Raw genomic sequence first — 56,436 nt, 5'->3', positions numbered from 1 at the left:
GCGTGATCTCTTCCCGCACCGCGACGGTGGGCAGCGTCGTGACGGCCGGCACCGAACTGTTCCGGCTGATCCGGCAGGGTCGGCTTGAATGGCGTGCCGAGATCACCTCTTCCGAACTGGGTCGCATCGCGGTCGGCACGCCGGCGGTGGTCGTCAGCGCGGGCGGTGCGCAGGTCGAAGGCAAGGTGCGCAGCGTGGCGCCGACGGTCGATCCGAAGACGCGAGCCGCCCTCGTCTACGTCGACATTCCCAATGTTCTGCAGAACACCGGAATCAAGGCCGGCATGTTCGCGCGCGGCGACTTCCTGCTCGGCCGCAGCAGCGCGGTCACGGTGCCGCAGGCTTCGGTCGTCCCGCGCGACGGATTCAACCACCTGCTCCTGTTGCAACCGGACAACCGGGTCGCGATGATGCGGATCGAGACCGGCCGGCGCGTGGGCGATCGCGTGGAAATCACGACCCCACTGCCCGCGGACGCACGCGTGGTCGTCCAGGGCGCGGGCTTCCTCAACGACGGCGACCTCGTGCGCGTCGTGGAAGGCACCGCCGCCGCCACTGCCGCGAATGGGCAGACGTCCGCCCCCGTGAAGCCGGCGATCGAAGCCGCCAAATAAAGGAGCAGCCACCATGAACGTGTCGGCCTGGTCCATCCGCAACCCGATTCCGGCGGTGATGCTGTTCGTGCTGCTCACCTTCGCGGGACTGCTGTCCTTCAACGCGATGAAGGTGCAGAACTTCCCGGACATCGACCTGCCGACAGTGACGGTCTCCGCAGCCCTGCCCGGCGCCGCTCCTTCGCAGCTTGAAAACGACGTCGCACGCAAGCTCGAGAACTCGATCGCCACCGTCCAGGGCCTGAAGCACATCACGACCAAGGTCCAGGACGGCGCGGTGACGCTGATCGTCGAATTCCGTCTCGAAAAGCCGGTGCAGGAGGCGGTGGACGACGTGCGCTCCGCTGTGCAGCGCGTGCGCGCCGACCTGCCGGCCGACGTGCGCGATCCAGTGGTCACCAAGCTGGACTTCGCTGCGCAACCGGTGCTCGCGTTCACGATCTCGTCGACGCGCTTGGACGACGAAGCACTGTCGTGGTTCGTCGACAACGACGTGACCCGGCGCCTGCTGGCGATCAGCGGCGTGGGCGCGGTCAACCGCGTGGGCGGCGTGACGCGGCAGGTGCACGTCGATCTCGATCCCGGCAAGCTGCAGGCGCTGGGCGCGACCGCGGCCGACATCTCTCGCCAGTTGCGGCAAGTGCAAACCGAAAGCGCCGGCGGCCGCACCGACGTCGGCGGCAGCGAGCAGCCCGTGCGCACACTCGCGACCGTGCGGTCGGCTGACGAGTTGGCCGACATGCAGATCGCGCTCTCGGACGGCCGGCGCATCCGGCTCGATCAAGTCGCGCGTGTCAGCGACACCATCGCCGAGCCACGCGCGGCGGCCCTTCTCAACGGCAAGCCGGTGGTCGGCTTCGAGGTGGCCCGCAGCCGCGGCGCGAGCGAGGTCGAGGTCGGCGCAGCGGTGCAGAAGGCACTGGACCAATTGCGCGCCGAGCGGCCGGACATCCAACTCACCGAAGCCTTCAACTTCGTCGAGCCGGTGCGCGAGGAATACGAGGGCTCGCTGCATCTGCTGTACGAGGGCGCGATCCTGGCGGTGATCGTGGTGTGGCTCTTCCTGCGCGACTTGCGCGCGACTTTCATCTCGGCGGTGGCGCTGCCCATGTCGGCCATTCCGGCATTCGTGGGCATGTACCTGCTCGGCTTTTCAATCAATGTGGTTTCACTGCTGGCGCTGTCGCTGGTGGTCGGCATCCTGGTGGACGATGCCATCGTGGAGGTCGAGAACATCGTGCGCCACCTGCGCATGGGCAAGACGCCCTACCAGGCAGCCATGGAAGCCGCCGACGAAATCGGCCTTGCGGTGATCGCCACCACCTTCACGCTGATCGCGGTGTTCCTGCCGACCGCCTTCATGAGCGGCGTGGCCGGCAAGTTCTTCAAGCAGTTCGGCTGGACCGCCGCGCTCGCGGTTTTCGCCTCATTGGTCGTGGCGCGGATGCTCACGCCGATGATGGCGGCCTACATCCTCAAGCCCATCGTCACGGCCGAGAAGGAACCCCGCTGGCTCGCGATCTATATGCGGATGGCCGAGTGGTGTCTCAGGCATCGCTTCAAGACGATGGTGCTGGCCACCCTCTTCTTCTTCGGCTCGGTGGCGATGATCCCGCTGCTCAAGACCGGATTCATCCCGCCGGATGACAACTCGCAGACGCAGGTGTACCTTTCGCTCGCGCCGGGCGCGACGCTGGCGCAGACCACCGTGGCGGCCGAGGAAACCCGCCGCCGCGTCATGGCGCTCGAGCACGTGCGCAGCGTCTACACCACGGTCGGCGGCGGCAGCGCGGGCGGCGACCCGTTCGCGAATTTCGGCACGCCGGAAACGCGCAAGGCCACGCTCACGATCCAGCTCGACCCGCGCGGTGACAGGCCACGCAAGCAGGTGATCGAGAACAGGATCCGCGCCGCGCTCGAAACGCTGCCCGGCGTGCGCAGCACGGTCGGCCTCGGCGGCTCGGGTGAAAAGTACATCCTGGCGCTGAGCGGCGACGATCCGGCCGCCCTGACCACGGCCGCGCGCGCCGTCGAGCGCGACCTGCGCACGATCCCCGGGCTCGGCAACATCACCTCGACCGCGAGCCTGATCCGACCGGAGATCGCGGTACGCCCGGACTTCGCAGCCGCGGCCGATCTCGGCGTGACCAGCTCGGCCATCGCCGACACGCTGCGCGTCGCCACGCTCGGCGACTACGACCAGAACCTGCCCAAGCTCAATCTTGCGCAACGGCAGGTGCCGATCGTCGTCAAGCTGGAAGACTCCGCGCGGCAGGATCTGGCGCTGCTCGGGCGCCTCGCGCTGCCCGGCACGAGCGGACCGGTGATGCTGGAACAGGTCGCCCAGCTCACGGTGGAAGGCGGCCCCGCCGTGATCGACCGCTACGACCGCTCGCGCAACGTCAACTTCGAGATCGAACTGTCGGGCGTCGGCCTCGGCGACGCGAAGGATGCCGCGATGGCGCTGCCATCCATCCGCCATCTGCCGCCTGGCGTGCGCGTGGCTGAAGTGGGCGACGCCGAAGTCATGACCGAACTCTTCCAGAGCTTCGGCCTCGCCATGCTGACGGGCGTGCTGTGCATCTACATCGTGCTGGTGCTGCTGTTCAAGGACTTCCTGCATCCGATCACGATCCTGTGCGCACTGCCGCTGGCGCTCGGCGGCGCCTTCGTGGGGCTGCTGATCGGCCAGAAGGCGCTGTCGATGCCGTCGCTGATCGGGCTGATCATGCTCATGGGCATCGCGACCAAGAACTCGATCCTGCTGGTCGAATACGCGATCGTCGCGCGCCGCGACCACGGAATGAGCCGCTGGGACGCACTGCGCGACGCTTGCCACAAGCGGGCGCGCCCCATCATCATGACCACGCTCGCCATGGGCGCAGGCATGTTGCCCATCGCGCTCGGGCTGGGCGCGGCGGACTCCAGCTTCCGCTCGCCGATGGCGATGGCCGTCATCGGGGGACTCATCACGTCGACGGTGCTGAGCCTGCTGGTCGTGCCGGCCGTCTTCACCTACATCGACGACATCGAGCACTGGATTCGCCGCACGTCGCGGCGCATCCGCGGAGCGGTTGGCAGCCACCGCCCGCAAGATAGACTCGGCGAATCGTCGATCGACAGGGGTACACCGTGATCACAATCCTTCAGCGTGCTGCGATTTCCAGCGCCCTTCTGAGCTTCGCATTGGCATCGGTCGCACAGACCCCCACGAACCAGGCCGAAGCGCAGCGGCGCTTCGATGCGCAAATCGCGAAGTGCAACAGCGGAAACCTCCCCGCGCCCGAACGCGATGCCTGCGTACGGAAGGCGGGCCATGATCTGGATCGCGCGCGCGGCGCTCCCCCGCGCAATGTCATCACCCGGACGCCGGATCGCCGATCCACCGTGGTGACACCTGAAGGCGCTCCCGTGCCGCCCAGCGGAACCACGACCGTCCGGACGCCCGATCGCCGGTCCACCGTGGTCTCCCCCGACGGATCACCGGTGCCCTCCAGCGGCTCGGCGTCGGTCAGGTCACCCGATGGCCGATCCACCGTGGTGCCGCCGGCCGATCAGCCGTCTCGCTGAACCGGGAGCGGGATAAGTTCTCAGGCAACGCCCCGCACAGCCGCCACCAGCGCCGCGAGACGACGCGCATCCACGACGAGGAGCGCCTTGCCATCTCGTGCAAGCACACCCTCGCGCCGGAGCACGTTGAGCTCGCGCGTGACCTGCTCGCGATTGGTACTGACCTGGCTTGCAAGCTCGGCGTGCGTCGGCGCGGGCTCCAGGCGTGCCTGGTTGTCGGCGATGCCGGCCGCTTGCGCCAAGCGAAGGATTTCGGCATGCACGCGGTTCTGCACCCCCATCGTGCTCAGGTCGATGACGCGCTCGGACAACTGCCGCACCAGCTTGACCAGGCCACGCATCACGCGTTCGGCAATGATCGGCTCCTCACGCAACAGCGCGAGGAACGCGACGCGGTCCAGACTCGCGACCACACTGGGCTTGAGGGTCACGACATCGGCGGATCGCGGCTTGCCGTCGATGGCGGACAAATCGCCAAAGTACTCGCCTTCGTTCGAGTCGCGAAACGTGACCTGGCGCCCGTTCGGCGCATAGGTGGTCACGCGCAACTGGCCCGACACCAGGAAGTACACGTCACTCTTCTCTTCTGACCGGAACAGCAGCGACGTGGCGGCCGGGATGCTCTGCCACACGCAGCGTTGGGCCAGATCGTCAAGGCGCTCCTGAGACAAGCCTTCCAGCAGCGCGATGTGCCGCAGGGCAAGACTGGAACGCTGGACTGTCATCCTCGACCTCGCACGCCGGGAAAAGCGGTTGAGAAAAAACTGTGCGCAAACGCACAGCGCGAAAGCAGGTGAATCGCCACAGTTGCACTCCGTGATGTCCGCGATTCCCGCTGTCACACATCAGGAGCCTCAAGGAGATTTCATCATGAATGCAAAGCTATTTGTCGGCATCTCCGCACTTGCGTTGGCGGGTGCCGTGTCCGCGCAAACCGTGCCGGCCGAGCAATGGGTCGGTGCCCCGATCCCGGCCGTGGGTCATTTCACCCGGGCCCAGGTTGCGGCCGATCTCAACGCCAGTCGTTCGGTCGCGGCCGCCGCACCGGAATTGCGTGTCGGTCCTGCGGACCCGAGCCCCGGTGCAGAGAGCCGCGCTGAAATCGCAGCTGACCTGAAGTTGTGGATCAAATCGGGAATGAGCCAGGTGGCCAACTCGGACAGCTTCGATCCGAACAGCGCGGCTTATCGGTCGCAGTATGCGGCCTACCAGCGGATGCGCAACGGCCCGGAGTACATGGCCGAAGTCCAGCGCTTGCAGGGCAAGACCGCAACGACGGCCCAACTCGGGTCAGGCCCGGCCGGCAATTGAGCGCGGCCAGCGACCGTCGGGAAACACCTCGCAGCCGGCTTCGCCGGACCGCAGGTGTTGCCCCGGAGAGAGCTATTTGCTCATTCGCTTTGCAAGGCGCGGAAGGATGAGCACGCCGAGCACGATGACGATCAGCGCGATCGACATCGGACGCTGGAAGAACACCGCTGCACTGCCCTCGCCGATCGACATCGCGTTGCGCAATTGCGCCTCGGCCAAGGGCCCGAGGATCATCCCGACCACCACCGGCGCGGTCGGAAAATCGAAGCGCCGCATGATCACACCCAGCACGCCGATGGCATAGAGCAGCAGCAGGTCGAACGCACTCTGCCGCATACCATAGGCCCCGACCGTCGCGAAGATCAGAATGCCCGCGTAGAGCTGCGGCTTCGGAATCTTGAGCAGCTTGACCCACAAGCCCACCATGGGAAGATTCAGCACCAGCAGCATCACGTTGCCGATGTAGAGCGACGCGATGAGCGCCCACACGAGCGCCGCCGACGTAGTGAAGAGTTGCGGACCAGGCTGAATGCCATAGTTCTGGAACGCGCCCAGCAAGATGGCCGTGGTGTTCGAGGTCGGAATGCCCAGCGTGAGCAGCGGGATCAGCGCCGCAGTCACCGTCGCGTTGTTGGCGGCCTCGGGGCCGGCAACGCCTTCGATCGCACCCTTGGTGCCGAATTCGGCCTTGGCGTCCGCATCCTTGGCGAGCTTCTTTTCGGCGGCGTAACTCAGGAAGGTCGGGATCTCGGTGCCACCGGCCGGAATGCAGCCGAAAGGCGTCCCGATGGCGGTACCGCGCAGCCAGGCGGGAATCGAACGCTTCCAGTCGCGAGCAGTCATGTGCACGCGGCTGAGCTTGTTCTGATCCTCGACCACCTTGCCTTCATAGAGCACGGCGTAGAGCACTTCGGCCACCGCGAACAGGCCGACGGCGACCAACACGATCTCGATGCCGTCGAGCAGTTCCGGGATGCCCCCGGTGTAGCGCCCTTGCCCGGAAATCTGGTCAAGCCCGATGCACCCGGCCGCAAGACCGATGAACAGGGCCGTCATGCCGCGCAAGGTGCTCTTGCCAAGTACCGCACTCACGGTGGTGAAGGCCAGCAGCATCAGCAGGAAATACTCGGGCGGCCCGAGCTTGACCGCGAAGTCGGCCACGAAAGGAGCGAAGAGCGTGACGATGACCGTGGCGATGGTGCCTGCCACGAAGGAGCCGATGGCAGCCGTCGCGAGCGCGGCGCCTGCACGACCGCTCTTCGCCATCTTGTTGCCCTCCATCGCCGTCACCATGCTGGCGGTTTCGCCTGGCGTGTTCAGGAGGATGGAGGTGGTTGAGCCGCCGTACATGGCGCCGTAGTAGATCCCCGAGAAGAAGATCATCGAGGCCGTGACGTCGACCTTGCCGGTGATCGGCAGCAGCATCGCGACCGCCACGGCCGGGCCGATGCCCGGCAGCACGCCGACCGCCGTGCCGAGGGCGCAGCCCACCAGGCACCACAAGAGGTTCGCAGGGGTGATGGCCAGCGCGAAGCCGTGCATCAATGCGTTGAAGATTTCCATGTCAGAGCCACCCAGTCCCAGTGAGGCCCGGAAGATTGATTGCGAGGAACTGGGTGAACATCCAGAACACGGGCGCCGAGATCAGCAAACCCGTCACGATGTCGATGAGCCAGGTGCGAGGCGCGTTGACGCCCCCCTGCCCGCTCGCGCGCCGCAGGCCCTGCACCGCCAGCAAGTAGCACAGCGTGCAGCTGAAGATGAAGCCGATGGTCGTGATCAGCGCCGCGTTGAGCAGCAGCCCGGCGGACACCCAGATGAACCCGGCCCAATACGGCTGGACCGCGCCCGAGGGTTCTTCCATCTCGCGGAAACCACCCGTGCGCGATTCCCAGATGATCCAGGCGCCGCACACCGTGAGCGCGATCGACACCAGCCAGGGCAGGAAATTGGGGCCGACGCCCCCATAGCCGGCCTCGGACGAGATGTCGATGGCGCCGAACGCCAGAGCCAGTCCGGTGACGAAAACCCCGACACCTACCAGCGTCTGGGGCCAGATCGCCGGCCTCGGGATCGCAATGTCGATCGAAGACACGTTCAGACCATTCCGGACTTGACCATCGTCGCGCGCAGACTCGCGAACTCGTCGTCGACGAACTTCGCGAAGGCATCGCCCGACAGGACAGCAGGCGTCCAGTCGTTCTTCTTCACGGCCTCGGCCCAGCTCGGCGTCTTGAGGGCCGCGAGCACCATCTCGGTCAGCGCCTTGCGCTGCTCGGGCGTGATGCCCGGGGCGCCGTAGACGCCACGCCAGTTGCCGATCTCGACATCGATGCCCTGCTCCTTGAGCGTCGGCACATTGATGCCCGGCAGGCGCGTGGCAGAGGTCACGGCGATGGCCTTCATCTTGCCGGCATTGATGTATTCGGCGAACTCGCTGAAGCCGCTGCCGCCGACGGTGACGTTGCCGCCCAGAATGGCCGCCGTGGCTTCGCCGCCTCCGCGGAACGCAACGTAGTTGATCTTGGACGGATCCACGCCGACCTTCTGCGCGATCATCGCCGCCGCAATGTGCTCGGTGGAGCCGCGCGAGCCGCCGCCCCACTTGACGCTGCCCGGGTCCTTCTTGAGCTGGTCGACCACGTCCTTCATGGTCTTCAGCGGGGAATTCGCCGGCAGCACGAACACGTTGTATTCGCTCGTCATGCGGGCGATGGGAGTGGCCTGCGAGAGGCTGACCGGCGGCTTGCCGGTGATGATGCCGCCCAGCATCACCGCGCCCATGATCATCATCGCGTTCGGGTCACCCTTGGAGCCGTTGACGAACTGCGCCAGTCCCAGCGCACCGGCCGCGCCGCCCTTGTTGTCGTAAGTCACCGTGTCGGCGAGCTTGCCGTCGGTCAGCGCCTTGCCGAGCGCGCGTCCGGTGGTGTCCCAGCCACCGCCCGGGTTGGCGGGGATCATCATCTTGACGTTGGCTGCCGCCCAGGCCGAAAGCGGCAGGGCGCCGGTGGCGGCCATGGCGGCCAGTGACTTCAAAAAGGTATCTCGACGCATGCATGTCTCCTTTGTATGGAAGCTGAGTAGAACCTGACTTCGCTATGATGCGCCGCCCCGCTGTCAGTTGGCTGTCCGGCGAACTGGGGTAAACACCGAAAATCCAGGGATGAAGCTGCTGCTGGTCGAAGACGATCCGTCGATGCAAGCCACCTTGCAGCGCACGCTCGGCCGCCGCCAGATCGACGTGCGTCTCTGCGGGGATGGCGCGCGCGCCGTCGCGCAATGGCAGGCGCTCGAGCCGGACGTGGTCGCGCTCGACCTCAGCCTCCCCAACATCGACGGCCTGCAGGTGCTGGCCCAGGCGCGTGCCGCGGGGCTGCGCACGCCCGTGCTTCTGCTGACTGCGCGCGGCACGGTGGGCGACCGAGTCATGGGCCTCAACGCGGGCGCCGACGACTACCTGCCCAAGCCCTTCGACCTCGATGAACTGGAAGCCCGCATCCGGGCCCTGCACCGCCGTCAACAAAATGTGGGCGGCGATTCACCGGCAAAGCTGCCGGAAGTCGGCGGGCTGCGCTACGAGCCCGACAGCGGCGCGATCTACCACCGCGCCGAAGTGCTCGAATTGACGCCGAGGGAGCTCGCGCTGCTGAAGGCGCTGATGGTCAAGCCGGGCCATGCGGTCTCCAAGGAGCGCCTGTTCGAGCTGGTCTTCCCCGGCGAGATGGACGTGCAATACGAGGCTGTCGAGGTCGTGGTCTACCGGCTTCGAAAGAAACTGGCCGGCACCGACGTCACGCTGATGACCCTGCGCGGCCTGGGCTACCTCTTGCGCGAAGACACATGAGGCGCGTCAGTTCGCTGCGGGCGAGGTTGCTGGTCGGCATCCTCGCGCCGATCGCATTGTTCATCGTCATCAACAGCATCAGCCTGTATCGCCAGAGCCTCGCGGCCGCCACCACCGCCTATGACCGCACCCTCCTCGCCTCGGCGAAGACCATCGGCGAACAACTCGACGTCGTCGGCTATGACGAAGCGGCTTCGCTGCGGGCCATCGTCCCCTACTCGGCGCTCGAGGCCTTCGAGGCGGACAGCCAGAGTCGCATGTTCTATCGCGTGTCCACGCTCGCCGGCGAGTTGGTCTCGGGTTTCGAAGAGCTTCCGTCCTGGCACGGCAAGCTGCCGGACCGGCCGCCGTACGCCGCGCTGGTGGACTTCTACGACGCGCAATTCCGAGGAATGCCCGTGCGCGTCGCGGTGCTGCTGCAGCCTGTTGCCAGTGCGAGCGGGCGCGGCATGGCTGTAGTGCAGGTGGCCGAGACCCTCGAACTGCGCGAGACGCTTGCGCGCAAGCTGCTGCTCGACACGCTCTGGCGACAGTTGGTCCTGATTTCGGTGATCGCGGCGGTCACCGTCCTCGTGGTGCAGCGCGCGACCCGGCCGGTGCGTGAGCTCGGCGAGACGATCGAGGCACGCGCTGCCGACGACCTGTCGCCCATCGATGCGCCCGACGCGCCGCGCGAACTGCGTCCGCTGATCGACGCCACCACCGAAGTCATGGGCCGCCTGCAGCGGCTGCTGGATCACCAGAAGCGCTTCGTACGCGACAGTGCCCACCAGTTGCGCACACCGTTGGCCGTGCTCAAGGCGCAGGTGCAGTCGGCTCGCCGCGGGGACGTGCCGCCCGAACAGGCGTACGCCGAGATCGGGCAGACCGTGGAGCGCGCGACCAGCCTCGCAAACCAGATGCTGTCGCTCGCCAAGGTGGAGCAATTGCGCCAACAGCCCGAATCGATGGTGCTCGATCTGGCGGAGGCGGTGCGCGCGATGGCCCTCGACCTGTCGCCGCTCGTGGCGGACAAGGCGCTCGATTTCGAGCTCTACGCACCCGCGCCGGTGCCGGTGCGGGCGCACCGCTGGATGCTTCAGGAACTGACGCGCAACCTTCTCCACAACGCCATCAAGCACAGCCCGCACGAGGCCGCGCTGGCGGTGCGGGTCGAAGCCGACGACGGTTTCGCGATCCTGAGGGTCAGCGATCACGGGCCCGGTATTTCGGACGAACTGCGACAGCGGCTGTTCGCTCCTTTCGCCGCCGGCGACGTGGCCAGCGGATCGGGCCTGGGCCTCGCCATCTGCCGCGAGATCGTGCTGGCGCTCGGAGGCCGCATCGCGCTTGACAACCGGGAATCCGGTGGACAAATCATCGGGCTGGATGCTCTCGTGCATCTGCCGCTGGCGCGCGACAATCGCTGAAACATGGATCGTCTTCGCATCGACAAATGGCTCTGGGCGGCGCGCTTCTTCAAGACGCGCTCGCTCGCCGCCGACGAGATCGGCAAACACCGCGTGCAAGTCAATGGCGACGTCGCCAAGGCGTCGCGGGAAGTCAAACCGGGCGACACGGTGACGATCCGCCTCGGGCCGATCACCCGGGTCGTGCGCGTTCTGGGCATCAGCGGCCAGCGTGGACCCGCGCCTATCGCGCAGCAACTCTACGAAGAAACGGCCGAGAGTCTTGCCGCGCAGGCCGCCGCGCGCGAACAACGGCGCCTGGGCAGCGAGCCGGCGCTCAGCATCGAACAGGGGCGACCCACCAAGCGGGATCGCCGCGACCTCGACACCGCGCGCCGCGGCAACTGGGACAACCGCTGGAGCGCATCGCTCGATCCGGACGACGAGTAATCACGCTCACCGCTTTGGGCGCCATCGCGTACGCTGCGGCTTTTGCGCGAGGAGTCCCAGTCCATGGCCAGTTTCAACAAATACCGCGTCGGCAAGAAGTTCAAGCTCGCCGACGTCAATCCCGCGGCTTCGCCCTTCCAGAAAGGCCCCGAAGAGGACCAACGCGAGGCGCTCGAAGCGCTGGCCATCCGGCTCGACGAACTGCAGAACCTGCTGCACGCCGAAGGACGACGCAAGGTGCTCCTCGTTCTGCAGGGCCTGGACACCAGCGGCAAGGACGGCACCATTCGCTGGGTCTTTTCGCGCACTTCGCCGCTCGGCGTCGCCGTGAAGGCCTTCAAGGTGCCCAACGACGAGGAGCGCGCGCACGACTACCTGTGGCGTTGCCACGCCGCCGTGCCGCGGGCCGGCGACATCGCCGTTTGGAATCGCAGCCACTACGAAGACGTGCTGGTGCCGGTTGTCGAGGGCTGGATCGACAAGGCCGAGGCGCGCCGCCGCTACGCGCAGATCAACGACTTCGAGCGCATGCTGACTGAGACCGGAACAGTCATCATCAAGTGCATGCTGCACATCAGCAGGGACGAGCAGCGCGCGCGCCTGCAGGCGCGGGTCGACGACCCGGGCAAGAACTGGAAGTTCGCCCTGGCGGACCTTGACGTGCGCAAGAAATGGGATGCCTATGAGCGTGCCTACGAAATGGCGCTGGTCGCCACCTCGACCAGCCATGCCCCGTGGTACGTGGTGCCGTCCGACAGCAAGCGCCATCGCAACCTCATGGTCGCCCAACTGCTCGTGAAGGCGTTGAAGGACATGGGACTCAGCGTGCCGCCTTCAGACCCTGCGCTCAAGGGCTTGATCGTGAAATAGCGCTCTGTCAGCACTGTCCTACGCGCGCGTCGCCGAAATACGTACTGGAGACGCGCACATGCGCTGCGAGAGTTCGCCCCATTCAGTTCAAAAAACCTCGGGGGATCTCGATGAGCGTTTTCTTCACTCCCATGGCCCTGTTTGCCGGTCTTTATCTGATGCTTGTCTGCGCCGGCGTGCTATGGATGAACGCCAGGCGGCCGCTCCGGCTCCTCAGCAACGAAATCGCGCAGCGTGTCGAGACTTCGATCTCGGTGCTGGACGAATGTAACGCTCATTCCCGCGCGAAAAGGCCCTCGTGACCTTTGCGCAACTCGCGCTTCAGTAGCTTGCCGCTCGGGTTCTTGGGCAGCGCCTCGACGAACACCACACGCTTGGGTGCCTTGAAGCTGGCCAAGTGCTCGCCGCAATGTGCAAGCACTTCCGCCTCGTCGAGCGCGTGGCCCGCCTTGACCACCACGACAGCCACCACGGCCTCCACCCAGCGCGGATGGGGCACGCCCACCACGGCGACTTCGGACACCTGCGGCAGGCGGTAGATCATTTCCTCGACCTCGCGGCTGGCCACGTTCTCGCCACCGGTCTTGATCATGTCCTTCTTGCGATCGACGATCGTGATGTAGCCCTCTTCGTCGATCGTCGCGAGGTCGCCAGAATGGAACCAGCCTCCTTCGAACGCAGCTTTCGTGCGTTCATCGTCGTGGAAATAGCCGAGCATCAGGTGCGGCGAGCAATGCACCACCTCGCCCACTTCGCCGACTGCAACGTCATTCATCCGATCGTCGACAACCCGCGTCTCCACGTTGAGGACGGCGCGCCCCGCCGAGCCGGGCTTGCGCAATTGGTCGTCAGGACCCAGCATCGTGGCCAGAGGCGCGATCTCGGTTTGCCCGTACAGGTTCCATAGCCGCACCTGCGGCAGCCGGCGACTGAGTTCGCGCAGCACCTCGACCGGCATGATGGAAGCGCCGTAGTAGCCTTTTCGCAGGCTGCTCAGGTCGGTGCTGTCGAACAGCGGCGAACGCAGGAGCGAAATCCACACAGTGGGCGGCGCGAAGAAAGAGCCGATTCGGAACCGCTCGATCAGCGGCAGCAGGTTGTCGGGTGTCGGCTTGGCCGTGATGACGTTGGTCGCGCCGACGTAGATCGACGGCCCGAGGAACACGTCGAGTTGCGCGCAGTGATAGAGCGGCAATGCGTGCAAGGTGAGGTCGCCGGCGTTGATCTCGGCGTCGACGAGACAGCTGACGTACTGCGCGATCACTGCGTCGTGCGTGAGCATGGCGCCCTTCGGTGTCGACTCGGTGCCGCTGGTGTAGACGATCTGTGCCAGGTCGTCGGCCTGCAAGTCCACCTGCGGCGGTTCGGTGTCACTCTCGGCAAGCTTGTCGAAACGAAGCATGCCCGGCGCGGGATCGCTCGGCTCCTCCGATGGAAGCCACAGAAACTCGCGGACGGACGTGTCGAGCGCAGCGGCATCCCGCGCCAGGCCGGCCAGGCCGGAGTCGGTTGCCAGAAGGGAAGCTCCGGCATGCCGCAGGATGTACGCCACTTCTTCCGCCTTCAGCATGAAGTTGATCGGAACGAGGACCGCTCCGAGTCGTGCAAGCGCAAAGCGCAGAGCGGCAAAGGCGTGGGAGTTCCGAGCCAGGACCGCAACGCGCGCACCCTTGGCGATCCCGTGCTGCGCCAGGCCGCTCGCCACTCGACTGCAGATGCTGTCGAATTCGGCGTAGGTCCATCGGGTATCGCCGCAGGCAATGGCCAATTTGCCGGGCTCGCGCCTGGCGCTGCGTCGCAAAAGGTCGGCCAGCGTCTGGCGGCGGGCTGTTTCGTGGGTCATCGGGCGTCTCCTTGGGCCGGGTCCCCGCGAGGATAGTGCCCGTTCGACGCCATCGCCAGATAGGTGTATCGCTAGGGCCGCATCGGTGCGCGGCTTCGCTCGTTGTTGACCGAGACGAACTTGCTCAGGAGATGCATGAAGTCACGGCGTTCTTCTTCGCTAAGCATGCCAAGGAGTGAGTTCTGCATCTGCTGCATGCCCGGCACCTTCTCGGCAAGGACTTGCTCGCCGAGTTCGGTCAGCCGCAGTTCGCGCTGACCCCGCGCCAGCAACTTGCGGGAGATCCAGCCTTTGCTTTCGAGCCGCACGGCGATGTCCGCCGCGCTGGAGGTGTCCAGCGCGACCTGCTGCGCCAGGGTGACCTGATCGATGCCGGGCTTGTCCTGCAGGGTGCGCATCACCGCGTATTGCACCGGCGTCACGTCACGCCCAAGCGTTTCGTAGAAGACCGAAACGGAGATCTGGTGCGCGCGACGAATCAGATGGCCCGGTTGGTCATTCAGATCGATGGGGGCTTCGTTTAAAACTTTGCACTGCATGATGGCGAACGGAGTACTTAACTTTCGCCATTATCGAGGCTGGTTTCTTGCCTACAGGTCGAGCACCAGCATCGGCGAGCGGGACCGCGAACAACAGGGGGTGAACTGGTCGTTGGCCGCCTGCTCCTCGGGCGTGAGGTACATGTCCTTGTGGTCGGGCTCGCCTTCGAGCACCCGCGTCAGACAGGTGCCGCACACGCCCTGTTCGCAGGACGTCGCGACCTCGACGCCAATGGCAGCCAGTGCCTGCACGACCGTCTGGTCCTTGAGCACGGTCACCACCCGACCCGAACTTGCCAGCTTGACCTCGAATGCGGCATCGGCATCGGACTTGACCACCTCGGCAGAGAAGAATTCGTAGTGGAGTTGCTCGGCCGGCCAACCTGCGGCGCGCGCGGCATCGAGCACCCAATCCATGAATCCCTTGGGGCCGCAGACGTACAGGTGCACGCCGGGCTTCGGCGTGCCGACCAACGGGCCGAGCGCGAGTTTCTGAGACGCTTCGCCGTCGTCGAAATGAAAGTGAACCTGCGAGCCGAACGTCGATTGCGCGATGCGGTCGGCGAAGGCTGTCCGTTCGCGCGAGCGGGTGCAGTAGTGCATCTCGAAGGAGCCGCCTGTGATGGCCAGACGCTCCGCCATGCAGAGAATGGGCGTCACTCCGATTCCACCGGCGATCAACACGCTGTGATTGGCGCCGTTGGTGAGCGGAAAGTGGTTCTTCGGCGCGCTGATGCGCAGCGGTGCGCCCTCCTGCATCGCGTCGTGCATGGTCTGCGAACCGCCACGCGAATTGGGATCGCGCAATACGCCGATCAGGTACCGGTGACTTTCGCGAGGATCGTTGCACAGCGAATATTGCCGCGTGATGCCGCCCGGCATCTGCACGTCGATGTGCGAACCAGCGGAGAAGGCTGGCAGCGGGCGCCCGTCCGCCTGCACCAACTCGAAGGTGCAGATGTCGACAGCTTCGTTTTGCTTGCGCGCGATGCGCACATCCAGTTCTGCGGCGTTCATGACGACACCGCCTGGCCTTCCTCCGCCATCAGACGATCGAGCACGCGGCGCGATTGCACCCCGCCCGAATCGATGTTGAGCTTCAGCAATGGCCGATCCGGATATGCGAGATGGTTGCGCTGCTGCGATTCGAGCATCTCCAGATCCTCGCTGAAGATCTTGTGTTGGCCTTCGCGAATCGAAGCGGTCAAGGCCTTGTCGTGCGGCTGGAAGTTGCGCGCCATGCCCCAGAAGTACCAGTGCGAGGTCTCGGTTTCGGGCGTGATGAAATCGACGACGATGCTGGACACTTTGTGCGCGGCGTCCGCGTCGTAGCCGCCCTTGCCCGCGTGCGCCACGCCGACTTCGATCATGACGTGGCTCGGCGGCGTGAAGCGGCAGATCTGCCAGCGATCGACCGGCACGTCGTCAGCCAGGTGATTGCCCCGCAAGGCCATGCGCCAGAACGGCGGCGCAGAGATGTTTTCCATGAACCGGCTGGTGACCACCATGTCGCCCTCGACCTTTGTCGTGGTGGGCGTCTCGTCGATTTCCTTCTGGCCGATGCTCGTGGAATGCACGTATGTCTCGTGCGTGAGGTCCATGAGGTTGTCGATCATCAGGCGGTAGTCGCAGCTGATGTGGAACAGTCCGCCGCCATAGGCCCAATCGGAACTCTCTGCCCACTCGAGGTGATGCAGCTTGGTCGCATCGGCAAGGGCCGGATCGCCCGGCCAGACCCAGACGAAGCCGTAGCGTTCGATCACCGGAAAGGTCCGGATCGCCGGGAAGCCGCGAACACGCTGGCCGGGCATCGCGACGGTCTTGCCATCGCAGCCCATTTCAAGGCCGTGATAGCCGCACACCAGCTTTCCCTCGACCACCCGACCCAGCGACAGCGGCGCGCCGCGATGCGGGCAGAAATCCTCCATCGCCGTGGCCTTGCCTTCGAGCGCGCGGTAGAGGACCAGATTTTCGCCGCAGATCTTGCGGCCCAGCGGCTTGTCGTCGATTTCGTTGGCCGAGCAGGCAACGTACCAGTTGTTCTTGGGGAACATGTGTGTCTCCTTGTGGGTGCTGTGGGGGAGCTAGAGAAGGTTTTCGATGCGCCTTAGTGCGCGGCAATCACATCGCCTGCGGGGCCAGGGGTCGCACTGCGTCGCAATGCCAGCACCGAGACCATCGCGGCCAGCAAGGGCAGCGCATACGCGTAATAGAGTTGCGGCGGCTGCCAGCCACCGTCGAGTAGCGCCCCGGCGGTGAGCGGCGCAAGGATTGCCCCGATGCGCCCGACTCCGATCGCCCAACCCATGCCAGTGGTGCGAACCGCTGCCGGGTAGATCGCCGGAGCGAATGCGTAGAGGCCGGCCATCGAACCGAAGATGAACATGCCGATCAGGAAGGCAACGGCAAACGACGCGGTCAGATGGCCCGTGACGGCACCGAAGATCGCCATCACAAGTGCCGTGATCGCCAGATTCGCGACAGTCAGACGACCCAGGTCAAGCTTGGATGCCAGCAGGCCGAACACACTGCCGCCGATGATGCCGCCAATGTTCAGGAGCACACCACCCGTGATGCCCTCGCGGGCCGAGAGACCTGCGGAGACGAGAAGCTTGGGAGTCCAGCTGAGCGCAAAGTAGAAGCTGAACATCAGTAGGAAGAAGGCGATCCAGAGCAGAACCGTCGATCGGCCCAGGCCGCCGGCAAACAATCCTGCAATCGAACTGGACGAGCGTTGCGCTTCGACCTCCAGCGGCGGCAATTCGGCCAGTTCCGGGCGCTGCATCTTGCACATCAGGATGTTGAGCTTGCGCAGCGCACCGGCCGGACGCTTCGACGCGAGGAAATCCACCGATTCAGGCAGCCGCCACATCACGAGCGGAATCATGACCGCGGTGGCCAATGCGCCAAAGACAAACACCGAGCGCCAGCCATGGACCTCCAGCAGGACGGCTGCGATGCTTCCACCGATGGTTGCTCCGATCGGATAGCCAGTCGCCTGCAACGCGACGGCCGTGCTGCGCCATTTGTTCGAGGCGTACTCAGCCGTGATGACACCAACACTGGCAAGCATTCCGCCGATGCCGATGCCCGTGAATGCGCGTGTGGCCGCCATCTGGAAGGCATCTTGCGCCATTGCGGACAGCCCCATGCCGAGCGCGATCACAGTGAGGCACAGCAGGATGATCGATTGGCGCCCAAATCGATCAGCCAGAGGTGCCAGGAACAGCGAACCGGCAGCCATGCCAAGCAAACCTGCACTGAACAGCATGCCAAGTTGTGCTCCGGTGAGCTTCCATTCAGCCGAAATGCTGGCGGCGGTAAATGCCATCACGAGCACGTCGAAGCCGTCAAGCATGACCAGCGTGACGCAGATTGCAATCGCACTCCATTGGAAACGGCTCATGGGTCCTTCGTCGAAGGTGCGTCGCAAGGTGGGGGTCATCAAGGTCTCCGGATTGATGGAATCTGCCGCGTCTTGGGTGCGCTGTTTTTGAAGGCAGTCGGGTTGCTGTCGTGATTGATTCAGTGTGCTGAATCATCGGCAATAAGTGTACTGAATGTCCTCGACATTCCGATACCTAGTGATAACCCTAAGATTGGGTCAGCGAACGAAAGTACGCGGATCACCGAAAGCCAAAGGCGTTGGAATGCGACAGCTTTCGGCTAAGTGTCGACACGTGCAAGTCCAAACGCAAAAAAGCCCCGACGCTTCGACAGCGCGGGGCTTTTGGGATCGTCTAAGACGATGTCTGGCGGAACCGGAGTCCTCCGAACTTATGGTCATCAGTATCCATTGACTTCCATTTTTCACTTCCTTATCAACCACTTATCTCTGACATGTTCCGCGTAGGTCCGTAGAGGTTCGCCAAAATCCACGCTTTTGGGTAAGATCCACGGTAAGACCTTGATCACTCGGAGACTGATATGGCAACCACGACGGGCACCCTCAAAGCGCGACAGGTGGACGCACTCCCGGAAGGCTTTCACTCGGACGGCGGTAACCTGTACCTGCGAGTGAAAGAATCTGGCGCGCGGGCCTGGGTGTTCCGCTACAAGCAGGCTGGCAAGGTGCGTGAGATCGGGTTGGGCCCCACTCATACCCGTGGCTTGGCAGAAGCGCGGGAAAGGGCTGCAGGCATGCGGAGGGCCGTTCAAGACGGCATGGACCCGGCCTCGCTGATCCACAGAAAGGATCCGACGCGCAAGACCTTCCAAGAGTGCGCAGAGGAGTTGATTGAAGCGAAGCGGCCGGGCTGGCGCAACGCCAAGCACGCACAGCAGTGGTCGAACACCCTCAGCGAGTACGTCTACCCCCCCCTAGGCGCAAAAGACCCGGCTGACGTGGGCCTCGCCGACGTGAAGGCCATCCTCTTGCCTTTATGGGCAACCAAGACCGAAACAGCAACGCGGCTACGGCAGCGAATCGAGGCCGTGTTGGACTACGCCGCAGTGCATGACCTCTGCGACGGCACCCGCAACCCAGCGCGATGGAAAGGCATGCTCGACAAGGTGCTGCCCAAGCCCGACAAGGTTCGAACAAGAAACCACTTCACTGCAGCAGCGTACAGCGACGTGCCGCGCGTAATGGCCGCCCTGCGCGAAAAGGCCCACGTCTCGGCCCTGTGCCTGCGCTTCATCATTTTGACGGCCTGCCGCTCTGGTGAAGGTCGGGGCGCCATGTGGTCGGAGATCGATATGGATGCCGAGCTGTGGACGATCCCCCCCTCACGCATGAAGGCAGGAAAGCCACACCGCGTGGCCTTGCCTGCCGAAGCTTTGGCGATCCTACAAACCATGAAAGAACTCAAGCGCGAGGGGTGCGAGTGGGTCTTTCCAGGTGCCCGCGTTCGGTCTGTGATCTCTGCCGAAACCGTGTCTACCCTAGGCGCAATGAACGAACCGGTGCGCCCGGGAAGGGACCGTGTCACATCTACCACTGCTGGCGGCCTGCTTTCGGATGTTGCAGTTAACAAGACACTGCACAGCGTGTGCCCCGGTGTGACCGTGCACGGATTCAGATCCGCATTCAGGGATTGGGCCGCCGAGCAAACGTCCTTCCCTGCGCGGGTGTGTGAACTGTGTCTTGCGCACGGGAACCCCGACAAGGTTGAGGCGGCATACCAGCGCTCCGACCTATTCGCGAAGCGGCGTGAGTTGTTGACCGCTTGGAGCCGGTTCTGCGCGGCTGGCAGCCAAGTTGTGCAGTTGGTCAAAGCTGCTTAGCGGCCCATATTTTTAAAAGGTGGGGGGTCGGGCAGTGCCAAAAGTGTCGAAACTCCGCCGAAAATCCCTTCCGGCACTTTTGGCACCTGTCAGAGGATAGTCGTTTGCATCAACGAAACGGCTTTCTCCCCAACACCAACGGCTCCGGTGACTCGTGAAATGTATCCTTGCCTGTGTTGTCGCGATCATCGTTGTCACGCTGATGCCCTCCCTTTGGCTGCCGGCGCTGATTGCGCTAGTGGTCTTCGCGGTGCTGGACCTCACAAGCTCCATATGATCTGCGGTGCCGACTTCTTTCACGTTCGGCCCAGCGCCGCACATTCCCGCGCGCCGGCTGGCCGCTGCCGCGCATTTGCATCACGCAAAAAAACGAGGAGAGAAAGATGGTGAAACTTGTTCAACCATGCGCGCCAGTCCTTGCGCTCGCGGCCGGTCTCGCTGGGTGGGCTTGCAGAACCACGCCTCGCGCACCGGCCATCGCAGCATCCCCGCCAAAACCCACATTGCGAACTGAATTCGCGACTGTTAGCGCCCGCATGAAGCATCTAAAAGCAATATATCTGTTCCTTCAGTTTTTCACCCTTGTTTTCGCGAATTCTGCCATTGCAGCAGCACCTTCAAGCCAAGAAATTGCCAACAAATGCAAAAATGCCGACGATGCATCTATTCAAGAAATGCTTGCGGAGATTAATGAAATTAATCAGATGCTGCCAACAGTGCCGCCCGAAGAGGCTCAGTATCTTCAGGCAGAAAACGACCGATTTCAACGCGCTCACATGCAAGAAATAGACGCCCATCCCCGCAATCAGAGCCACTCAAATAAAATTCTGGCTCAATTGGAGAGTCGAAGATATTACGCAGTATGGAGCCTTCGAAATGATATTGATTATGTTCAATTTTTTCTCAAGTCCATAACGGAGCATGTTACCGAGATCGACAAAGCAAGCAGCGTCGCGAACGCGCTTCCGACTTTAATTTTCTACCGGGATGACGCGCTAGACGCTCTTTTTAAAAACAAAATCGACGCCTCAGAAGCCGACAAGAATAAGCTCGAAGTGTCGGCCTTGCTGCTTCCCAGTCGTATAAGTGAATATCTCAAGTGCAAGCTTGCGAAGGCTGCAAAGTAGCGGCTGCACTGCAGACTAGCGCTCACGGAATCACAGCCGGATGCGGGCCCCACTGATGCCAATGATCTGCGGCGTCGAGGCGGGCCCCGCTTTTCGATGGGTCCTGCCGTCCGGCAGGGGTCGCGCTTCGCGACGAAATTGAATTTGTGAGTCTGTCCGCGTTCGACGTGACGGCTTGCAGTTTGCGCCACCGTGGCACATGGAGGGGACATGCGGGGGTCAGGTGATTGTCTATGGATAGAATCCCTCCGTACTCCTCCACGGAGGTATTCACGATGCCACGAGCCTCCAGTAGTGACCTAGACCCGCTGTTTCGCTTCCCCACCCACGTACTGTCGCTAATTGAGAAGGCTCAAGCGAGCATCCCGTTGACGACGAGGCTCAGGGGGGCCAGGCTCTTTCGGAAAGCCGCCTCAATGGAACGCGAACAGCGGAAGCGGATTTCTCAAGCGGGTCAGACGCAAGCCGCTCAGACCAAAGAGGTCGGCGATCGACACATATGCCGATCGGGTAAGCGAGTTCAGACAGAGTCGAGTGACACGTCTACTCGGGCACCAGTCACGCAAAGGCCATCTCCCGCCGCAGTGGAAGCATGGGAGGCGCACGCAAAGCTGTGGGAATACCGCGATTGGTGCAGAGCTCGCGGACAGTCGATGGACTCTGCTGCGGCGGGGTATTTCTCACGTGGGGTGTTCCCCGCCAAGAGCTGCGCACCGGGCCGCCCCAAAAGCGATGCCGTGCTCAGCGATCAAATTCGCTGTGCAGCGGCAATTTACCTAGCTGAATTTGATGGCACGGATGCTGACGCAGCGGCGCACGCAATTGCCGCCAAGCTCAGCCGTCGCAAGTCCTTCGCCGTCCAGGCAAGAAAGCAGTTCAGTGATGAAGAGTGCCGCGCCCAACTAGGGCTGATGATCGACTGAAAGTCACAACACGTGACTCCGCCGCCCGCCCGGGCGGCTTTTTTTTTGCCTATCTCTCCACCCATACCGACTGGAACCCGCATGGATGCTGGTTTTCAGCACCCCCCTTTATTTGCATTGCGCTCTTTCATAGTCTTTGGGTCACCGCATCTCAACGGAGCCCCAAAGTGCAAACAGCGTCCATCAACCACCGTCTACTTTCGATCAAGCAGGTCGAGGACATGACCAGCCTGAAGAAGAGCCGCCTATACCAACTCGTTCAGCGCGGACAATTCGTCCAGCCCGTCAAGCTCGGCCGTCGAACAGCGTTTCCCCAAGCTGAGGTCGAGAGCTGGATTCTTCAGCAACTCGCAACGAGGGCAGCGAAATGAGCCCCCTCAAAATCAACGACGACGGCGGTCTGGGCTGTCCCGTATGTGGCCAAACCTATCTCCACCATCTTGAGGTCGAGATCTGGGAGCGCGAAGCGGACGCCGATGAGTCGATAGTCACCGCTTGCACTGCAGGAGGCGGCGTGAGTATTGAGCGCAGATCTTCGTTCTACAACCCGAGTCACAGGCGCAATGGCATGCGGGTCAAGTTCACGTGTGAATGCTGCCACGCAAAACCTGTATTCACCCTCATTCAACACAAAGGTGAAACATTGATGGCCTGGGAGGGATCATGACGAATCGCCGAAAAAACGGGCAGAAGGATACGCCAATATCCCCTGCACCGAACGCCCACAAGAACACAGCCTCATTCCGTATCGCGCTTGATATCGCAACGGCCATTTATCTCGCGATTGTCGCAATTTTCTTGCTGCGCCTGCTATGACGACACACTCTCAGCAAGACCAAATCCGCGCGGCTGCCGCCGATTATCTAGCATTGGGTTGGCAGTTGTGTGTCATCCCGGCAAACTCCAAAGGTCCACGAACCGAAGGCTGGAATCTGCGCCAAAACGCCATTTCAAGCCTGGACATGCTGCCCGCAGATACGGTAGGTTTGGGCCTGCTCCACGCCTATAGCGGTACCTGCGCAATCGATATCGACGACAACGAAAAAGCATACAAGTTTTTGAAGGGCTATGGCGTCGATCTCATTGATCTGGTCAAGGATCCAGATTCCGTGATTTTTCAGGGCAACCCTAAGAGAGCGAAGCTCCTTTACTCGCTTGAAGAGCCGCTCCCCTCGATCAACATGGCCGAGTCGCATGGAATCGAATTCCGCTCCGGCACCAAAGACGGTCTATCAATGCAATGCGTGCTGCCGCCTACCATCCATAAAGACTTCGGCACGCAATACCGCTGGCGCCGAAATCAGGGAAAAGTGCCCCCACCACTTCCCGAGAACCTCAAGGCGATTTGGCACTCGCAGCTAAAGCCGACGCCGCCGAAACCCGGTTCGCACTCGCTAACTGCCGCAGCCTCAGCCGTGCATTCGCACACTGCGCAGGAGATCAAGGCCGACCTGTCGCGACTGAGCGCGGACATCGGGTATCCAGACTGGATCCGGGTCTTGTTCGCGGTGGCATCCACCGGCATACCTCAGGCCGAAGCTCTGGCTCGTCGGTGGTCGGAGTCGTCTTCAAAATACGACCCTGCAGCGTTTGACCGGGCGTGGGCAAGCTATCGACCGGACGGCGGCATCACCTACGGTACTTTGCGGCACATGGTCCAGGCCGTGCAGGGAGGGCCGCCAAGCCCGTCAGCGCCCCAACCTCTGCCAGGACTGCCCGCCGTCCCCAAATTCCCCGTGGCGGCCCTTCCAGGGGCGCTGCGCGAGTTTGTCGAGGACATAGCAGCTCGCATGGACTGCCCGGTCGACTTTCCTGCGGTCGCGTCGATCGTCGCCATGGGTTCACTGCTCGGAAACAAGATCGGCGTTCAGCCCAAAGCCCGCGATTCGTCATGGGTCGAAGTGGGGAACATCTGGGGCGCTATTGTGGGTCGGCCAAGCGCCATGAAGTCACCCGCGATGTCGGAGCCACTGGCGCCGCTTCGGCGGCTGGCAAGCGAGGCCGCCGAGGCTCACAAGTTGGCCTCGTCCGAGGCTGATCGCGCAGCGGAGATTGCCAAGGTGCGCAAGCAGGCAGCATTCGCCAAATACAAGCAGCGGCTGAGTAAAGACAGCAGCGCCGAGCCTGAGGGGTTTGAACTTGAAGCGCTGCCCGCGCCAGTGCTCCGTCGCTTTGAGATGAACGACCCGAGTGCCGAAGCGGCCGCTGCGGTCCTCGTCGAAAACCCCCACGGTCTATTGCTGTTTCGCGATGAACTCGCCGGCTGGCTCGCAAGCCTTGGGCGAGAGGGCCAGGAGTCAAGTCGCAAGTTCTACCTCGAGGCGTTCGGCGGCACTCGCCCGTATGTGGTGGATCGCATCATGCGCGGCCATAGCCACATACCCCGGCTTTGCCTCTCCATATTGGGCGGCATACAGCCCGGCGCCGTGTCGCAACTCGTGCGCGGCGCGATCAAGGGCGGCGCGGAGGATGACGGCTTGCTGCAGCGCTTCCTCCTGACGGCGTGGCCCGACCACCGCAGCGAATTCAGACCCACTGACACGGCACCGAACAGAGCAGCACGTGAACGGGTATTCGAGGCGGCGCGGCACCTTGCCGATTTGGTGCCGGAGAGCGTGGGTGCATTCGCGGCCTTCGAGGATTCGATTCCGGCCCTTTCTTTCACGCCCGACGCGCAAACGACCTTCTCGGCGTGGCATGTCAAAACGATCAATCGGGCGCGGGCCGGCGGCGATCACCCGGCCATCGAAAGCTACCTGGGGAAGCTGCCGAAACTTGTATGCGGCTTCGCGCTTCAACATCATCTCATCGAACACCCCGACGGTGGGCCGATCACGGCCGAGGCGGTGGCCGCCGCAATGAAAATAGCAGAGTACGCGGAGGCGCATGCGCGGCGTCTCTATTCCCTCGCGGCGCGACCCGAGGTGGAGGCCGCCAAGCTGATCCAATCGCGCCTGATCAAAGGTGACTTGCCGCCGATCTTCACCGCCCGCGAATTGAAGCGAAAGCATTGGGCTGGGCTGAGTGAGGGCAGCGAAGTCGATGCCGGATTGGAGTTGCTCGTGGACTTCGGCTGGCTGCTGCCCGCGATCCAAGATACCGGGGGCAGAGCCTCAACCATGTTCACGTTCACCGGGGAATGCTGATCGGGCCAGAACTCACGGCGGAGCAGTAGTGCCGAAAGTGCCAAAGGTGCCGAAGCGATGGTTTGCGATCCCTTTGGCACTTTCGGCACCCCCACCCCCCCACCTTTTGAAAAAACGCCGCTCGGTCTTTCGACCTCCGAAGGAGTTCCCAAATGCGCCGTCGTTACTCTCGTCCGCACCCTCTCCCACTTGTTCCGCAGGACATGCTTAGGAGATTGAGCCGCGAAGACCGGCGCGAACTCTTGCTGGACGAAGACCCACTTGCGTTGTGGATCGAAGAGCGGGTAACCGTCGACTACAACGCTGTCACACCGACCGCTGATCTCTTCGCCGACTACGCCGCTTGGCGCGTATCTGAGGGGCTGCGGCCGTGGTCGCTGGCGAAGTTCAGTCGCGAAATGGGACTCCGAGGATTCGAGGGTTGCCGGCACGGCGTCGCTCGGTCAGCGCACCGTTGGTATGTTGAGTTGCGCAACCCTGTCCGCGTGAGATCCTGAGCATTTGTTCACAGCTATCCCGCCTAGCCGTTCTAGACAGTCGCAATTCGACTGCGAGAGTTGCTCGGATGACCTGTAAGCTGGGTTCAACGCCCCTGACATACAACATACAAACGCGAGGAGATCACCGACTTACTCCGTGTCAAAGACTAGTTGATGACGCTGGCCGTGGCGGTCATTGCACGACCGAAAATCGGTTCCGGCTGGGTAGCTGTAGTTATAACGCCAATGGGCTGACCCATGGTTGTAGGCCCATGCATGGTTCCAATGAATGCTTTCAAACAACGAGTAATTTCATGAAGCGTCTTCTAAGTATTTCTTTTCTGATTTTGGTCTTGGCCGGCTGCGCAAGCACATCTGACATAGACCTCAGCAAGGTCGAGAGTGCCTGCGGGCAAACTTGCTCCAAGACCTATTCAGACTGCCTGAGCTCGTTCACCTTCTTTCCGATCCAAGCGCAGCATCAATGTACCGACAGCCTGCGCCTATGTGCCCAGACCTGCCCGGCAAGAGAACCTTTGACGACTGGGCAAAAATGAGCCCCGGGCAAGGCGGCGCACTACCCCGTTACGCACGATCCGACGAACCAATCTCTGAGGTGGAGTGACGCTCCCGCCCTGCTCCCGCCCTCGTTGCAGATCTTCTGCAGCACAACCTGCAACTCGGCTTTCGCCTGAACGGGAATCGCGGCGGGTCAGAGTGTCTGAGCATCGGCGTTCCGGGCAGCCCAGGCCCGGCGCACTTTCAGACCGTTGCTGGTGGGCGCCAGCCAGTTTGATCATGGTCTAGGCAGGTAGCAAATCGAAGACCATTTTTCAAAAAATACGCGCGGTTTCGGCGCCCCGGGCAGAGAAAATTCTTCGGGGGGTCGGACCGGGTGTTTCGTCGACTTGTGCGCGCGGCCCTTCACTAGCAAGCTGTATGTTGCGTGGCACCAGAGGTGGCCAGCGAGGCAAGTGTGTTGCACGCGGGTAAGACCAGCGGCAAGATCGCACACACCCTGAAAAGAAAAAGCCCAAGTAGATCAACTACTTGGGCTTATATCTTGGCGGAACCGGAGGGATTCGAACCCTCGATGAGGCTCTACACCCCATACTCCCTTAGCAGGGGAGCACCTTCGGCCACTCGGTCACAGTTCCTGAGCCAATGATTATGCCAGCTTCAGGACCCCGGTTGATCCAAATCGAAAGCTTTATGCAGCGCGCGCACAGCGAGCTCCATGTATTTTTCGTCGATCACGACTGAGGTCTTGATTTCGCTGGTGGAGATCATCTGAATGTTGATGCCCTCTTCGCTCAACACGCGGAACATCTTGCTCGCAACGCCGACGTGGCTGCGCATGCCGATACCGACGATGCTAACCTTGCAGATCTTGGTGTCGCCCACGATGTCGGCCGCGCCCAGCGTCGGCAGAACCTTCGCCTTGAGCAAATCGACCGCCTTGGCGTAGTCATTGCGATGAACCGTGAAGCTGAAGTCAGTACGCCCATCCTTGCTCAGGTTCTGGATGATCACGTCGACTTCGATGTTCGCGTCGGCAATGGCACCAAGGATGTGATACGCGATACCCGGCTTGTCGGGCACGCCGAGCACGGAAATTTTGGCTTCGTCGCGATTGAACGCAATGCCGGATACAACGGCTTGTTCCATTTTTTCGTCTTCCTCGAAAGTGATCAGCGTGCCGGATTTGGCTTCTTCGTTGATGTCGATGTCCCAGGGCGTGAAGCTCGAAAGCACGCGCAGCGGGACCTTGTATTTGCCGGCGAATTCGACCGAACGAATCTGCAGCACCTTGGAGCCCAGGCTCGCCATTTCGAGCATTTCCTCGAAGCTGACGGTCACCAGGCGGCGCGCATCGGGCTCGACGCGCGGATCGGTGGTGTAGACGCCGTCGACGTCGGTGTAGATGAGGCACTCATTGGCCTTCAACGCCGCTGCGATGGCGACTGCCGAGGTGTCGCTGCCGCCGCGTCCCAGCGTGGTGATGTTTCCGGCATCGTCGACGCCCTGGAAGCCGGTGATGACCACCACCTTGCCGGCGTCGAGGTCGGCGCGCACGCGCTCGTCGTCGATGCTTTCGATGCGGGCCTTGGTGAAAGCGCTATCGGTCTTGACCTGGACCTGCCAGCCCGCGTAGCTGACGGCCTGGAGACCTTCTGCCTGCAGCGCAATGGCCAGCAGCGCCGACGATGCCTGCTCTCCCGTAGATGCGAGCATGTCGAGTTCGCGGTTGTAGTCGTCGCCGGGCCTGCCTGTGACGAGTTCCTTGGCGAGGCCAAGCAGCCGATTGGTTTCGCCGCTCATGGCACTCGGGACCACGATCATCTGGTGGCCGGCGCGCGCCCATTTGGCGACTCGCTTGGCGACGTTCTTGATGCGCTCGGTGGAGCCCATCGACGTGCCGCCGTATTTGTGAACGATCAATGCCATGGGTGAAGTCAAAGAGAAGAGTTCGGATGCCGCAAATGGCGGCCACACCGGTCAACACCGGCGTTCATGCACCCGTCGGCAGCCAGATTCAGCGCAAAGGCTGCGAGCTACGGCAAGGGCGAAGCATTGTACCAACGCAGCGTGTCGCCTTCGCGCTCGACCCGGCCAGCCGCGATCTTGAGTTGGATGCGGTGCCCACGCGTGCTGCACGCGGCGATCTGATCGAGCAGTTGTTCCAATTGCGCTTCGCTGGGCACAGCGCCGTGGTCGCGCTTCAACCAGTGGCGCAAGGCGTTGGCGAGGCGATCTCGCGGGAGCGCACGTAGTACAGCCAACGATGGCGGCGACCCGGCCTCGACAAGATCCCTCGCGGCAACTTCCGAAAGCAGCACTGACGCTCTCGCCGCATTGCGCGCCGAGCGGGCGAAGGTCTCTCGGTATTGCGGCAGCGCGGCAGCGAGCGCCGGCAGTACCTGTCGGCGAATCCGGTTGCGTGTATATCGCAGGTCGGCGTTGCTCGGATCGTCGATGTATGGAATTGCACCGCCAACGATCCACTCGCGCAACGCGTCTGCGTGCACGCCAAGCAGCGGCCGATGAAACTCGATGCCATGCCGCTGCATGCGGGACGGCATCCCAGCTAAACCGTCCACTCCGGCGCCGCGGCTGAGCGCGATCAGCAGTGTCTCGACCTGATCATCCGCGTGCTGCGCAAGGGCGACATGCCGCAGATCGTGTGTGAGTGCCACCGCGGCCAGCGTCGCATAGCGCGCACGTCGCGCCGCGTCCTCTGGACTCTCCCCGGGTGCATGCCGGGCATCGACGCGCCCTACGTGCAGGGGAACGCCAAGTGCCGCGCAAGTCGCAGTGCAATGCGCCTCGAAATCGTCCGCAGCGCGCTGGATCCCATGATGGACATGAATCGCGTGCACCTGGCCCGGCCAGCGGCTTGCCGCGGCATGAAGCAGTGCCGTCGAGTCCGCCCCGCCGCTGTAGGCCACTGCGAACGGCAATGGCGTCGCCCATGAAGCCAGTGCATGGTCGGCAGGATTTTCCATCGGGGCGCCGCGCGGCAGGCTTCAGCCTGCACTGCGCCTTACTTGCCGCTGTCGGCCTTGGTGTCGGCGAAGCGACCGTAGCTCTGCAAGCGCTCGTAGCGGCGATTGAGCAATTCCTTGACCGTCAGATCGCTGACCTGGCGGAAGGCGTCGTTCAACGCGCGCTTGAGGAACGCCGCCATTTGCCGGTGGTCACGGTGCGAACCGCCGACCGGCTCGTTGACGATCTTGTCGACCAGTCCCAGCGCCTTGAGCCGGTGCGCGGTAATGCCCAGGGCATCGGCGGCTTCCTGCGCCCTGTCACTGGTCTTCCAGAGGATGGACGCACAGCCTTCGGGACTGATCACCGAATAGACCGAATACTGCAGCATCAACACCTGGTCGCCGACCGAGATCGCCAGCGCGCCGCCCGAGCCGCCCTCGCCGATGATGGTCACGATGATGGGCACTTCGAGCTGCGCCATCTCGAAAATATTGCGGCCAATGGCTTCAGACTGGCCGCGCTCTTCGGCGTCGATGCCCGGATAGGCACCCGGCGTGTCGACGAAGGTGAAGACCGGGAGCTTGAATTTTTCGGCCGTCTTCATGAGCCGCAGTGCCTTGCGATAGCCTTCCGGCTTGCTCATGCCAAAGTTGCGCGCAGTGCGTTCCTTCGTGTCACGGCCCTTCTGATGGCCGAGCACCATGCACGGTGTGCCATTGAATCGGGCCAAGCCACCGACGATCGACAGGTCGTCGGAAAAATGACGGTCACCGTGCAGTTCGACGAAGTCCGTGAAGATCTCGTTGATGTAGTCGAGCGTGTAAGGACGCTCGGGGTGCCGGGCGATCTTGGTGATCTGCCAAGGTGTCAGATCGCTGTAGATGTCCTTGGTGAGTTGAAGGCTCTTCTTGCCCAGCTGATCGATTTCTTCCGAGATGTCGACTGCCGACTCTGTTTGCACATAGCGCAGTTCTTCGATCTTGCTTTCGAGCTCAGCGACGGGCTGCTCGAAGTCGAGAAAGGTTCGTTTCGCCAACGTCTTCTCCTGTTATTCAGTATGCGACCGGTAGCGGGTCGAGCGATCGCCAAATATACCAAGTCGCCACGCTGCAGTAAGGGGCCCAGGCAACAGCCACTTCGCGCGCATCGCTGCGGCTGACGGGGTCGCCCGAGAAGTAGTTCTGGCTGATGCCGTTGATCAGGCCGAGGTCGTCCAGCGGCAGCACATTGGGCCGCATCAAATGGAAGATCAGGAACATTTCGGCGGTCCAGCGGCCGATGCCGCGGATCGCGACCAGTTCCGCAATGATCATCTCGTCGGACATGTCCTTCCACGCATCAACGTGGACGGCGCCCGAATCGAAATGCAGCGCAAGGTCGACGAGATATTCCACCTTGCGAGCCGAGAGTCCGGCCGCACGCATGTCGTCGACCTTGAGCTTGAGCACGCTGGCGGGCGTCAACTTGCGGGGCAATTTGGCGAAGCGGTCCCAGACCGACTGGGCCGCCTTCACCGAGATCTGTTGTCCGACAATGCTTCGCGCCAGCGTCGTGAAGGCGTCGCCTCGCGATTCCAGGCAGGCATCGCCGAAGCGCGGAATCAGCCGCTTCATGACGCGGTCTTTCTTGGCGAGGTGCTTGCAGGCCTCTTCCCAGTAGTCGGGGGTGAATACCTGGATCTCGGGCGTCTTCGCAGGGGGCATCGTTCTTGTCGCGTTCACTGGGCCGACGTCCATGTCGTGCCGGTCGGCGAGTCCTTCAGGACGATGCCTTGCGCGAGCAATTCATTGCGGATGCGGTCGGCTTCGGCGAAATTCTTCGCTGCCTTGGCTTCGGCGCGCTGCTGAATCAGGGCCTGGATGGAGGCCTCGTCAAGCGCTGTACCCGCCTGCAGGAATGCCTGTGGGTCCGCCTGAAGAATGCCCAGGCAGCCGCCCAGCGCCTTCAGCAGCCCTGCCAGTTCGGCCGATTGGGTACGGTTGACCTCGCCAGCCAGGTCGAAGAGCACCGCAACCGCCTCGGGCGTACCGAAATCCTCGTCCATCGCCGCCTTGAAGCGGGCGGCGTACGCATTGCTCCAGTCGATGCTCGCGAGCGGCGCAGGCGTCACCGGTAGCAGTGCGTTGTACAACCGCTTGAGCGACGCGCGCGCATCGCTCAGGTGAACATCGCTGTAGTTGAGCGGGCTGCGATAGTGCGCACGAACCACGAAGAACCGGATCGTCTCGGCGTCGAACTTCTTCAGCACATCGCGAATGAGGAAGAAATTGCCCAGGCTCTTGGACATCTTCTCGTCGTCGATGTTGATGAACCCGTTGTGCATCCATGTCCGGGCCAACGGCTTGCCGCTTGCGCCTTCGCTTTGCGCGATCTCGTTTTCATGATGCGGGAACTGGAGATCCGCGCCGCCGCCGTGGATGTCGAGCGTTTCGCCGAGCAACTGGCAGGCCATCGCCGAGCACTCGATGTGCCAGCCCGGTCGCCCGGGACCGAACGCACTGGGCCACTTCACCTCGTCGGGCTCGGTCGCTTTGGCGCCCTTCCACAGCACCGGGTCGAGCGGATCGTCCTTGCCGTCGAGCACTGCGACCCGTTCGCCGGCGTGCAACTCATCGAGGGACTTGCCGCTCAACTTGCCGTAGCCCGGGAACTTGCGCACCGCATAGTTCACGTCGCCGTTGGCCGCGCGGTAAGCCAGCCCCTTCTGCTCGAGCGTGCTGATCATCGACAGCATCTGCGGGATGTACTCCGTCGCACGCGGTTCATGCGTCGGTCGCTCGATGCCGAGCGCGTCCGCGTCCTCGTGCAGGGCATCGATCATCCGGTCGGTGAGCGCGCGGATGCTCTCGCCGTTCTCCACCGCGCGGCGGATGATCTTGTCGTCGATGTCGGTGATGTTGCGAACGTAGTCCACCGCCAGACCGGAGACCCTGAGCCATCGATGCACCACGTCGAACGCGATCATCGAACGCGCGTGACCCAGGTGGCAATAGTCGTAGACGGTCATTCCGCACACGTACATGCTCACCTTGCCTGGTTGCAGAGGAGAAAATTCCTCCAATTCACGCGAGAGCGTGTTGTAGATGCGAAGACTCATGAGGCTCGAAAAGCGTCGGTTCGCGCTCGTTCGAAACGGGCGAAGGACAGCGGGTTTTTCAGGGGTGTATGTGCTGCTGGGACGAGGGGTTGGACGTGGCCCCTCGGCTACAATCCCTCGCAGTATAAACGGCCACCGACGGATATTTTCCGCGTGTTTACGAGGCCTGTGTCCCCTCCTTTACTCGAGGCTTCATGCAGAGCGCCGCCAACTTGCCTTCATCACTCTTCCGTATTTTCCCTGCCCTCCTGCTCGCGATGACCCTGGGCGTGGCGTATGCCGACGACTACGGCGACGTCAATGCGCTTCTCCGCCAAGGCAAATCCGACGAGGCATTGGCAAAGGCCGACACCTACATCGCCGGCAAGCCTCGCGATCCGCAGATGCGCTTCCTGCGCGGCGTGATCCTCACCGAGCAAGGCAAGCAGACCGAGGCGACAGCCGCCTTTACGCAGCTCACCCAGGATTTTCCGGAACTGCCCGAGCCCTACAACAACCTGGCCGCCCTGTATGCGGCGCAAAGCCAATTCGACAAGGCGCGCGCGGCGCTCGAAATGGCGACCAAGCTCAACCCGGACTACGCGACCGCACACGAGAACCTCGGCGACGTGTATGTCCGCCTCGCGGCGCAATCCTATAGCCGCGCCAAACAGCTCGAACCCGGCAACACTACCGTGCCTCCCAAGCTCGTACTGATCCGCCAGATGTTCAGCGCGCCGAACACCGGCGACCTTCCGGCGGCGCCCGCGGACGGCCGCAAGCCCGTTCGCCGGTAAGCCACCTGTCCACCGCGCCTCGGCGCAACTTTCGGAAAGCGACTCTCCCGTGACCTTTCAAGCCATCTCGCGCCGCGCGGCGCTGATCGCGGCCGCCACGCTGGCCATCGCCGGGACCGCCTGGGCGCAGAACGCCCCGCGCGTCAAGCTCAGCACCTCGGCCGGTGACATCGTCGTCGAGCTGTACCCAGACAAGGCGCCCAAGACCGTCGAGAATTTCCTCCAGTACGTCAAGGACAAGCAATATGACGGCACGGTATTTCACCGCGTCATCGACGGCTTCATGATCCAGGGCGGCGGCTTCACGCCCGACCTGAAGCAGAAGCCGACGCGCGCGCCCATCCCGCTCGAAGCGAAGAACGGCCTCAAGAACGACAAGTACACCATCGCGATGGCGCGCACGTCCGACCCGAACTCGGCCACCGCGCAGTTCTTCATCAACGTGAAGGACAACGCCAACCTCAATGCGCCCAACCCCGACGGTTACGGCTACGCGGTGTTCGGCAAGGTCATCTCCGGCACCGAGGTCGTCGACAAAATCCGTACCGCACGCACAGGCAACAAGGGCGGGATGCAGGACGTCCCCCTCGAAACCATCACCATCCAGTCCGCCACCGTGGCGAAGTAATCAAAGGAGCCCTCATGAGCAATCCCCAAGTCGAACTGCACATCAAGGACAAGGGCGTGATCACGCTCGAACTCGACCAGGACAAGGCGCCCAAGACCGTCGAGAACTTCCTCGCCTATGTGACCAAGGGCCACTACGACAACACCGTGTTTCACCGGGTGATCCCGGGCTTCATGGTCCAGGGTGGCGGTTTCGAGCCAGGCATGTCGCAGAAGCCGACCGGCGCCGAAATCCAGAACGAAGCCAACAACGGCCTCAAGAACGACAATTACACGGTGGCAATGGCACGCACCAACGCGCCTCACTCGGCCACCGCACAGTTCTTCATCAATGTGGCCGACAACGGCTTCCTGAACCACACCGCGCCGTCGGCTCAAGGCTGGGGTTACGCCGTGTTCGGCAAGGTCGTCGAGGGCAAGGACGTCGTCGACAAGATCAAGGCCGTCAAGACGGGCCGCAAAGGCTTCCATGACGACGTGCCGCTCGAGGACGTCGTGATCGAAAAGGCCGTCGTCAAGGCCTGACGTTGCCCATGGAGGCGTTTGCCGAGATCGTGGCGCCGCCAAACTGGCGCACGGTCGATCTCATCTCCGACCTCCACCTGCAGGCCGCGGATCAGGCCACTTTCGATGCATGGCGGGGTTATCTCGAAACCTCGCCCGCCGATGCGATCTTCATCCTCGGCGACCTCTTCGAGGTATGGATCGGCGACGACGCAGCCACCCTTCCCGGCTTCGAGGCGCAATGCGCCGACGTGCTCCGCGCCGCGACGGCGCGGCGGCCTGTTTTCTTCATGCATGGGAATCGGGACTTCCTGCTCGGCCCGGCCTTCGCGGCGCAAAGCGGCATGACGCTCATCGACGATCCAACCTTGCTCGTGCTCCACGACAAGCGCTGGCTCTTGAGTCACGGCGATCTACTGTGCCTGGAAGACACCGAATACCTGCGTTTCCGGGCGCAGGTGCGGACACCGGCGTGGAAAGACGCCGTGCTCGCCCGTCCGATCGAGGAACGTCGCGCACTCGCGCGATCGGTCCGCGCGCAGAGTGAAGACCGCAAGCACAGCCCCGACATGGTCTGGGCCGACGTCGACCCGGACGCCGCTCGCGACTGGTTGCAACAGGCTGGAGCGACAACCTTGGTGCACGGCCACACTCACAAACCTGCCGTTCACCCGCTGGGCGAGGGCCTCCAACGGATCGTCCTGAGCGACTGGGACGTCACCGCCCATCCTCCGCGCGCTCAATTGCTGTGCATCTCCAGCGCCGGCGCGCAACGCGTCGATCTCCGCTGATGTTCGGATGGCTGCGCAGTTTGCGCGCGGCACCCCCCATACCCGAGGCCGCGTGGCAGGCGACGTTGGCGCGCTACCGTTTTCTTGCTGAACGCCCCGCTGTCGATGTGGAACGCCTTCGCAAACTGGCGGCCGAGTTTCTGCGAGACAAGCGCTTCCATGGCGCGCATGGTTTCGTCATTTCCGACGAGGTCGCGCTGGCGATCGCCGCGCAGGCAGTTCTCCCGGTGCTGCATCTCAAGGGCGGACTCAACTGGTACGACGATTTCATTGGCGTCGTCGTGCACCCGTCCGAAGTCGTTGCCCAACGCAAGACTGTCGACGCGACCGGCGTGGTCCACGAATACGAAGAGGTCGTGGCCGGAGAGGCCATGGACCGGGGGCCGGTCATGCTGAGTTGGCAGGACGTGCTCGCCAGCGGCGCCACGCAGGCCGAGGGCTACAACGTCGTGATCCACGAATTCGCCCACAAGATCGATATGCGCGGCGGCTCGGTCGATGGTTGCCCGCCTTTGCCTCCTGGCTTCCGCGGTACTGGGAACGGACGCGAAGCGCGCGCCGCCTGGCTGGCGGTGCTTCAGCCGGCATTCGACGTGTTTCGAGAGAAAACCATCGTTGCCGAGCGCTTCGGCGGCGAGCCCCCTTGGCTCGATTCCTACGCTGCCCAATCGATGGGCGAATTCTTCGCTGTCGCTTGCGAAGCCTATTTCGTGAATCGCAGCCAGTTGCGGGGAGACTTTCCCGAACTTGTCGCCTTGTTCGACGACTTCTTTACGGCGCCGAACAAGGTCTGATCACCGGCCGGCCCGAAGACCGACCGGCATGTCTCACTTGCGAAGCAGCGCCTTGAGCACGTTCTGCAGCCGGCGCGCAGATGCCGGGTCGTGCGGAGCCGCCAGCACCTTGCCGGCGTCCTGGCCCCAGGTTTGCGCCGGTGCCGGGTCGCCGCGTCGTGTCAGCAGCTTGAGTTGCAATGCACGACGGGCTTCCAGTTGCTCGGCCGGCGTGGGGACTTCGGCGGCCATTTCGAGGCGCAGCAGTGCTTCGGCTGCATCGGCGGCTTGAGCCGACGGCGACGCTCCCACCGCTTGCGACCAACTCGTCCGCACAGCTGGCGTGACGGCGCGACCCAATTCCTGCACGCTCGGCAATTGCGACGCATCGCGTTTTTCCCATGCGCCAAGGACCTGCGTAAGTGCCTCACCATGCGCTTGTGCTGCAAGCTTGCGCAAGGCGAACTCAGCCCGCTCGAGCGCATCACGTTGCGCACGGAAAGCGGCGTCACCCAAGCGAGGGCCACGGTCTTCGAATCGCGGCGGGCGGTCGCCGAAGCGTCCGCCTGCGGGTGCGCCGCGCTCGCTGCCACGCGGAGGACGGTCGTTGGGGCCAGAACGCCCGCCTGGGCCGCCGGGCGCGCCACGGCTGTCGCGGCGATCGCCAAACCTTCCACCGCGCGCGGCTGGCGTGGCTTCGGCCTTCTTGTTGCCAGGGCGGTCGTCGCCCCGTACAGCAACCACGGGCTTGGGTGCCGGCTTCGGCGCCGCCGCTGGCGGCGCGGCCTCAGGATCGGAGCGTGCAGACGGATCTGCACCGTCCGCAGGCGCCACCAGATCGACAGCGGTCGCTTCGGCGGCCGGCGCGCCCGTGGGCAGGGCGTCAGCATCTTCCGGCGCGGGCTCCTGCGCGGCGCTCTCGCTGAACTCAGCCGCAGCCTGGCCTGGTGCCACCACTTCGGTAGCGCCCACGGCGGGACCATCGGCCGCAGGTGCCGGAGCCGGTGCCACCTTGGGTGCCTCGCCGCGAATAGCCGCTTCCAGTTGGGCGACCGCAGCACGAATCTTCTGCGCGTCGCCGGTTGCGTTCGCAGCTTCCAGCGCCTTCGACGCGTTCAGCACGTTGCGATCGTGCTCGCTCATCGCTGCGGAGGCCTTTTCGCGCTCCGCGGTCTTGCGGTTGAAGGCCTCGTCGATCGGCGCGCGGAACGCATCCCACAGCTTCTGCTCGTGGCGGCGATCGAGGGGCACGGATTGCGCTTCGGCCTGCCAGCGTTGCTGGAGCGCCTTTACGGCGTCGATGCGCAACATTGGCGCAGCGCCGAGTTCGGTAGCCTCGGCGATCATGGCCTGCCGGCGCTCGACGCTGGCCTTCTGCTGCTCCTCGAACGGCGTCCGCGCAGCGCCGAAGGCCTCGCTCCACTGCGCCTGCAACTCGGCGAACACCTTTTCACCGACGTGCCCTGCATCGCGCCAGCGATCGGCGAACTGATGAAGCGCGCGATTCACCGCCTTCAGGTCGGAAGTCTGCGCGTGTTCCGCGGCCCATGCCTTCACTTCCTCGATGAGGGCCACGCGCTGGGCACGATGCTCGGCCGCGTCGGCGCGAACTTTATCGAGCCACGCCTCGACAACCTTGTGGGCTTCATTGCATGCCTCGTCGAAGCGCTTCCACAGCGCGTGATTGGGCACACCGCCCTGGTCGGACTGCTTCCACTGCTCGCGCAATGCGCGCAGGGTCTCCTGCATCTTGCGGCCACCCAAGGCCTGGCCTTCGGGACGCTTCAGCAGGCCTTCGGCCTTGGCGACGAGTTCTTCGCGGACCTTGTCTGCGCTCCAGCGCTGCCAGCCTTCGAGCTCACCGGCGGCCACGAGGGCCGCGTGAACGCGGGCTTCGAGCGGTGCGTCGACCAACCTGCCGTGTTCCTTGAGGACCGCGCGCAATGCAGCCGCCGCACCGGCGCTGGCCTTGCCATGCCCCTCGGCGGTTTCCTGCTCCAGTTTGGCGAGGGCAGCCTGCACGGCTTCGTGCGCAGCGGCTCGCTTTTCCGGGTCAACCTTCGGCCCGGCGGGCTTCTGCGGCGAAGGAGCTGCCGTCTCAGGCGCGCCGCCACGGGCAATGCGCAGCTCGTCGGCCCACACAGGAACGGGCGGCAGCGGTGCCGCAGGATCAGCCGCGGCGGCCTGGGCCTGCGCCAACGCTGCATGGAATGCATCGGACACCACCAGCAACTGCGCCTTGGAGGACTCGAGTTGCGGCGCAAACTTGGCGTCGAGGCTGCTCCAGTTGCCATCTGCTGCAATTTCGGCGGCCTGTTGTTGCCAGTGTGCGACATCCGCGCGCAGGGCTTCCTCCGCCGCCTGGGCATCGCTCCAGCTCTTGGTCGAAAGCACTTCGAAGCGCTGAGCCAGCAGGACCGCCGCCTCGCGATGGACCTGTGCACGGTGCTGCAGGTCCTCGATGCCCTTCACGCGCTCGGCCAATCGCGCCTTGAAGCCTGCCAGCGGTTCGCGCGACAGAGGGGCACCAGCCTTGGCTGCGTCGCGCTGCCACGCAAGCGCGTCGGCGATATTGAGCTTGGGCTGCGCCAGCAGCGCTTCCGCCCTGTGCGTCCACTCGACCGCGATCGCTTCCTGGCCCTTGGCGCGCTTGAGTTCATCGAGCTTTTCGCGCAGCAATCGCGCGGCGCCCTTGTCGCGGCCGCTCAGTTCCTTGAACACGTCCTGCATGTGCTCGGGCGACGGATTGCCGGCGAGCCATTCGCGGATGCGCTGGGCACGCTCGCCCGAGGTGGGCGCGGTGAATGCGCCGCCGGTCAGCGTGTCGAGGGACTGAAGGTCGTGAGGCTTGGAAGAAGTTGAAGTCACTGCGCGAATATCGTTATCTGTAGAAAAAGCGAAGGCGCCGGCAATTGCCGGCGCACCGCTCCATTTTCACCGAGTTGCTGCCGACCGGTTCAACGGGTCGCCAGTTTCAGCTCGGCATCGGGTTTCCAATTGTCGCCCTCGGCCTTGGTTCGCACCGCGCCGAGGAAAAGGCGCTCGCTCGGCACCTTCTGAGCCAGCAGGTAATCACGCACGACAGCGCCGCGATCCACGGCCAATTGCCGCATCGACTCTTCATCGACGGGAATATTGGCCGCCAGCAGTTTTTCCATCTCTTCGGTCGGCAAATCCTTGGCCAATCCGACCATGTTCCGGGGCTTGGTGATCTCCGAACGTTTGTAGGCCGCGGCCAGCAGCGCAGGGTATTCCCCGTCGGTGAGAGGCTCGACGTCGGCAGCGTCCTTGCCAGCCCGGACGGCGGCGCGGCGCTTCTCCGCCTGGGCCAGCTGGCGCACGCGTTGCCGCTGATAGGCCTCGCGCTCATGCTCAAGGCTCGCCGTCCCGACGACTGTCAGCTGCAGGGCCGGCCGGTCGACGATGGCTTTCGCCACCTTGTCGAGGCTTTCCTTGGCTTCGGCCGACAGTTCGGAACTGCCCAGCGCGAAAACGACGGAGCTGGATTCGCCGCCCCCTCCTCCGCCGGTCAGCAAGGCGAAGGGTGCTGTGGCGGCCTTGGCGATCAGGTTGACGATCGCCTTGAAGATCAGCGGTCCGATGCTGAACTCCGGATCGTTGATCGACCCCCTCAGCGGCAAATCGACGTCAATCACACCGTTGCGATCCGCAAGAAGCGCCACGGCCAAGCGAACCGGCAGGCTGGCGGGGGCGCCCTCGACTTGTTCGCCGAACTGCAGTTGGTTGAGGATCAGCCGATTGGCCGCCGTCAACGCCCCGTCGGGCGCGATCTTGTAGTTCACGTCCATGCTGAGCTTGCCGCGCTCGATGCCGTGTCCCGCAAAGCGGATCGAATACGGCGACAGCGGCGGCAGGTCGAGCTCGCGCATCTTGGCGGTGATGTCGAGTTCGAGCGGTTTGACGAGCGGATTGAGCTTGCCGGTGATCTCCAGCGACGCCGTTTGCTGGGCCTTTCCTCGCAATTCGAGGTCCGCCAACGCAGGCCTGTCTCCCTGGGGCTTCGAGGAGAAAGCGCTCAGGCGGCCGGTCAGCTCCGTCAAATCGGCCGAATAGTTCGGCTTGATGAACAAATCGGAGAAGTCGATCTTGCCGTTGACCAGCGCGATCGGCCCGAAATTGATGATCGGGGCCATGGGGTTGGCCGGCTCGGCGGGCTGTGCGGCCGCCACGGGCGCCGGCGGCGGGGTCGCCGGCGCGCCGCCGACCATCAGCTCCGCCGGTGGTGGCGCCTCGCCATTCGACCGGCGGGCCTTCTTGGCGGTCGTCGTCGTGTTCGTGCCGCGCCAGCTACGTCGCGTGGTGACTTCTGCCGGCGGAGCACCTGCAGCGGCGGCGCCCGGTGCCGGCTGCCCGGGCTTCTTGACCAGATCAAGCAGATTGAGGTGGCCAGTCGGATCAATGATGATGCGGGCGAAGAAATCGCTGAGCGTGGTCTCTCGCACGTCGAGCGTCACCGGCGAGCCGGGAACCATGTTCACTTGCACGCCGCGCAATCCCAAGGTCTTCCAGCTCAACAATTGATTGTTGCTCGACGCGCCGGGAGCCTGCGTAAGGACGACACTGTTGGCGCGGAAGTCGTCCACAGCCGTGTCCCCTGCCAGGCGGACGTTCATGCCAGTGGGCGTGGCGGCATATTTGACGGTGCCACGGTAGCTTGCGAATGCGCGGCGGATATCAATGTTCAGGGCGTCCGCGTAGTAGGCCTTGAAAGCGTGCGCAGGAAGGGAGGCGACCAGCAGGCGGCCCTCGGCGGCGATCGGCTTCAACGCCACGTTGCCTTCGTATTCAAAGCGCCCCGGCTCGGCGCGACCCGCAGCGATTTTCCCGGACAGCTTGAGCGGCGAGACCGTCGCGGTGTTGGGCGTGATCTTCTGCGCGTCGACCTTCAGCGCAGTGATCTCGAAGGCCACCGGCGTTGCACTGGCGTTGTCGGCATAGGACAGCGCGCCATTGTCCACCCCCACCTTTCCGATGGAAAGCGCCCATGGCTTGGTGTTCGCCGTCGGCGACGGCGCCTCGCCCGCGTCTGGATCCTTGGGCGCCGCCACCTTTGCATCCACAGTGTCGCCACGGCTGCCACCGGCCAGTGTCTTCAGCCAGCGTTCGTACATCCAACGCTTCTCGTTGTCGCGCTCGACCCGCACTTTCGGGCTGGACGCCGTGAAGGATCCGATCGCCAGCGTGTGCTCCGTCATGTCGACTTCGGCATCCTGAAGCTCAAACCGGCCGACGCTGGCCAGCGCCGTCTTTTCCTGCGTGAGCGCGAGTCCCTCGGCCACGACGCTGTGCGCCTTGAACTTGAGGTCGGGCTTGGTCCATGCGATCTCGATCTGGCCGCTCAGCTTGCCGTCCAGCGTCGGTTCAAGGCTTTGCGCAAGGTACGGCGCCGCGAGCGACAGCGGCAAGGCATCGACCTCGGTCCGGACTTGGGCGACCTTGTCGGTCGCCTCACCGCCGAACTTGACCGCCGCCCCGCCAACAGAAGTCGATCCGTTGAAGGTCGCGGGTTTTTCCATCGGCCAGGTCACCGCGTTCACTTCGACGGCGAGATTCTTCACGTCGATCGATGCGGCCGGCTGCGTCGTCTCGTCGCGCCAGCCGATCGCGCCTTCCGTGAGCGCGACTTTGTCGACCTGGATGTGCCATTCCGGCGGTTCGGCGGCCTTGGCGCCCCCTTCCCCATCCTGCGGCGGGGCTGGCACAGCAACCACTTTCTCCTTGGCGCCAGTCGTCGGATTGATCGCCAGCAGGTTGATCTGGCCTGCCGAATCGCGCGCCACGGCGAGCTCCGGCCCGGCCAGGGCCACTTCGCTCAGGTGGACGACGCGATCCAACGGCCTGACATCGGCCAGCGCAATCTTCAGCGAATCGAAGCCGAGAAGATCCTTGCCCTTGGCGTCCGCGACCTTGATGCCGTTCGCCGCGATCGTGCCGGTGACCTTGAGACCCGCCGTCGCCGCCTGCTCGAAATCGACTTTCAGGTCGGCGTCGAGCTTGCCGGCCTGCAGCGCGACCGGGAGTCCGCCCGGCATGTAGGCCATGTAGGGCACGAGGTCCAGCCCCTGGAAGCTCAGTTGCGCGTCGGTCTTGTGACTCTCCGCAAAAGGTGTCGACGATGCGGACGAATCGAACTTGCTGCCGTTCAGGACGAAAGCCAGCTTGGGCTCGGTCTTGACCTCACGCTGAGAGGCCAGATTGCTCAGGAACGGCACATTGAGCACGAGGTCGCGCAGTTCGTGCTTGCGCTTGACGGTCTGGTCGTCGAAATCGACCGACCCGCCCGAGATCGCGATGTTGTAGATGGCAAAGTGGGGTGGCTCCCTCTTGGGCGTATCGGGAGCAGCGGCCAGTTTTTTCAGGATGTCGTCGATGTCGTACTTGCCGTCGGCAAGGTGCGTCAGCAGGATGGCCGGCGAATCGATCGCCACAGCGTCCACCACCGGTGCGAGCCGCAGGATCGACTGCAGTTCGCCATCCATGTAGATACGCTTGATAGCCACCTGTGAACGGGCACCGTCGGCCGTGGCGATCTGCAAGTCATTGACCGTCAGTTCGAGCGTCCACGGCTTGAAGTCGATCTTGCCGACCGTGACCTGGCGGCCGAGTTTCTCGCTCGCGATCTTCTGGATCTGACTCTTGGCAATCGGCGGCACCGCCAACCAGGCAATAGCCCAGACGGCCAGGAGGACGAGCAACGCCACGATCCCACGCCGCACCCATTTGTTCTGTTTCAGCGAAGCTGCATTCATCGACCGGGAGTGTGCCCCAAACGCACTTGCCCTTCGACTGCCCAAAAACAAGAAAGCCCGGCGGCTCGACACGAAGTCAGGCCACCGGGCTTGATGGCGGGCGCAACGCCCATGCCATCCTTTCGCGCGACCGGAAGTTGAATGTTCCGGCCAGGCTGGCAGCAAGAGATTGCCACCATTTGGGCCTCAGTCGCTGAACCGCAGGATCTCTCCTTCGGCTGCTGGACCTTGGTGAAACGCCTACAAAGTCGAGGCAAGTTCAGCCTAGGCGGGCGCCAGGGAGTTTTCAAGAGAGCTTTTCAATCGACCTTGGGCTGTCGATCCGTGAACTAATGTTCACACTTATTACATCAATTCAAGAATAAAGATTCGATTCCTTATTCTTGACCGGGTATTTAGCCACTCCTAGAATGCCCGCTTGCCCTGACGTCAGACCGCCAGGGCTTTCTTATGAATCCGCTGCCGATTTCCCCGGCTTGATCAGGCGGCCGCGCTCCTCCTCTTTTGCGCGGACCTGATTCGTACCAATCCAAGCGCTGCCGCGTTCAGTCTCGCCCTCCTACTTGCGGCGTTGCGGAACAAGCTCCGCCAGAAAGGAAAAAAAGCGATGAAGCACGCGCTTGATGCCACAACCCGAGGGCTACGGACCTTCGTGTCCGACGTGGTCGACGGCTTTTTCGAAATCACCCACAACGGCTTCGCCCTTGTCGGGCTCGCGATCGTCTTTGCCGCGCTCGCCCTGGCCGCTCGGCCAGACCTTCGCCAATCGGGCGAAGAACAGCTGATGGGCTGGCTCCAGTCGCGCAAACCTGCGCCCGAAGTCGCTGTCGCTGTAGCCACCGATCTCGAACCCACCGCCATTGAACGCACCACAGCCGCCAGTCCTCAGGAACTGCCCAAGCAACAGGCCGCCGTCGCATACTGGCTGAGCAAGAAATACCGCGTGGCGGTCGAGCCGCTGACCGTATTGGTCGCCGAAGCTTTCGACCTCGGCAAGCGCACGAAGCTCGATCCGACGCTCATCCTGGCCATCATGGCGGTCGAATCCAGCTTCAATCCGTTCGCCCAAAGCCAGGTCGGCGCGCAGGGCCTGATGCAGGTCATGACCCGCATCCACGGCGAAAAGTACGAAAGCGCGGGCGGCACGCTGACCGCCTTCGACCCGGTCACCAACATGCGCGTGGGCGTCAAGGTGCTGCAGGAATGCATCGCCCGTGCCGGTTCCCTCGAGGGTGGACTGCGCTTCTACGTCGGCGCCGCCAATCTCACGGACGACGGCGGCTATGCCTCGAAGGTACTGGCCGAGCATGAGCGGCTGCGCCAGGTTGTCGCCGGGCGTGCGCCCGCCATCACGGCTTCGACGACGCCCGCAGCGCGCCCGAATTCTGTTCCCGTCGTGAGCCCTGCGCCCGCCAAGCAGCCGGAGACGGATCCCGAGCGCGTCGCCTTGCTTGGCAATTCGTAGGCTTTTCGAGACGACGGCGATCGTCGTCAGCTACACTCGGCCAGCACGCGACTGGCGATAGGCGCAACCCTTTTCAGGTGCATTGCGCTGACGTGGACTACCACTGGGAAGCGTGCCGCCTGCGGTCTTGAGCAGGTGTTCCGCCGTTCGCCTGGGCAGCCCTTGTTTGGTTGAAGAACAAGGACCATCGTCTTGAAGGACTGCCATGTACCACCGCAATCAACTGGTCGAACAGACCGATCCTGAAATCTGGGCTGCCATCCAGGCCGAAAACGCCCGTCAGGAACACCACATCGAGCTCATCGCGAGCGAAAACTACGCGTCCCCGGCCGTCATGGCCGCACAGGGCTCGCAACTTACCAACAAGTACGCCGAAGGCTATCCCGGCAAGCGCTACTACGGCGGTTGCGAGCATGTGGACGTGGCCGAGCAACTGGCCATCGACCGCGTGAAGCAACTCTTCGGCGCCGACGCCGCCAACGTTCAGCCGCATTGCGGCGCCTCCGCGAACGAAGCCGTGATGCTGGCCTTCCTGAAGCCCGGCGACACCATCATGGGCATGAGCCTGGCCGAGGGCGGCCACCTGACCCACGGCATGCCGCTCAACATGAGTGGCAAATGGTTCAACGTGGTGAGCTACGGCCTGAACGCCAAGGAAGAGATCGACTACGACGCGATGGAGCGCAAGGCGCACGATGCGATGCCCAAGCTCATCATCGCGGGCGCATCGGCCTATTCACTGCGCATCGACTTCGAGCGCTTTGCCAAGGTGGCCAAGGACGTCGGCGCGATTTTCATGGTCGACATCGCCCACTACGCCGGCCTTGTCGCCGCCGGTGTGTACCCCAACCCGGTCCCCCACGCGGACGTCGTGACCTCCACCACGCACAAGAGCCTGCGTGGCCCGCGTGGCGGCATCATCCTGATGAAGTCGCAGCACGAAAAGGCGATCAACAGCGCCATCTTCCCCGGTCTCCAGGGCGGCCCGCTGATGCACGTGATCGCGGCCAAGGCCGTCGCTTTCAAGGAAGCACTCTCTCCGGAATTCAAGACTTACCAGCAACAGGTGGTCAAGAACGCCCAGATCGTGGCCGAGACGCTCACCCAGCGCGGCCTGCGCATCGTGAGCGGTCGCACCGAGAGCCACGTGATGCTTGTCGACCTGCGCGCCAAGGGCATCACCGGCAAGGAAGCCGAAGCCGTGCTGGGCGATGCCCATATGACGATCAACAAGAACGCCATTCCCAACGATCCCGAGAAGCCCATGGTCACCAGCGGCGTGCGGATCGGCACCCCGGCCATGACGACCCGCGGCTTCAAGGACGAGGAAGCCCGGATCACCGCCAACCTGATCGCGGACGTGCTCGAAAACCCGCGCGATGCGGCCAACATCGAGGCCGTGCGCGCCAAGGTGAACGCGCTGACCAGTCGCTTCCCGGTCTACCGCTGATCCCATGACTGCCGTACCCGGCGGAGCTGTCGCATGAAATGCCCTTTCTGCGGCCACCTCGAAACGCAGGTCGTCGAGACCCGTGTTTCGGAGGACGGCGACTTCGTCCGCCGCCGCCGGCAGTGCGGCGCCTGCGACAAGCGCTTCACCACCTACGAGCGCCCGGACGTGAACTTCCCCGTCGTCGTCAAGAAGGACGGCAGCCGTGCCGACTTCGTCGCGGCGAAGGTTCGTGCCTCGATGATGCTGGCCTTGCGCAAGCGGCCGGTCAGCATCGAGCAGATCGACACCGCATTGCTGCGCATCGAGCAGAAGCTGCTTTCCAGCGGCTTGCGCGAGATCGAATCGACCAAGGTGGGCGAACTCGTGATGCGCGAGCTCAAACGGCTCGACAAGGTGGCCTACGTCCGGTTCGCTTCGGTCTACCGCAGCTTCGAGGATGTGGACGAGTTCAGGCAACTGCTGAGGGACATTTGAAAAATCCCCAGCGGCGTCATCCCTGATTGCAATTGCTCGAGCCGCAGTCGCCTCGCTTGTCGGGGTCGCAGACCTTCGGCCGGCCGGACATCGAAAGAACGACGGAACTGCGTCGCCCCGTTTCCGCCTTGAATGTCAGGCACCCTGCGCTGCCCCGCGCGAAGCCATTGGCGTCGAAGGTGATCGTATTCCTGAAGCCGTTGCCGGTCGCGGAATCGATCTCAACGCCTGCTCGGAGCGCTTCGAATGCGCGCAGCACTTCCGTTTCGTTGCCGACGGTGGTTGCCACCTCCCAGCCGTTGGCCCAATCCTGATTCCTGGGAAGAAGCCTGACCCTCTGCGAACGCTTCATGGCCTCGGTCCGTGCCACGCTCAACGCGGCAACGAAATCGCTGGTGTTGGAAGCCAGCCGCTGATTGAGCAGCAGATCCCGAAAATTGGGCACTGCGATCGCGCCCAGGATCGCGACGAGCGCGACCACGACCACCATCTCCACCAACGTGAAGCCACGGGCTCGATTGCGAAATGCAAGTAGAGCGTTCATTGCCAGCACCTGCTTTTGTCGTCGCCGTCACAGCCCTTGAGCCCCGTACTTTCGATCCAGATGTTGCCGACCGCAGGATCCGAGAACCCGGCCCTCAGGTTGGCCGTCAGCCTGATGCACCGGCCAGCGTCGTCCCGTCCGTCGCATGCATCAACATCGATGTCGTACTTGCTGCCCGCATCACTGTCGCCTGAGAACTTCTTGTGCGCTGCATTGGTCTTGTACCTTGCGCGTTGGGTATAGACGCGTTCCTGCTGCTGCATCTCCTGCATGAGTGCGGTACGTGCTTCCGCGCGCCAACCTTTTCGCATTGAATCCATGTAAGACGGATAGGCGATGGCGGCAAGAATGGCCACCAGCGCCACCACGATCATCAGTTCGATCAGCGTGAAGCCGCGCGACAGAAGCCGCCGCGCGGTCGTCGGGCGCTTCATTTGTTGACGTCCTTGAAGTTGAGGACTTCACGCCAGTTGAGGCGGCCGGCAACTTGCGAGACCTCGTCTCCCGAAATGGGGCTCACGATCGAGGTCCCCGGCCCGGAACCCGTTTTCGTACCCAGGTTGATGACGGACGTCTTCTTGGTCTCGACGCGGCGGCCGAATGAATCCGTCGAGCTGAAGGCGCCCTCGCCTTCCTGAATCACCAGCGGCGAACTGAGCAAGCCGGTCGTCGACGGAATGCAGGTATTGCCCGATGCCAATCCGGTCATCGCATTCACGGCGCAGCTGTGGCCGCCACCGCCGGCGCCGCAAGCGTTGGAATTGGGAATCAAGGTGTTGAACACCAGATGGCCATCGCTCAACACCATTTGCGAGACTTGGCGTTCGCCTTGACTCGTCGCGTCCGGCAAGTCGAAGTACCAGCCCCGACGGTGCGACTTCTTGCCGTCGTAGTTGCCATAGGCGAAAGCGTCGCCTGAAATGGTGAACTGGCCTGCATGGTTGACGTCCGGTTGCACCTGCCGCACTTGCAACTGGGTGCGCGTCTCGGTGGCAGGAATGACCGTGTCGTTGTCGTACACGCCATAGAGCGTTTGGACGTCGCGGCTGGCCAGGTCATCGACTTCGACGAATTTGCCGGTACCGAACAGCACGATCGCGCCGCCGTCGGGACCCACACCCACTTCCGGCGCGATGGTGATCGGCTGTCTCCTTCCCTGGCCATCCCTGGCAACCATCAGCGGCGCGCCACTCAACGCCAAAGCGCTGGACTCGTTCCACGGCGCGGTCTTCGTGAAGTCGAACTTCCACAAGTTGCCCTGCGTATCGCCGGCATAAAGAAAACGGGTCATGTTGTCAGACGTGGTGTAGTCGCCAACCGGGCCCAATGCGTTGGGCATCGTCGCGTCAGCAGGGTCCGGCAGCACGATCTTGAAATAGTCTTGATTGAGCACCCACGGCGCACCGGCTTGCTTGTCCAACGAAAGCAGGAACAGGGCCGCTGCCTTGTTCGCGTTGCCGTTGTTGAAGCCAGAGGGCACCACGGCAAACCAACGGTAGACGGCGGCCCGGCCACTCGCGGCGGCATTCGTGCGGAATCTCAGGATGCGCGGCGCCTGCGTGACGTAGCCCATATCCGGGTCATCGGCGCCTGTGAACTCCCACATCACATGACTTGCAGAGAATCGGGCCGGATCGCTCACGTCCAGCGCGAACACGCCGCGCGCACCACCGCCCATGCCGGAAACCAGCGCGGTCTTCCGCGTTCCGTTTGCCATGTCGACTTTGCTCGCCGCGGGACTGCCGTCCACGTTGGGTTGGTGCACGTAGTCCGGCGAGGTGTAGGCGCCCAGCTTGGCATACAGCGCACGCGGCACGTAGGCGAACAACTCGTCGCCGGTGCCGGCGTCCAATGCGTGAAGCATGCCGTCATTGGCGCCCACAAGGACCGCTTGCACACCGCCGCTTTCGACCAGCAATGGCGTCGCGTTCGCGACGTCACCCATGACCGAATCGCGCGTTCTGAACATGCCGCCGATCTTGTCGGTTTCCATCGAACGATCGCCGCGCAGGTAGTCGATGCGAGATTCACCGAGATCGTCTTTGGCCTCGGTCGGTGAGTAGGGTTCGGTGTCCAGGTAGCCCCTCAATGTGCCGTCAACCTTCAGCGCTCTCCAAGTGAACTCGGCCCCGCTTCCGGAACTGAGCATGGTGAAGATGCGCCGGGTATCCGGGTCGCGCACCGGAATCGGGGGGTGGGCCTGAGGATCGCCGGTCAGCCGGTCGCCGGCGTTCCAGAGCGGCACAGGGTCCTGGCTCACCGCGCCATTCGCATAGCTCAGCTTGTAGGCGAGCACCGAGCCGGACCAGCGAGTGCTGTCCATTCGAGGAACATAGAGGCTCGCTCCCTTCGAGGCGATGCGCGAACTCGACAAGGCACCACCCGCGAGGCTCCCGCTGGCTTCACCGACATTCGTGAAGATCTTGCGGATGGCCGCGATCATTTCCCGCGGCTTGCTCGCGAGAAAGTAATTCGCCGGCTTCGGCATTCCATCGTCGTCCAAGCCCGATTGCCATTCGGCGTTCGAAAGCGACTCTTGGGCTTCGGGTCCAATGGCGGTCACAAAGGGATTGCCATCGTTGTTCTTGTCGTCAAAGCCACCGTACTTCGCGGCAAGATAGAACGCGCTGCCGCGTTGCTTCTCTTTGACGGTGCCCAAGCCAGAATCGTCGACGTCAATGGTGTAGGTCTTGACGCGCACATCGGGGTAATCGTCGCGAATTTTTTGCGTATTGGCCCAATAGGCCAGTCCGGCCCAACCCAAGGAACCTTGGTCATAGCCCACATTCAACGTGGCGATGTTCGCCGACGTGATTGCTTGCCTGTTCTTGAGGGTATCGGTATAGGCAATGGCGCGCGGCCCGTCGGCGTTGCCGCGCGTCATCAATGTGGTGTTCTTTCCCGACGGGTCCGGGTAGGCGACCGCCTCGTTGTTTTCAAAGGCGCCCACGATCTTCGACCAGAAGGTGGTGTCGGGCTCCGAGGTTTCGACTGGACGAGCGCCGGCCCAACCATCGCGGCCGTCGGTCTTCAGCCCCGGGAGGGAGCCATCATGGTGCGTGTGAAGGTCCCCGATCACCACGACGTGGTTGCGTTGACAGCTCGAGATGACAGGGTCCCATCCGCTCTTCGCGCCCTCGCCCCACTTGTCCGTCATGTTGTAGACAGGGAAGCCGCCCTTCATCCCTGTCGTCATGCCTTTGGCAGCCTCGGGCGTCGGCGCTTGACCCTGCAAATAGCGAAGAGACTCGTAATACATCTCCCCGACCGGATCAAAAGTCTTGTAGGTGCCAGGCGCCAACCCGGTACGCCCGAATCGATTGAGATAGTTCACCACGCCACTCGCCCCCTCGTCGCTCGAAAGGGGGTTGGCGAGGAATACACCCGTATTTGCATCCCACTCCGCAGTGGCATTCGCGATCCGTTCGAACTTGCCGTTCTCAACCACAGGTCCTGTGAACTTCATGGGCGCTCGCAGAACACCGCCGTAGCGCGCGTTTCTCTGGTCCATCAAATAGCCGAACGCGGCGAATCGCATCTTCTCGGCGTTACTTTGAATCGTGCCCACAGGCTTGTACTTCCCGTTTGGATACTTCAGGCAAAGGTCGCTGCGAATAGGACCTTCTTCCGCCGAACACACCTCGACGCGGGCGTAGTACGGCGCTGCGCCAAGAGGACCAAAGCTTTGATCAGCCCCCGGCTTGCTGCATGTGCCGGACGAAGTCGATCCCACGAACAAGTAGTTGCCGCAATTGGAAAAATTGACTGTGCCGTCCTTCTCCACGAGCTCGTTCGCAACCAGCGGCGTCAGTCTGTCGAGATTGCCAGTCACTGAGCGCCTGGGGAAATGACTTTCGTTGTTGTAGAAGTCGGACCGAAGAACCGCGCGTTGGAGCACGGTTGATTTCGGCGTGTCTTCCACACGATCGCCACCCGTCATTGCATAGCGGAGCATGTCGATTGCGGACGACGCAGCCCAGTTCAGCAGGTTCCCGCTCCACTTGTCTGAACAGACGATGGCGCCATTCGAAACGGCTGCCGTCGCTTTGCGCTTGAAGTGCCCGTCCTCGGTGGAATAGTCGTAGCACCCCATTGGGTCCCAGTAGCCGATGTAGGACGCCTTGATATCGAACGCCGTCCGATAGGCGGCGCCCGTCGTCGGAAATTCGACGGACAGATCCAGCACCATGTTGGGCTTGACCCGCGATGTCGTGGAAAACAGCGGCACATCCGACAGCAGGGCATCCGGTGGCGTCGCGGCCGCCAATGTGGACGCGCCAGCAAGATAGAGCGATAGCGCGATGAACGCGTTCTTCAAATCCCTTTTCCGAATCTCGAACAATTTCAACTTCCCTCCTTTATGGACAGCCGCTACTTACCGTCGGCTTATACAAATTGGTTTGCAGAACCACCTGGGTTTCCTTCCTGACGCCAAAGCCGATGGCGGTGACCCGAAAGAGATTGGTGGTCTTGCCGGCGCTCGCACTCTGAAGACGATTGGCTTCCCACCCGCCGTTGTTGCGCATGACCTCGATGACATAGCGCGGCGGCGCAACAGGCATCGCGCCTGTTCCCGTCACGTATTTCTGTCCGGTGAACGTGCCGTATTCGACAGATGTCCTGCTCTCCGGCGACAGGTCGGCACTCATCCATGCGGGTGTTGCGCCCGGATTTGCGGGTGCGCAAAGACCTTGGTTGTTTCCCACGCCCCCACACCCCGCGACGAACGGCGCGACATCCTTGTTGTTGAACAAGCAAAGGCGCGCTCCGGTGTGCTTGTTCGGGCCAAGCACATCGAGTTCGGCGTCGATCAATGCCGCCTCGGCTGCCTGGAATGCGATTTCCCTGTCTCGATCGTTGCGCGCGGCAAGTTCATTGATGACTGAAAGCTGTGCGGCGCCCAAGCCGAGTGCGGTGACCACGATCAAGAGCAACAACACGACGATCAGCGAAAAGCCAGCCTGCCGACGCAAGGCGACGCTCCTTGACGAACGCTGACTCATGCGGGGTCCCTCGCGACGTTGCGCAACATCACGGTGAACGTCGCGACCGAGCGAAAACGCCCGTCATCCGGCGGATCGAAATAGATGTTCTCGAATTCAGCGCCCAGCGGAAACAGTCGATAGTCTTCGCCGTCGACCTTTTTCAGATCGCCATTCGGGCGAATGCTCCGGGCCACAACGCCCACACGCACCGCCACGACCTTGCGCCATTCGTCATTGACGCTGCCTCCGCTTGCAGCTTTGCCTGCAATGTCCCTGGCCTCGAGCCAGGTATCCGGAACGCTGTCGCCATCGCCGTCGTAGCCGTAGACAACCTTGAATTTCTCGACACCGCGTGCCAACGGCTGCGACTGGAATTCATCCTTGTCGGATTTGTCGGAGTGGTACTTGCAAAAGAGCTCTGGCTCTCCGTCCTCCGCAAGGGCCACAAAGAAAAAGCTCCACACTCGGTCATCGGCCGAAGGCGCGTTGGCGGGCCCCGCGTGAGCGATGCCAAGACAGTCGACCATGGTCCCGTCTTCTTTGCCGTCCCCATTGGCATTGCTGCGACCAAAGAAGCGCACGAGAAGCGAGTCATTCCGGGCCTTCTCGTCCGTGTCGTTCTGGCCAAAACTGCTGCCTGTCTTGCCGACCGTGGTGTTGCTGGCGCCGACGACATGGAGATCAAACGGACTCTCGGAGCCAGCCAGCAGCGTTGCGTTGCCCGCGACGACGCCCACGCCATCGGTCTGATGATCGGGCGCATAGTCCGCGTATCCCGCCTGGCGAAGCAGGCCCTGAACCACATGGCGTGTGAAGCGAAGTGACTCCTGAACCTCCTGCACGTCGGCGTCGGTATTGAATAGCTTCTTCCCTGCAAGGAAGGCCGTCGAGGCGGCGAGCACGATGACCAGTCCGATCGCCATGGCGATCATCAACTCGATCAAGGTCGCGCCGCGCTGCTGCGGTCGGGCCGCCACCTCAGGAGCTTTCGGAGCCAACGTAGTCATGCCCCGGGATCAGTTGCATGACGATGCGAGGCTCCCTCTGGGCCATCTCGTCTTCGCTTCCCATCCGTGGCACCCAGCCCATCTTGACGACCAGGTTGCGGCCTTCGCCGGAGCAATCCCACGAGTATTTGAAATCTTCGCTGGCGTCGCTCACCAGGGCGTCATCGAAGCAGACGACGACGTGCGCCTCCGGCAGCTTGCTTCTGGCGCGTAGGACCCATTGGCGAATGTCCCAGGCTGCCAGGGTCGCCGCATTGCAAGTGGCCTGGGCTCCGATGCAATTGCCGCCCTCCTGGCCAGGAAGAGCATCCTTGCTCTCCAGGTCGACCAGATAGGGGTTGCCGACATTCCTTGCTGCAACGTTCTTGTTGATGCGCGCTTTTTCCGACAGCTCGCGCACCAGATTGACAGCCGCGGTGAACGATCCGGACTCTGTCGTGCTTCTCGCGGATGTCATCAACATCCCCACGACTCCCAGCATTCCAAGGCTGAGAACGACGATCGAGACAAGCACTTCGATCAGCGAAAAGCCTGCGGCCGGACGTTTGCATAACGCCATGTTTTTTTCCTCCCTGAGCACCGATACTCACAAGCGTTTCCCTTGTGTTTCGAAGGCGCAGTCTAATGACGGCTCACGTCGGTGCGCCGCCGTTCATCTCCGTTTGGCTACCGCTCGTATGATTCGACCGGTGCGTCGCGCGACGATCTTCCAGACTCTCGCAGCGCGGTACTCCGTTCGACTACATGGTTGCTTCCATGCCCCCTCTCAACGCCGATGCGCAACAGATCGCCGCAGCACTACAACTCGCCGTCGATGCGTGCTATCTCACCGATCCCAACCCCCGTGTGGGCTGCGTCCTGACGGATGCCGCCGGCAACATCGTCGGAGTCGGCCACACACAACGCGCAGGGGGCCCCCATGCGGAGATCGTGGCATTGCAGGATGCTGTGGCGCGAGGCCATTCGGTCAAAGGCGCAACGGCCTATGTCACGCTGGAACCCTGCTCCCATCATGGCCGCACCGCTCCCTGCTGCGATGCCTTGGTTGCCGCGGGCATCCGCCGTGTGGTCGCCTCGGTCTCGGATCCGAATCCGCTTGTCGGCGGTCAGGGCTTCGAGCGCCTTCGCGCCGCGGGCATCGAGGTCGTGGTCGGACCCGGTGGCGCCGAATCGCGCGAGCTCAACATCGGCTTCTTCAGTCGCATGGTGCGCAAGACGCCCTGGGTGCGACTCAAGGTCGCCGCATCGCTCGACGGCAAGACAGCCCTGACCAATGGCGTGAGCCAGTGGATCACCTCCGAATCCGCGCGCACCGACGGCCACGCGTGGCGGGCGCGAGCGAGCGCGGTGCTGACCGGCGTCGGCACGCTGATGGACGACAACCCGCGCCTCGACGTGCGCCTGGTCGAGACCCCGCGGCAACCGCATCTGGTAGTGGTGGACAGCCGGCTGCAAACGCCGCCCGAGGCGAAGATCTTCGACGTCCCCGACCGCAAAGTCTGGATCTATGCAGCGAGCAGGGACGAGGCCAAAGCCCGAGCCCTGGAGGCGCGGGGCGCCACAATCACGGTTCTGGCCAACGCAGACGGCAAGGTGGATCTTGCCGCCATGCTGCACGACCTGGCGGCGCGCGAGATCAACGAGTTGCATGTGGAGGCCGGCCACAAGCTCAATGGCTCACTGATCCGCGAAGGATTGGTCGATGAATTCCTGGTCTACCTGGCCCCGAAATTCCTCGGCGACGGCTTGGACATGGCAAGCCACCCCTTTGCCGGGGGCCCGCTGACAGCCCTGGCGGGGGCCCTCCCCCTGGATTTCCGCTCCGTCGATCGCTTCGGACGCGACATCAGGATCCTGGCCCGAATCGCGGGCCGAGACGCTTTCTAGGGTCTGCGCACAGCAGGGGCCCGCATCTCTGCGAAAATGCCGGGATGTTCACCGGAATCATCACCGGCGTGGGGCGCATCGCCGCCGTCCACGACCTCGGCAGCTCTTCATCCCACGGCAAGCGCCTCAGCATCGCGGTGCCTGACGGCTATCTCGACGACGTGGGCCTCGGTGACAGCATCGCGCTCAATGGCGCCTGCATGACCGTCACCACACTCGACCCGGCGCAGCAAGTCTTCACCATTGACATTTCAGCCGAATCGCTCGACAAGACGGCCGGCCTGTCGGAGGAGGCGACGCGCGTCAATCTCGAAAAGGCATTGCGCGCCAGCGACCGGCTGGGCGGCCACATCGTGTCCGGCCACGTCGACGGCATCGGCACGGTGAGCCATTTCGCGCCGGTCGGCGAAAGCTGGGAGCTCCGCGTGCTCGCCCCGCCCGTCCTGGCCCGCTTCCTGGCCTACAAGGGCTCGATCACCGTGAACGGCGTGAGCCTGACGGTCAACACCGTGAGCGACGGCCCGAACGGCAGCGAAATCAGCATCAACCTGATCCCCCACACCGTCGAGAACACCGCCCTCGGCAGCCTGAAGGACGGCAGCCGCGTGAACCTCGAAATCGACACTGTGGCGCGCTACGTGGAGCGCATGCTCCAGGCGGGCGCCCTTCCCTTTGCAAAGAAAGACAACGCGCCATGAATGCATCCGTCACACCGATCGGAACCCCGCGGGGCGCCCGAGCACCGGCCCCCATCTCGCCGGTTGAAGACATCGTGGCCGAACTGCGCGCCGGCCGCATGGTGATCCTGGTCGATGAGGAAGACCGCGAGAACGAAGGCGACATCGTCCTCGCCGCCGACCATGTGACGCCGGAGGCCATCAACTTCATGGCGCGCCATGCCCGTGGGCTGATCTGCCTCACGCTGTCGCGCGAAATGTGCGAGCGGCTTCAGCTGCCGCCGATGGTGGCGCGCAACGGCGCAAAGCATTCGACTGCATTCACCGTGTCCATCGAGGCCGCGGAAGGCGTGACGACCGGCATTTCGGCAGCGGACCGCTCGCGAACCGTGCAGGCCGCAGTCGCGCCCAACGCTGTCGCCGCCGACCTGGTCCAGCCGGGGCACATCTTCCCCCTGCAGGCCGTGGATGGCGGCGTACTCATGCGGGCCGGCCACACTGAGGCCGGCTGCGACCTCGCCGCCATGGCCGGCTGCTCGCCGGCTGCTGTGATCTGCGAGGTGATGAACGAAGATGGCACCATGGCCCGGCTACCCGACTTGCAGCTCTTCGCAGCCGAGCACGAGATCAAGATCGGCACCATTGCCGCCCTGATCGAGCACCGCAGCCGCACCGAGTCCCTGATCGAAAAAGTGGGCTGCCGCGAGATCGAAACCGCGTGGGGGCCCTTCACCGCCCACGCGTTCAGGGACAAGCCCAGCAACGGCGTGCACCTGGCCCTGGTCCGCGGCAAGTGGAACGCCGCCGACACAGTGGACGTGCGCGTGCATGAACCGCTCTCGGTCCTCGATGCGCTCGAACGCAATCGCGCCCTGCATTCCTGGAGCCTCGACGCCAGCCTCGCCCATCTTGCGGCCGAAGGCAAAGGGGTTGCCGTTCTGCTGAACTGCGGCGAAACCGGCGCCGAGCTGCTGGCGCAGTTCGACGGCACCGCACGCCCTGCCCAGGCACCCGAGCGCGGCCGCATGGACCTGCGCAGCTACGGCATTGGCGCGCAGATCCTGCGCGAATGCGGCGTGCACAAGATGAATCTCCTGGGCGCGCCGCGTCGCATGCCCAGCATGGCGGCAGGCTACGGCCTCGAGATCGCCGGCTACATCTCCAAGGACAACGAATAAATGAACCACCGACACCTAGGGCGGGCCGACTGATGCAACACGCGAACAAGGGCGCCGACGTCGAACTCGACGGCAAGGGGCTGCGCATCGGCATCGTGCAAGCGCGCTTCAATGAAGACATCACCAATGCGCTCGCCGAGGCCTGCCTCGGCGAACTCGCCGCGATGGGCGTCGCCAAGGCCGACATCGATCACGTGAGCGTGCCCGGCGCGCTCGAGGTGCCGGTCGCGCTGCAGGCGCTGGCCGAGCGGAACCGCTATCAGGCGCTGATCGCACTAGGCTGCATCATCCGCGGCGAGACCTATCACTTCGAACTGGTCGCGAACGAATCCGGCGCGAGCGTGAGCCGCCTGGCGCTCGACTACCGCATCCCGATCGCGAACGCGATTCTCACGACCGAAAACCTCGAACAGGCGATTGCGCGGCAAACCGACAAGGGCCGCGACGCTGCACGCGTGGCCGTCGAGATGGCGCGACTGCTCGCCACCCTTTCATGACCGAAGACACCAAAGCCACCGGCGGCAAGCCGCGTCAAACCCGCACGGGCCTCACCAGCACCGGCGTACGCAAGGCTTCCGCCAAGTCCACGCGCAGCCGTGCGCGCGA

50 protein-coding genes, 1 tRNA gene and 1 riboswitch (2 of these 52 cut by a window edge) are annotated in these 56,436 nt (G+C 63.4%); of the genes, 28 read left to right on the top strand and 23 right to left on the bottom strand.

The features are described from left to right. The 3 genes in view from AC1DN9_RS15740 to AC1DN9_RS15730 are tightly spaced (at most 13 nt apart) and all read left to right on the top strand, a layout consistent with a single transcriptional unit that may run on beyond the window. Positions 1-614 carry the 3' portion of an efflux RND transporter periplasmic adaptor subunit gene (locus AC1DN9_RS15740; RefSeq protein WP_478101718.1) on the top strand. 574 nt of this gene lie to the left of the window's left edge, so the window shows 614 of its 1,188 coding nt (coding positions 575-1,188); the start codon falls outside the window, past its left edge; it ends in the stop codon at positions 612-614. 13 nt (positions 615-627) lie between these two features. Further along, positions 628-3,750, top strand: coding sequence for an efflux RND transporter permease subunit (locus AC1DN9_RS15735; protein WP_478101716.1), 3,123 nt, complete (start codon positions 628-630; stop codon positions 3,748-3,750). Further along, entirely contained in the window at positions 3,747-4,184 is a 438-nt protein-coding gene (locus tag AC1DN9_RS15730) for a hypothetical protein (RefSeq protein WP_478101714.1), read from the top strand. Before AC1DN9_RS15735 ends, AC1DN9_RS15730 begins: the two co-directional genes overlap by 4 nt. A 20-nt stretch (positions 4,185-4,204) precedes the next feature. On the opposite strand, the gene AC1DN9_RS15725 is transcribed toward AC1DN9_RS15730, so the two are convergent. Beyond that, entirely contained in the window at positions 4,205-4,909 is a 705-nt protein-coding gene (locus AC1DN9_RS15725; RefSeq protein ID WP_478101713.1) for a Crp/Fnr family transcriptional regulator, read from the bottom strand. A gap of 145 nt (positions 4,910-5,054) precedes the next feature. Here AC1DN9_RS15725 and AC1DN9_RS15720 point away from each other — a divergent pair, with 145 nt between their 5' ends. Next, complete coding sequence (locus AC1DN9_RS15720; protein ID WP_478101711.1) at positions 5,055-5,495, top strand: hypothetical protein; 441 nt, start codon at positions 5,055-5,057, stop codon at positions 5,493-5,495. Between the two features lie 72 nt (positions 5,496-5,567). On the opposite strand, the gene AC1DN9_RS15715 is transcribed toward AC1DN9_RS15720, so the two are convergent. Genes AC1DN9_RS15715 through AC1DN9_RS15705 form a run of 3 tightly spaced genes read right to left on the bottom strand, consistent with a single transcriptional unit; the run spans position 5,568 to position 8,552 of the window. Continuing rightward, entirely contained in the window at positions 5,568-7,058 is a 1,491-nt protein-coding gene (locus AC1DN9_RS15715) for a tripartite tricarboxylate transporter permease (RefSeq protein WP_478101710.1), read from the bottom strand. A 1-nt stretch (position 7,059) separates the two neighbouring features. Next, positions 7,060-7,590 carry a tripartite tricarboxylate transporter TctB family protein gene (locus tag AC1DN9_RS15710; protein ID WP_478101707.1) on the bottom strand — a complete coding sequence of 177 codons (531 nt, stop codon included), beginning with the start codon at positions 7,588-7,590 and terminating at the stop codon, positions 7,060-7,062. Positions 7,591-7,592: 2 nt separating this feature from the next. Further along, positions 7,593-8,552, bottom strand: a complete 960-nt coding sequence (locus AC1DN9_RS15705) for a Bug family tripartite tricarboxylate transporter substrate binding protein (RefSeq protein WP_478101705.1) — start codon at positions 8,550-8,552, stop codon at positions 7,593-7,595. Positions 8,553-8,661: 109 nt separating this feature from the next. On the opposite strand from AC1DN9_RS15705, the gene AC1DN9_RS15700 reads away from it, so the two are divergent. The 5 genes from AC1DN9_RS15700 to AC1DN9_RS15680 all read left to right on the top strand — a co-directional run bounded on the left by AC1DN9_RS15700 (position 8,662) and on the right by AC1DN9_RS15680 (position 12,352). After that, a complete protein-coding gene (locus AC1DN9_RS15700; protein WP_478101703.1) occupies positions 8,662-9,342 on the top strand; it encodes a response regulator in 681 nt (226 codons plus the stop codon). Next, positions 9,339-10,751, top strand: coding sequence for a sensor histidine kinase (locus tag AC1DN9_RS15695; protein WP_478101702.1), 1,413 nt, complete (start codon positions 9,339-9,341; stop codon positions 10,749-10,751). Before AC1DN9_RS15700 ends, AC1DN9_RS15695 begins: the two co-directional genes overlap by 4 nt. A gap of 3 nt (positions 10,752-10,754) precedes the next feature. Next, on the top strand, positions 10,755-11,180 hold the full coding sequence (locus AC1DN9_RS15690; RefSeq protein ID WP_478101701.1) for an RNA-binding S4 domain-containing protein: 426 nt from the start codon (positions 10,755-10,757) through the stop codon (positions 11,178-11,180). Between the two features lie 63 nt (positions 11,181-11,243). Further along, complete coding sequence (locus AC1DN9_RS15685) at positions 11,244-12,050, top strand: PPK2 family polyphosphate kinase (protein ID WP_478101699.1); 807 nt, start codon at positions 11,244-11,246, stop codon at positions 12,048-12,050. 110 nt (positions 12,051-12,160) lie between these two features. Next, complete coding sequence (locus AC1DN9_RS15680) at positions 12,161-12,352, top strand: hypothetical protein (RefSeq protein ID WP_478101697.1); 192 nt, start codon at positions 12,161-12,163, stop codon at positions 12,350-12,352. Here the strand turns inward: AC1DN9_RS15680 and AC1DN9_RS15675 are convergent. The 5 genes from AC1DN9_RS15675 to AC1DN9_RS15655 form a co-directional block, all read right to left on the bottom strand. Further along, positions 12,325-13,893 (bottom strand): fatty acyl-CoA synthetase, encoded by a 1,569-nt coding sequence (locus AC1DN9_RS15675; protein WP_478101695.1) that lies wholly within the window; start codon positions 13,891-13,893, stop codon positions 12,325-12,327. The genes AC1DN9_RS15680 and AC1DN9_RS15675 overlap by 28 nt on opposite strands. Positions 13,894-13,964: 71 nt before the next feature. Next, positions 13,965-14,432 (bottom strand): MarR family winged helix-turn-helix transcriptional regulator, encoded by a 468-nt coding sequence (locus AC1DN9_RS15670; protein WP_478101693.1) that lies wholly within the window; start codon positions 14,430-14,432, stop codon positions 13,965-13,967. A gap of 51 nt (positions 14,433-14,483) precedes the next feature. Further along, positions 14,484-15,449 (bottom strand): PDR/VanB family oxidoreductase, encoded by a 966-nt coding sequence (locus AC1DN9_RS15665; protein WP_478101692.1) that lies wholly within the window; start codon positions 15,447-15,449, stop codon positions 14,484-14,486. Then, entirely contained in the window at positions 15,446-16,486 is a 1,041-nt protein-coding gene (locus tag AC1DN9_RS15660; RefSeq protein ID WP_478101690.1) for an aromatic ring-hydroxylating dioxygenase subunit alpha, read from the bottom strand. The genes AC1DN9_RS15665 and AC1DN9_RS15660 overlap by 4 nt, the downstream gene beginning before the upstream one ends. Positions 16,487-16,539: 53 nt before the next feature. Further along, positions 16,540-17,877 carry an MFS transporter gene (locus AC1DN9_RS15655; RefSeq protein WP_478101688.1) on the bottom strand — a complete coding sequence of 446 codons (1,338 nt, stop codon included), beginning with the start codon at positions 17,875-17,877 and terminating at the stop codon, positions 16,540-16,542. A 482-nt stretch (positions 17,878-18,359) separates the two neighbouring features. Between AC1DN9_RS15655 and AC1DN9_RS15650 the strand changes: the two genes are divergently transcribed. The 6 genes from AC1DN9_RS15650 (at position 18,360) to AC1DN9_RS15625 (ending at position 24,854) form a co-directional block, all read left to right on the top strand. After that, the gene (locus AC1DN9_RS15650; RefSeq protein ID WP_478101686.1) at positions 18,360-19,658 is read left to right on the top strand and encodes a tyrosine-type recombinase/integrase; all 1,299 of its coding nucleotides are present in this window, start codon (positions 18,360-18,362) and stop codon (positions 19,656-19,658) included. 383 nt (positions 19,659-20,041) lie between these two features. Beyond that, complete coding sequence (locus tag AC1DN9_RS15645) at positions 20,042-20,785, top strand: hypothetical protein (RefSeq protein WP_478101684.1); 744 nt, start codon at positions 20,042-20,044, stop codon at positions 20,783-20,785. A gap of 653 nt (positions 20,786-21,438) precedes the next feature. Continuing rightward, the gene (locus tag AC1DN9_RS15640; protein WP_478101682.1) at positions 21,439-21,708 is read left to right on the top strand and encodes a hypothetical protein; all 270 of its coding nucleotides are present in this window, start codon (positions 21,439-21,441) and stop codon (positions 21,706-21,708) included. A gap of 167 nt (positions 21,709-21,875) precedes the next feature. Next, positions 21,876-22,079, top strand: a complete 204-nt coding sequence (locus tag AC1DN9_RS15635; protein WP_478101680.1) for a helix-turn-helix transcriptional regulator — start codon at positions 21,876-21,878, stop codon at positions 22,077-22,079. Beyond that, a complete protein-coding gene (locus tag AC1DN9_RS15630; protein ID WP_478101678.1) occupies positions 22,076-22,375 on the top strand; it encodes a hypothetical protein in 300 nt (99 codons plus the stop codon). The genes AC1DN9_RS15635 and AC1DN9_RS15630 overlap by 4 nt, the downstream gene beginning before the upstream one ends. 145 nt (positions 22,376-22,520) lie before the next feature. After that, the gene (locus AC1DN9_RS15625) at positions 22,521-24,854 is read left to right on the top strand and encodes a DUF3987 domain-containing protein (protein WP_478101676.1); all 2,334 of its coding nucleotides are present in this window, start codon (positions 22,521-22,523) and stop codon (positions 24,852-24,854) included. Positions 24,855-26,397: 1,543 nt separating this feature from the next. Here AC1DN9_RS15625 and AC1DN9_RS15620 read toward each other — a convergent pair. From AC1DN9_RS15620 to cysS, 6 genes are all read right to left on the bottom strand, one after another. Next, a tRNA-Ser gene (locus AC1DN9_RS15620) sits at positions 26,398-26,490 on the bottom strand. A gap of 22 nt (positions 26,491-26,512) precedes the next feature. Further along, positions 26,513-27,781, bottom strand: a complete 1,269-nt coding sequence (locus AC1DN9_RS15615; RefSeq protein ID WP_478101674.1) for an aspartate kinase — start codon at positions 27,779-27,781, stop codon at positions 26,513-26,515. A 107-nt stretch (positions 27,782-27,888) separates the two neighbouring features. After that, entirely contained in the window at positions 27,889-28,839 is a 951-nt protein-coding gene (gene tilS / locus AC1DN9_RS15610) for a tRNA lysidine(34) synthetase TilS (protein WP_478101672.1), read from the bottom strand. Positions 28,840-28,877: 38 nt separating this feature from the next. Then, positions 28,878-29,858, bottom strand: coding sequence for an acetyl-CoA carboxylase carboxyltransferase subunit alpha (locus tag AC1DN9_RS15605; RefSeq protein WP_478101670.1), 981 nt, complete (start codon positions 29,856-29,858; stop codon positions 28,878-28,880). A gap of 16 nt (positions 29,859-29,874) precedes the next feature. After that, positions 29,875-30,525, bottom strand: coding sequence for a DNA-3-methyladenine glycosylase family protein (locus AC1DN9_RS15600; protein WP_478101750.1), 651 nt, complete (start codon positions 30,523-30,525; stop codon positions 29,875-29,877). A gap of 14 nt (positions 30,526-30,539) precedes the next feature. Then, positions 30,540-31,919 (bottom strand): cysteine--tRNA ligase, encoded by a 1,380-nt coding sequence (cysS, locus tag AC1DN9_RS15595; protein WP_478101668.1) that lies wholly within the window; start codon positions 31,917-31,919, stop codon positions 30,540-30,542. A gap of 194 nt (positions 31,920-32,113) precedes the next feature. Here cysS and AC1DN9_RS15590 point away from each other — a divergent pair, with 194 nt between their 5' ends. From AC1DN9_RS15590 to AC1DN9_RS15570, 5 genes are read left to right on the top strand one after another with little or no spacing between them, the layout of a single operon-like run. Beyond that, the gene (locus tag AC1DN9_RS15590) at positions 32,114-32,695 is read left to right on the top strand and encodes a tetratricopeptide repeat protein (protein WP_478101666.1); all 582 of its coding nucleotides are present in this window, start codon (positions 32,114-32,116) and stop codon (positions 32,693-32,695) included. 49 nt (positions 32,696-32,744) lie between these two features. Then, positions 32,745-33,323, top strand: a complete 579-nt coding sequence (locus AC1DN9_RS15585; RefSeq protein WP_478101664.1) for a peptidylprolyl isomerase — start codon at positions 32,745-32,747, stop codon at positions 33,321-33,323. Between the two features lie 14 nt (positions 33,324-33,337). Continuing rightward, positions 33,338-33,847 carry a peptidylprolyl isomerase gene (locus tag AC1DN9_RS15580; RefSeq protein ID WP_478101662.1) on the top strand — a complete coding sequence of 170 codons (510 nt, stop codon included), beginning with the start codon at positions 33,338-33,340 and terminating at the stop codon, positions 33,845-33,847. An 8-nt stretch (positions 33,848-33,855) separates the two neighbouring features. Continuing rightward, the gene (locus AC1DN9_RS15575; RefSeq protein ID WP_478101661.1) at positions 33,856-34,617 is read left to right on the top strand and encodes a UDP-2,3-diacylglucosamine diphosphatase; all 762 of its coding nucleotides are present in this window, start codon (positions 33,856-33,858) and stop codon (positions 34,615-34,617) included. Further along, positions 34,617-35,411 carry a M90 family metallopeptidase gene (locus AC1DN9_RS15570; protein WP_478101659.1) on the top strand — a complete coding sequence of 265 codons (795 nt, stop codon included), beginning with the start codon at positions 34,617-34,619 and terminating at the stop codon, positions 35,409-35,411. Before AC1DN9_RS15575 ends, AC1DN9_RS15570 begins: the two co-directional genes overlap by 1 nt. Before the next feature lie 33 nt (positions 35,412-35,444). Here AC1DN9_RS15570 and AC1DN9_RS15565 read toward each other — a convergent pair whose 3' ends face one another. Then, on the bottom strand, positions 35,445-38,258 hold the full coding sequence (locus AC1DN9_RS15565) for a DUF349 domain-containing protein (RefSeq protein ID WP_478101657.1): 2,814 nt from the start codon (positions 38,256-38,258) through the stop codon (positions 35,445-35,447). Between the two features lie 89 nt (positions 38,259-38,347). After that, positions 38,348-42,160: a DUF748 domain-containing protein gene (locus AC1DN9_RS15560; RefSeq protein WP_478101655.1), complete on the bottom strand. Its 3,813-nt coding sequence runs from the start codon at positions 42,158-42,160 to the stop codon at positions 38,348-38,350. A 607-nt stretch (positions 42,161-42,767) separates the two neighbouring features. Between AC1DN9_RS15560 and AC1DN9_RS15555 the strand changes: the two genes are divergently transcribed. The 3 genes from AC1DN9_RS15555 to nrdR all read left to right on the top strand — a co-directional run bounded on the left by AC1DN9_RS15555 (position 42,768) and on the right by nrdR (position 45,552). Beyond that, positions 42,768-43,625 (top strand): transglycosylase SLT domain-containing protein, encoded by an 858-nt coding sequence (locus AC1DN9_RS15555; protein ID WP_478101653.1) that lies wholly within the window; start codon positions 42,768-42,770, stop codon positions 43,623-43,625. 37 nt (positions 43,626-43,662) lie between these two features. Then, positions 43,663-43,789: riboswitch (ZMP/ZTP riboswitch) on the top strand. A 41-nt stretch (positions 43,790-43,830) separates the two neighbouring features. Beyond that, the gene (gene glyA / locus AC1DN9_RS15550) at positions 43,831-45,075 is read left to right on the top strand and encodes a serine hydroxymethyltransferase (protein WP_478101650.1); all 1,245 of its coding nucleotides are present in this window, start codon (positions 43,831-43,833) and stop codon (positions 45,073-45,075) included. A 33-nt stretch (positions 45,076-45,108) separates the two neighbouring features. Beyond that, the gene (nrdR, locus tag AC1DN9_RS15545; protein ID WP_478101647.1) at positions 45,109-45,552 is read left to right on the top strand and encodes a transcriptional regulator NrdR; all 444 of its coding nucleotides are present in this window, start codon (positions 45,109-45,111) and stop codon (positions 45,550-45,552) included. Positions 45,553-45,568: 16 nt separating this feature from the next. On the opposite strand, the gene AC1DN9_RS15540 is transcribed toward nrdR, so the two are convergent. From AC1DN9_RS15540 to pilV, 6 genes are read right to left on the bottom strand one after another with little or no spacing between them, the layout of a single operon-like run. Continuing rightward, positions 45,569-46,096: a GspH/FimT family pseudopilin gene (locus tag AC1DN9_RS15540; RefSeq protein WP_478101645.1), complete on the bottom strand. Its 528-nt coding sequence runs from the start codon at positions 46,094-46,096 to the stop codon at positions 45,569-45,571. Continuing rightward, positions 46,093-46,530, bottom strand: coding sequence for a type IV pilin protein (locus AC1DN9_RS15535; protein ID WP_478101643.1), 438 nt, complete (start codon positions 46,528-46,530; stop codon positions 46,093-46,095). Before AC1DN9_RS15535 ends, AC1DN9_RS15540 begins: the two co-directional genes overlap by 4 nt. Then, a complete protein-coding gene (locus tag AC1DN9_RS15530; protein ID WP_478101641.1) occupies positions 46,527-50,414 on the bottom strand; it encodes a pilus assembly protein in 3,888 nt (1,295 codons plus the stop codon). Before AC1DN9_RS15530 ends, AC1DN9_RS15535 begins: the two co-directional genes overlap by 4 nt. A gap of 40 nt (positions 50,415-50,454) precedes the next feature. After that, entirely contained in the window at positions 50,455-51,099 is a 645-nt protein-coding gene (locus AC1DN9_RS15525) for a pilus assembly PilX family protein (RefSeq protein ID WP_478101639.1), read from the bottom strand. Next, on the bottom strand, positions 51,096-52,088 hold the full coding sequence (locus AC1DN9_RS15520) for a PilW family protein (protein ID WP_478101637.1): 993 nt from the start codon (positions 52,086-52,088) through the stop codon (positions 51,096-51,098). Before AC1DN9_RS15520 ends, AC1DN9_RS15525 begins: the two co-directional genes overlap by 4 nt. Continuing rightward, entirely contained in the window at positions 52,060-52,647 is a 588-nt protein-coding gene (gene pilV, locus AC1DN9_RS15515) for a type IV pilus modification protein PilV (RefSeq protein ID WP_478101636.1), read from the bottom strand. The genes AC1DN9_RS15520 and pilV overlap by 29 nt, the downstream gene beginning before the upstream one ends. A 197-nt stretch (positions 52,648-52,844) precedes the next feature. On the opposite strand from pilV, the gene ribD reads away from it, so the two are divergent. The 5 genes in view from ribD to nusB are tightly spaced (at most 44 nt apart) and all read left to right on the top strand, a layout consistent with a single transcriptional unit that may run on beyond the window. After that, on the top strand, positions 52,845-53,975 hold the full coding sequence (ribD, locus tag AC1DN9_RS15510) for a bifunctional diaminohydroxyphosphoribosylaminopyrimidine deaminase/5-amino-6-(5-phosphoribosylamino)uracil reductase RibD (RefSeq protein WP_478101634.1): 1,131 nt from the start codon (positions 52,845-52,847) through the stop codon (positions 53,973-53,975). Positions 53,976-54,019: 44 nt separating this feature from the next. Further along, positions 54,020-54,673, top strand: coding sequence for a riboflavin synthase (locus tag AC1DN9_RS15505; protein ID WP_478101632.1), 654 nt, complete (start codon positions 54,020-54,022; stop codon positions 54,671-54,673). Then, positions 54,670-55,830, top strand: a complete 1,161-nt coding sequence (gene ribBA / locus AC1DN9_RS15500) for a bifunctional 3,4-dihydroxy-2-butanone-4-phosphate synthase/GTP cyclohydrolase II (protein WP_478101630.1) — start codon at positions 54,670-54,672, stop codon at positions 55,828-55,830. Before AC1DN9_RS15505 ends, ribBA begins: the two co-directional genes overlap by 4 nt. A 32-nt stretch (positions 55,831-55,862) precedes the next feature. After that, positions 55,863-56,327 carry a 6,7-dimethyl-8-ribityllumazine synthase gene (gene ribH / locus AC1DN9_RS15495; RefSeq protein WP_478101628.1) on the top strand — a complete coding sequence of 155 codons (465 nt, stop codon included), beginning with the start codon at positions 55,863-55,865 and terminating at the stop codon, positions 56,325-56,327. Continuing rightward, positions 56,324-56,436 carry the beginning of a transcription antitermination factor NusB gene (gene nusB, locus AC1DN9_RS15490; RefSeq protein WP_478101626.1) on the top strand. Its footprint extends 421 nt past the window's final position, so only the first 113 of its 534 coding nucleotides appear in the window; its start codon is at positions 56,324-56,326; its stop codon lies off the right edge, out of view. The genes ribH and nusB overlap by 4 nt, the downstream gene beginning before the upstream one ends.

It is taken from the genome of Variovorax sp. 05L425 (assembly GCF_056397705.1).
Note: the sequence above shows the minus strand (reverse complement) of the source record. Positions and strands in the feature narration are given on the sequence as shown.

What these genes read in the sequence shown, in the direction of transcription:
- AC1DN9_RS15735 (WP_478101716.1), top strand. Translation starts at nt 628, where the DNA reads ATGAACGTGTCGGCCTGGTCCATCCGCAACCCGATTCCGGCGGTGATG.
- AC1DN9_RS15725 (WP_478101713.1), bottom strand. Translation starts at nt 4,909, where the DNA reads ATGACAGTCCAGCGTTCCAGTCTTGCCCTGCGGCACATCGCGCTGCTG.
- AC1DN9_RS15720 (WP_478101711.1), top strand. Translation starts at nt 5,055, where the DNA reads ATGAATGCAAAGCTATTTGTCGGCATCTCCGCACTTGCGTTGGCGGGT.
- AC1DN9_RS15715 (WP_478101710.1), bottom strand. Translation starts at nt 7,058, where the DNA reads ATGGAAATCTTCAACGCATTGATGCACGGCTTCGCGCTGGCCATCACC.
- AC1DN9_RS15705 (WP_478101705.1), bottom strand. Translation starts at nt 8,552, where the DNA reads ATGCGTCGAGATACCTTTTTGAAGTCACTGGCCGCCATGGCCGCCACC.
- AC1DN9_RS15700 (WP_478101703.1), top strand. Translation starts at nt 8,662, where the DNA reads ATGAAGCTGCTGCTGGTCGAAGACGATCCGTCGATGCAAGCCACCTTG.
- AC1DN9_RS15695 (WP_478101702.1), top strand. Translation starts at nt 9,339, where the DNA reads ATGAGGCGCGTCAGTTCGCTGCGGGCGAGGTTGCTGGTCGGCATCCTC.
- AC1DN9_RS15690 (WP_478101701.1), top strand. Translation starts at nt 10,755, where the DNA reads ATGGATCGTCTTCGCATCGACAAATGGCTCTGGGCGGCGCGCTTCTTC.
- AC1DN9_RS15685 (WP_478101699.1), top strand. Translation starts at nt 11,244, where the DNA reads ATGGCCAGTTTCAACAAATACCGCGTCGGCAAGAAGTTCAAGCTCGCC.
- AC1DN9_RS15680 (WP_478101697.1), top strand. Translation starts at nt 12,161, where the DNA reads ATGAGCGTTTTCTTCACTCCCATGGCCCTGTTTGCCGGTCTTTATCTG.
- AC1DN9_RS15675 (WP_478101695.1), bottom strand. Translation starts at nt 13,893, where the DNA reads ATGACCCACGAAACAGCCCGCCGCCAGACGCTGGCCGACCTTTTGCGA.
- AC1DN9_RS15670 (WP_478101693.1), bottom strand. Translation starts at nt 14,432, where the DNA reads ATGCAGTGCAAAGTTTTAAACGAAGCCCCCATCGATCTGAATGACCAA.
- AC1DN9_RS15665 (WP_478101692.1), bottom strand. Translation starts at nt 15,449, where the DNA reads ATGAACGCCGCAGAACTGGATGTGCGCATCGCGCGCAAGCAAAACGAA.
- AC1DN9_RS15660 (WP_478101690.1), bottom strand. Translation starts at nt 16,486, where the DNA reads ATGTTCCCCAAGAACAACTGGTACGTTGCCTGCTCGGCCAACGAAATC.
- AC1DN9_RS15655 (WP_478101688.1), bottom strand. Translation starts at nt 17,877, where the DNA reads ATGACCCCCACCTTGCGACGCACCTTCGACGAAGGACCCATGAGCCGT.
- AC1DN9_RS15650 (WP_478101686.1), top strand. Translation starts at nt 18,360, where the DNA reads ATGGCAACCACGACGGGCACCCTCAAAGCGCGACAGGTGGACGCACTC.
- AC1DN9_RS15645 (WP_478101684.1), top strand. Translation starts at nt 20,042, where the DNA reads ATGGTGAAACTTGTTCAACCATGCGCGCCAGTCCTTGCGCTCGCGGCC.
- AC1DN9_RS15640 (WP_478101682.1), top strand. Translation starts at nt 21,439, where the DNA reads ATGGACTCTGCTGCGGCGGGGTATTTCTCACGTGGGGTGTTCCCCGCC.
- AC1DN9_RS15630 (WP_478101678.1), top strand. Translation starts at nt 22,076, where the DNA reads ATGAGCCCCCTCAAAATCAACGACGACGGCGGTCTGGGCTGTCCCGTA.
- AC1DN9_RS15625 (WP_478101676.1), top strand. Translation starts at nt 22,521, where the DNA reads ATGACGACACACTCTCAGCAAGACCAAATCCGCGCGGCTGCCGCCGAT.
- AC1DN9_RS15615 (WP_478101674.1), bottom strand. Translation starts at nt 27,781, where the DNA reads ATGGCATTGATCGTTCACAAATACGGCGGCACGTCGATGGGCTCCACC.
- tilS (WP_478101672.1), bottom strand. Translation starts at nt 28,839, where the DNA reads ATGGAAAATCCTGCCGACCATGCACTGGCTTCATGGGCGACGCCATTG.
- AC1DN9_RS15600 (WP_478101750.1), bottom strand. Translation starts at nt 30,525, where the DNA reads ATGCCCCCTGCGAAGACGCCCGAGATCCAGGTATTCACCCCCGACTAC.
- cysS (WP_478101668.1), bottom strand. Translation starts at nt 31,919, where the DNA reads ATGAGTCTTCGCATCTACAACACGCTCTCGCGTGAATTGGAGGAATTT.
- AC1DN9_RS15590 (WP_478101666.1), top strand. Translation starts at nt 32,114, where the DNA reads ATGCAGAGCGCCGCCAACTTGCCTTCATCACTCTTCCGTATTTTCCCT.
- AC1DN9_RS15580 (WP_478101662.1), top strand. Translation starts at nt 33,338, where the DNA reads ATGAGCAATCCCCAAGTCGAACTGCACATCAAGGACAAGGGCGTGATC.
- AC1DN9_RS15575 (WP_478101661.1), top strand. Translation starts at nt 33,856, where the DNA reads ATGGAGGCGTTTGCCGAGATCGTGGCGCCGCCAAACTGGCGCACGGTC.
- AC1DN9_RS15570 (WP_478101659.1), top strand. Translation starts at nt 34,617, where the DNA reads ATGTTCGGATGGCTGCGCAGTTTGCGCGCGGCACCCCCCATACCCGAG.
- AC1DN9_RS15560 (WP_478101655.1), bottom strand. Translation starts at nt 42,160, where the DNA reads ATGAATGCAGCTTCGCTGAAACAGAACAAATGGGTGCGGCGTGGGATC.
- AC1DN9_RS15555 (WP_478101653.1), top strand. Translation starts at nt 42,768, where the DNA reads ATGAAGCACGCGCTTGATGCCACAACCCGAGGGCTACGGACCTTCGTG.
- glyA (WP_478101650.1), top strand. Translation starts at nt 43,831, where the DNA reads ATGTACCACCGCAATCAACTGGTCGAACAGACCGATCCTGAAATCTGG.
- nrdR (WP_478101647.1), top strand. Translation starts at nt 45,109, where the DNA reads ATGAAATGCCCTTTCTGCGGCCACCTCGAAACGCAGGTCGTCGAGACC.
- AC1DN9_RS15540 (WP_478101645.1), bottom strand. Translation starts at nt 46,096, where the DNA reads ATGAACGCTCTACTTGCATTTCGCAATCGAGCCCGTGGCTTCACGTTG.
- AC1DN9_RS15535 (WP_478101643.1), bottom strand. Translation starts at nt 46,530, where the DNA reads ATGAAGCGCCCGACGACCGCGCGGCGGCTTCTGTCGCGCGGCTTCACG.
- AC1DN9_RS15525 (WP_478101639.1), bottom strand. Translation starts at nt 51,099, where the DNA reads ATGAGTCAGCGTTCGTCAAGGAGCGTCGCCTTGCGTCGGCAGGCTGGC.
- AC1DN9_RS15520 (WP_478101637.1), bottom strand. Translation starts at nt 52,088, where the DNA reads ATGACTACGTTGGCTCCGAAAGCTCCTGAGGTGGCGGCCCGACCGCAG.
- pilV (WP_478101636.1), bottom strand. Translation starts at nt 52,647, where the DNA reads ATGGCGTTATGCAAACGTCCGGCCGCAGGCTTTTCGCTGATCGAAGTG.
- ribD (WP_478101634.1), top strand. Translation starts at nt 52,845, where the DNA reads ATGCCCCCTCTCAACGCCGATGCGCAACAGATCGCCGCAGCACTACAA.
- AC1DN9_RS15505 (WP_478101632.1), top strand. Translation starts at nt 54,020, where the DNA reads ATGTTCACCGGAATCATCACCGGCGTGGGGCGCATCGCCGCCGTCCAC.
- ribBA (WP_478101630.1), top strand. Translation starts at nt 54,670, where the DNA reads ATGAATGCATCCGTCACACCGATCGGAACCCCGCGGGGCGCCCGAGCA.
- ribH (WP_478101628.1), top strand. Translation starts at nt 55,863, where the DNA reads ATGCAACACGCGAACAAGGGCGCCGACGTCGAACTCGACGGCAAGGGG.